Origin of the sequence: Halomonas qaidamensis (genome assembly GCF_025917315.1) — a bacterium.
GTDB lineage: Bacteria > Pseudomonadota > Gammaproteobacteria > Pseudomonadales > Halomonadaceae > Vreelandella > Vreelandella qaidamensis.
The window spans coordinates 3,054,657-3,112,327 of sequence record NZ_CP080627.1 but is presented as its reverse complement, the minus strand read 5'-3'; the positions used below and the strand labels follow the sequence as shown (position 1 = coordinate 3,112,327).

Genomic DNA, 57,671 nt, shown 5'->3' with positions numbered 1-57,671 from the left:
AGCCCATTAGCCTTATGGGCGGCATTGCCCTCGTAGTGATCACCGGACTAGTTACGCTGGTGTCAGTACTGGGTGATTTGCTAGAAAGTATGCTCAAGCGCTATCGAAACATTAAGGATTCAAGCCAGCTCCTGCCAGGCCATGGTGGCGTACTGGATCGTATTGATAGCCTGACAGCGGCAGTGCCTATTTTTGCACTGTTCTATCTGCAGGTGATCCACTTACAGGTAAGCGCTCTATGAGTCAGTCAGCTGTTCAGCGCATTACTGTGCTTGGTTCAACAGGCTCAATTGGTAAAAGTACGCTTGATGTGATTGCGCGGTATCCAGATCGTTATCACGTTTATGCCTTAACGGCTCATACCTCCAAAGAAGTGCTCTTCACACAATGTAATGCTCACCGCCCTTCAATTGCCGTACTCAATGACCCTGCTGATGCTGTGTGGTTGCAGCATGCGCTTGCATCAGTAGGATTGGATATTGAGGTGCTCGTTGGCCCTGAAGCATTGTGTCACGTTGCCCAAGATCCAAACGTAGATACGGTGATGGCCGCTATTGTTGGTGCAGCCGGACTACTGCCTGCATTAGCGGCAGCTGAGTCAGGGAAGCGTGTATTACTAGCCAATAAAGAAGCCCTGGTAATGAGTGGCGCGCTATTTATGGACGCCGTCTCACGCTCCGGCGCTACCTTATTGCCGATTGATTCCGAACATAATGCTATATACCAGTGTCTACCTATCGAGCATCGAGGTGGGCTGCGTCAGCACGGTGTTCGCCAGTTGCTGCTTACCGCCTCTGGTGGGCCGTTTCGCGGCTGGCAGGCAGACGATATTGCTAAGGTAACGCCCGAGCAGGCTTGTCATCATCCTAACTGGTCGATGGGGCGTAAAATTTCGGTTGATAGCGCAACGTTGATGAATAAAGGGCTAGAGCTTATCGAAGCGTGCTGGCTATTTGATGCAACGCCTGATCAGATACAGGTCGTGGTTCATCCGCAAAGCGTTATTCATTCGATGGTTGCCTATGATGATGGATCGGTCATTGCGCAATTAGGTAACCCAGATATGCGTACGCCGATCGCATATGGTTTAGCGTGGCCGGAACGCATTGACGCCGGAGTTGAAACGCTGGATCTTTTTCAAGTAGCGCGTCTGGATTTTGAGGCACCTGATGAATTACTTTTTCCCTGCTTGAGGCTTGCTCGTGAGGCAATGCACAAGGGGGGGGCAGCGCCAGCGATTTTAAATGCTGCTAATGAAATCGCTGTAGAAGCCTTTCTTGAAAAACAGCTTGGCTTCAGCGCGATTGCTGATGTAGTGGCTAGCGTAATGGCGTTGCCGTTTGAAGAGCAGGCTGACACGCTTGAACAGATACTAGCCGCAGATCAGTGGGCGCGAGAGCAGGCAGAACGCCTCGTTCATCAGCAAGCTGTTTAGCATCATCACCGTTGATCAGCGAGTCACGTAAAGGAGCAAAGAGTGGGCCTGATACAGAACATATTAGCGGTGATCGTGGTGCTTGGGTTGTTGGTAACCTTCCACGAGTTTGGTCATTTCTGGGTGGCTCGACGCTGTGGTGTCAAGGTACTGCGTTTTTCTATTGGTTTTGGTAAACCCCTCTGGTCGACAGTTGATCGCCATGGTACCGAGTTTGCAGTAGCGGCTATCCCCTTGGGTGGCTATGTAAAGATGCTGGACGAGCGCGAAGCGCCTGTACCTGATGAGCAATTAGACCAAGCATTTAACCGCAAAACCGTGTGGCAGCGTATTGCAATTGTTGCCGCGGGGCCGATTGCTAACTTTTTACTTGCGATAGTTGCCTATTGGGCGCTGTTTGTTGCTGGTACTACAACGGTGATTCCTGTCGTTGGCGACGTTACGCCTAACTCCCCGGCGGCAGAGGCAGGCCTTACTCATGGCGCTGAAATTACCTCGGTCCAGGGAGATGCCATGCGCTCCTGGGAAGAGATTAATTTAAAGCTTGTTTCTATGATCGGATTCGATGGCGACTTAATACTTGAGGCGCAGCCAGAAGGGTCTAATGCTGCTCGGGTTTATCAGCTTCCCGTGAGCGACTATATGGTCCGTCAGGATCCGCCTCAACCGCTACAAAGCTTGGGAATTACGCCATGGCGTCCGAACGTTCCCGCAGTGCTAGGCCAAGTAGTAGAGGGGCAGCCCGCTTCTCAAGCGGGGCTTCGTGTTGGCGACCGTATTGTGTCGCTAAATGGCGAGCCAATTGACGACTGGATGCAGTTTGTTTCAGTTATTCGAGAGAATGCGGGTCAAACCTTAGACGTTGGTTATCAGCGTGGCAACGAACAGTCTAGTCTCTCTTTAACGCCAGCCCGTAATACGCTGGAGAGTGGCAGCGAGGTTGGTTACATTGGAGCCGGGGCGCAACAGGTATCTTGGCCCGAGGAGCAACAGCGTGAAATTCGCTATGGTCCTATCGAGGCTGTTGGCCAAGCACTATCACGTACAGGTGAGATGACGCTGCTAACGGTAGATGCTATTCGCAAAATGTTGGTAGGGCTTATTTCACCGTCGAACCTTTCGGGCCCGATTACTATTGCACAGATTTCCGGTGATTCTGCCCGGGCAGGTATGGAAGTGTTTATAGGCTTCTTAGCCTATCTTTCCATCAGTCTAGGAGTGCTGAACTTACTACCGATACCTGTGCTCGATGGCGGGCATCTACTTTATTACTTTATAGAGGTTGTGCGTGGGCGGCCGGTCTCTGAGCAAACGCAAGCGGTAGGGTTGCGTATAGGGCTTGCCATGGTAGGCACCCTAATGTTGACGGCTCTCTATTTTGATCTGATGCGCCTGTGGTAATGACGCGTGTAGGGCGCTGGATGCCTTGTCATCTGCCTGCACAAATGTATATGGTGCCTATCTGGAATGATAGGCAGACCAACGCGAGCGAACTGACTGCATGAAAATCAAGACCCTTGGAATGGCGGCACTGTTGCTGATAGGTACCAGCAGTGCCCAAGCACAATCCTTTGATGTTTCCGACATTCGTGTGGAGGGACTGCAGCGGGTATCTGCCGCCTCGGTCTTTAATGCGTTTCCCGTCAATGCCAATGACCGCGTTAGCGAACAGCAGCTGGCTGCCGCGGCCAGGGATCTGTTTGCTACAGGTTTGTTTGAAGACGTTTCTCTTGCGCGCGAGGGCGACGTGCTGGTTATCCAAGTCGTTGAGCGACCGACCATTGCGCGCTTGAATATCGAAGGGAATCAGCAAATTTCTGATGAGGATTTGCGCAATGGTCTGCGCGAATCAGGCCTTTCTGAAGGACAGGTGCTGCAGCTTTCCACGCTAGAAGAGATTCAGCGTGAGCTTGAAGGTGTTTATCAAGCTCAAGGGCGCTATAGCGCAAGTATTGACGTAGAAGTTGATGAAATTGATGAAGGCCGTGTTCAGGTTAATATCAATGTCAATGAAGGCGAAGTTGCTAAAATCCGGCAAATTAATATTGTTGGTAATGAAGCATTTGACGACGATACGCTGCGTGACGTATTTGAATTAAATGACCGCCCAGGACGTATTTTTGGCTGGTTCTCCAGCGACGAGTACTCCCGCGAAGCTCTGGCGGGTGATATTGAGCGCTTACGCTCTTTCTACCTTGATCGTGGTTACGTTAATTTTGATGTTACTTCAACGCAAGTATCGATTGGTCCTGAAAAATCTGAAATTTTCATCACTTTAAACATTGATGAAGGCAACCAGTTCCAAATCGGGGATATTCGTTTTGCCGGTGACCTGCAAATTAACGAAAACGAAGCGCGCGAATTACTTGAAATTGATAGGGGTGACACCTTTTCGCGCGGCGAAGTAAATGCGTCGACTGAAGCGCTTCGCCAACGCCTTGGCGCAGAGGGATTTGCATTTGCTGACGTACAAGGCATTCCTGAGCTATCCGACGATGGTGAAACCGTTGATATCGTCATTGCCGTGGATCCTGGTCAGCGCACCTACGTGCGTCGTATTGAATTTTACGGTAATACCACAACGCAAGATGAAGTGCTGCGTCGTGAAATGATTCAGTTAGAAGGCGCTCCTGCATCAACTGAATCGATTACCCAGTCACGCCAGCGCCTGGAGCGTCTCGGCTTCTTTAGTCAAGTTGAGGTCAGCACCCAGCCAGTCCCTGGTCAGCCTGATTTGCTAGACGTAACGTATAACGTTGAGGAGCAGCCATCCGGTTCTGTCTCTGCCAGTGTCGGCTTCTCACAAAGCGCAGGTGTCATTTATGGCGTTGGGCTGGCCCAAAATAACTTTCTGGGCACCGGTAACCGCGTTAATGTGGGCGCGCAACGTAGTGATACGTTTACCAGCGTTAACTTTGCCTTTACCGACCCCTACTGGACATTAGATGGTATTTCGCGCGGATATAATCTTTTTTACCGCGAAACCGATTACGGCGATTCCGATATCTCTACGTTCTCTACGGACGCTTATGGTGCCGGCATTAACTTTGGTTATCCGATTAGTGAACTTTCTCGCCTGAATTTTGGTGCTAGCCTTGAAGAGCTGACGGTTAAAACCTACAACGATTCTGCTTCAGAAATTATTCGTTATGTCGACGATCAAGGCGATAATGCGCAAAGCCTTAAATTAACGGCGAGCTGGACGCGTAATAATTTAAATCGCGGCATTATGCCGACAGCAGGTAATTATCAACGTCTATCACTAGAAACAGGTGTGCCGGGCAGCGATGCCGAGTACTACAAGGTTCGCGCCCGTGCACAGCAGCTGTTTCCAATTAACGATGATCAGACCTGGGCGCTGAAGTTTAGTGGAAATTTGGGATATGCCGATACACTTGGTGGCAATGATCCTTACCCGTTTTATGAGAACTTTTATGCCGGTGGCTTAGGTTCAGTGCGCGGCTTTACCTCCAACACGTTGGGTCAACGCACAACTCCTACCCGTGATGGGGGGCGTGATCGTACATTGGGCGGCAACGTATTAGTGGAAGGCTCTGCCGAAGTGCTCTTCCCCATGCCGTTTGTGGAAGATAAGCGGTCAATTCAACCCTCCCTCTTTTTGGATGCAGGTAATACCTTCTTAAGTTCTTGCTATGATGTGCAGGAGGCAGATGTTGGGCGTCAGCAATGCAGCTCTGGGGTCGACCTGGGCGACTTGCGCTACAGTGTAGGCATTGGACTGTCGTGGCTAACACCGGTGGGTCCGCTGACCTTCAGTGTGGCAGAACCGCTAAACGAAGAGAGCGGTGACGATACGCAGTTCTTCCAGTTCTCGCTGGGCCAAACATTCTAATATAAGGAGTAATATTGATGCGTAAACTGACAGCCGCCGTGTGTTTACTGGGCGCGATGACACTACCTACCTATGCCGTTGCTGCAGAAGTGGCTGTGCTCGATTGGCGCGCCGCCTTAATGAATACACAGTCAGCCCAGTCGTCACTAAGCCAGTTGGAAGGGCAAATTGGCAACCAGCAGCGTGAGGCCCAAGCATTAGGCGAAGAGCTTCAACGCTTGCAAGAGCGACTGCAGCGTGAAGGCGAGACAATGTCCCAATCTCAGCGAGACCCACTCATTGCTGAACTGCAGCAAAAAGGTAGTCGTTTTGAGGAATTGCGCCGTGAAGTGCTTCAAGCACAACAGGCTTCTGAGCAGCGTTTCTTAGAGGGCGCTGAGTCAAAGCTTGAAAGGGCTGTTGAGCAAGTGCTTGAGCGCCACAGTATTGATGTCTTGGTAGAGCCTCAAGGGGTATTGCACTCATCAACAGATCTGCCTAACGTGACCAATGAGGTTACGCAGATTTTTGATTCGCTAAACTAAAATTATGATTGATGGTGCGGCTAGCCCGCACCCATGTTTCACTGGGCTCCCATGACGCACGCTTTTCACTATCTAACCCTTAACGATGTCGCACGTCACTTGGGCATTGACTTCGAGGGTAACGCCGACCAGCCAATTAAAGGTTTGGCCACACTTAAAGATGCGACGTCGGATCACGTTGCTTTTCTAGCCAACCGTGCATACCTAAAAGATTTGGCGACTACAAAAGCAGCCGCTGTATTGTTACATCCTGAGCATGCTAAACATTGTCCTGTGGCACGCTTAGAGATGAATAATCCTTATTTGGGTTACGCCAAACTCTCACAGCTATTTGATCCATTGCCTGCTCGGGATATTCCCGGTATTCACCCATCAGCTGTGGTAGCGGACAGCGCTATTTTAGGTGAGGGAATTTCTGTTCAAGCACATGCTGTGATTGAAGCAGGTGTAGTGCTAGGTAAGCATGTGGTGGTTGGCGCTGGCAGTGTGATTGGTGCCGATAGTGTAATTGGGGATGATACGCGACTACACGCTAACGTTACTGTTTGCCACGGCGTTGTAGTGGGAAAACGAGCCATCTTGCATAGCGGCTGTGTGATTGGCGGCGATGGTTTTGGTTTTGCTCACGACGGTGCTGGTTGGCATAAAATTGCTCAGCTAGGCGGCGTCGTGCTGGGTGATGACGTTGAGGTTGGCAGTTGTTCAAGTATTGATCGCGGTGCCTTAGGCGATACGGTGATTGGTAACGATGTCAAAATTGATAGCCAAGTACAAATTGCCCATAACGTGACGATTGGGGATCACAGCGCTTTAGCAGGCTGCGTTGGTATTGCTGGTTCTACTAAGGTGGGCAAGCACTGCATGCTCGGCGGTGGCGTTGGGCTTTCTGGTCACCTCACCATTTGCGATGGTGTGCAGGTAACGGGTATGAGCTTAGTGACCAATTCGATTCATGAGCCAGGTGTTTATTCGTCGGGTACTGGTGCTATGAACAATACCCAATGGCGTAAAAATGCGGTGCGATTTAAACAGCTCGATGAAATAGCCAAGCGCTTGTCTCGACTAGAGAAAAGCCAGCGCAGTGAGTCGTTATGAGTCGTTATGCCAGCAATTTATAGGCAGGTAACTTGAGGCTGTATAGCAGCAGGTTATAATTCACTGCTTTTTTACCAGCAAACTTGCTGGTGCGTGCCTGATATTACTCAGGCCTTTTGTCATTTAGAGGTCGTTACGATGGTTATGGATATTAACGAAATTCGCGAATACTTGCCCCACCGCTACCCATTCTTGCTGGTGGATCGAGTAACGCAATTAACCGTGGGCGAAACCATCGTTGCGTATAAGAATGTTAGCATCAACGAGCCGTTTTTTAATGGCCATTTCCCTCATCACCCTATTATGCCAGGTGTTTTAGTACTAGAAGCGCTGGCTCAGGTGTGCGGAATTTTAGGTTTTAAAACAGTCAATAAACTGCCCGCTGATGGCTATGTTTATTATTTGGTAGGAAGTGATAATGTACGCTTCAAGCGCCCCGTGATGCCCGGTGACCAATTAGTGCTGGAGGCAAATGTGATTCGTGGTAAGCGTGGCATTTGGAAGTTCGCCTGCCGTGCGACGGTTAACGGTGAGCTAGCCTGCGAGGCAGAAATTATCTGTGCTGAGAGGAAGGTAGCTTGATACATCCTACTGCACTGGTTGATCCTAAAGCGCAGCTTGCTGATGATGTCGAGGTGGGGCCATTTAGTGTGATTGGGCCAAATGTCACTATTGGCGCTGGCTCTGTGATTGGCTCTCACGTCGTTATTAAAGGACCTACCGTTCTAGGCGAGCGTACACGAATTTTTCAATTTGCTTCGGTAGGCGAGGATTGCCAGGATAAAAAATACGCTGGCGAACCAACACGCTTAATTATGGGGGATGATAACGTTGTTCGTGAAGGCGTTACCCTCCATCGTGGTACCGTACAAGATCGCGGTGAAACCACCATTGGATCGCGTAACCTGTTTATGGCGTATGTTCATGTCGGCCATGACTGCGTGATTGGCAACGACTGTATTCTAGCGAACCAAGTCACTTTGGCAGGTCATGTTGTACTCGGCGACCATGCTATTTTAGGTGGTTTGGCGGCTGTTCATCAGTTTTGCCACTTTGGTGAACATGCGATGGCCGGGGGTGGGTCTATTATTACCAAAGATACCCCCGCTTACGTGATGATCAATGGCAATCCTGCTGAAGCACGAGGCCTTAATCTGGTTGGCTTGAAGCGGCGTGGTTTTAGCCGTGATGCAATCAATGCCTTAAGCAGTGCTTATAAGTTAGTGTATCGCCAAGGTTTAACCGTTGAGCAGGCAGTTAGCGAAATGCGCAGCCGGTTCGATTTGCCAGAAGTCACCACGTTTGCCGACTCAATTGAGCGGTCTACGCGCGGTATCATCCGCTAACAACGTTGATGGCTAGTTAGCATCAACGATGGACTCAAATGCTCATATCTCTTCCTTTCTCATCATGACACTTCAGCGCGTATACATTGTCGCAGGCGAACTCTCTGGCGATATTCTCGGTGCAGGGTTGATGCATGAGCTTACGCTGATGCATCCCAACGTTGAGTTTCGAGGTCTAGGCGGCCCACGTATGGAAGCGCATGGGCTGACGAGCCGCTTTCCCCTTGAAACATTATCGGTGATGGGCCTGGTGGAGGTCGTCAAGCACCTGCCTGAACTCATTCGCGTGCGCCGCATACTGCGCGAAGAAGCACTCGCCTGGCAGCCGGATATTATGATTGGCATCGACGCGCCCGACTTCAATATTGGCCTTGAAAAACAGCTACGCGCTGCCGGACTGAAGACAGCCCACTATGTGAGCCCTTCGGTATGGGCATGGCGGCAAGGGCGTGTGAAAAAGATCGCTAAGGCGGTTAATGGCATGTTAACACTGCTGCCGTTTGAAGCTGATTTTTACCATCAGCATCAGGTGCCGGTTGCTTTCGTTGGCCATCCATTAGCGGATGAATTACCGCTTGAGAATGATCGCCAAACGGCTCGCCAAACACTCGCATTGCCTGCTCAAGTTCCTGTTTTGGCAATATTGCCTGGTTCGCGGGGCAATGAAATACGCTTTTTGGGCGATACATTTTTACGCGCTGCCGAATTGCTCTGTCAGCGTAATGAAGCGCTGCATGTGGTCATTCCCGCAGCGACCCATCAGCGGTATCAAGAAATCATCCAGCTTCTGGCAAGCTACCCTATGTTAAGCAAGCGGGTCATGCTCTTGGAAGGTCAGGCACGAGAGGCAATGGTAGCCAGCGATGCTGTATTGCTTGCCTCGGGCACCGCGGCACTAGAGGCCATGTTATGCCATCGGTCAATGCTGGTAGCTTACAAAATGGCACCGATGACCCACTGGCTGGCAAAACGCTTAGTGAAAACTAAATGGATTTCATTACCTAACTTAATTGCTCAAGAGAGTGTGGTGCCAGAACTGATTCAGGATGCGGCAACGCCAGAAGCGATTGCTGAGCAGCTCGACGAAATGATTAATAATGCAGCAGAACGCCACGCCCTAGAAGCACGCTTTGCCGATATGCACCGTGGTTTACAGCGCAATGCCAGCCAACGTGCTGCGCAGGCTATAGCCTCTCTGGTGGCGGGCCAGCCATTGGATTGCAGTGGCGAAGTTGCCCAAGAAGGAAGCCATCATGGCCGTTAAGCCGACTGCCTATCCTCCTTTAGTGATCGACTACCATGGTGACTTTCTAGCAGGCGTTGACGAAGTCGGGCGTGGGCCTCTGATCGGCAGTGTTGTTGCATCGGCGGTAATTCTTGATCCTAGTCGCCCGATTGAGGGGCTAACGGATTCCAAAAAACTTACCGCTAAAAAGCGTGAAGCGCTGGATGTACAGATTCGTGAGTGCGCATTAGCGTTTGCTGTGGCAGAAGCCAGCGCTGCTGAAGTCGACCAGCTAAATATTTATCATGCCACTCATCTTGCTATGCGGCGTGCCATTGATGCCTTAACACCCGCGGCAGACTATTTATTGGTAGATGGTAATCGGCTGCCTGGGCATGAGCTGCCTGGGCAAGCGGTAGTGAAAGGCGATGCTCGTCATCCTGCGATCGCTGCTGCATCGATTTTGGCTAAAGTCGCCCGCGACGCACAGATGGCCGAGCTTGATCTGCGCTATCCTGACTATGGCTTTGCCCGTCACAAAGGGTACCCAACGAAAGAACATTTGGCGGCACTATCTGCCCACGGGCCGCTTGCCGAGCATCGCCGGAGCTTTGCGCCAGTTCAGCGTCAGTTAGCGCTGCTGTAAGCTTTTTCTATTTATCTAGCCTTGTTGCTGAGAGTCCCATGACGGTTCCGTTTGTTCATCTACGTTTGCACAGTGAATACTCCCTGGTTGATGGCTTGGTAAAACTCAAGTCACTGGTCAGCACCACCGCGGAGCGTGGGATGCCAGCACTGGCCTTAACCGATGAAGCTAACCTGTTTGGTCTGGTTAAGTTCTATAAAGCGGCCCAGGGTGCTGGCCTTAAGCCGATCATCGGTAGCGACTTATGGCTGCACAACCCTCATGATGAGGCCCATCCATATCGCATTACGCTGCTGGCGATGAACGATGTTGGTTATCGCAATCTCACTGAATTGATTTCTAAAGGGTGGACGGATGGCCAGCGCCACGGGCGAGCCATTCTGGACAAGCAGTGGGTGCTAGCGCAAAGCGAAGGATTGATTGCACTATCAGGCGGGCGTGAAGGCGAAATAGGTCGTCACTTGCTGTCTGAGCATGAGCGCGAAGCCCGGGAGCTGTTAGAAGAGTGGCAGCGCGCCTTTCCAGATCGTTTTTATCTGGAGTTAATCCGTACCGGGCGGCCGCTTGAAGAAGAGTGTGTTCACGCGAGTGTGAAGCTGGCGATCGCATCAAATACCCCGGTGGTCGCAACCAATGACGTGCGCTTTTTAGAGCGGGAAGACTTCTGGGCCCACGAAACCCGCGTTGCCATTGGTGAAGGCAAGGCTTTGGATGATCCTCGCCGTGAACGACGCTATACCGAAGAGCAGTACCTGAAAAGCCCTGAGGAAATGGCAGCACTGTTTGCCGATATTCCTGAAGCGCTTGAAAACAGCGTCATGATTGCTGAGCGGTGTAGCGTTGACGTGCGCCTGGGGGAAATTTTTCTGCCGGAGTTCGAAATACCCGACGGGATGACCCAGGATGAGTTTTTCCGCAAAGTCTCCCATGACGGTCTCACTGAACGGTTAGATTTTTTGTTCCCAGCTGAACAGTACCCTCGCGATAGCGATGCTTATCGCGAGATTAATCAGCGCTACCGTGACCGGCTTGAATTTGAGCTGAACGTTATTATCCAGATGGGCTTCCCTGGCTATTTTCTGATCGTGATGGACTTCATTCAGTGGGCCAAGGATAACAACGTGCCAGTTGGCCCAGGGCGGGGTTCTGGTGCGGGCTCCTTAGTGGCTTACGCGCAAAAAATTACCGATCTTGATCCGATTGGCTACGACCTGCTATTTGAGCGCTTTCTTAACCCTGAACGTGTCTCCATGCCTGACTTTGACGTCGATTTTTGCATGGAAAAGCGTGACAAGGTGATTGAATACGTGGCGAATCGCTACGGCCGCAATGCGGTATCTCAGATTGTTACCTTTGGCACCATGGCCGCGAAAGCGGTGGTGCGCGATGTGGCGCGTGCCCAGGGGCGGCCCTACTCGTTGGGCGACAAGCTCTCCAAGCTGATTCCCTTTGAAGTGGGAATGACGCTTGCCAAAGCGATTGAGCAAGAACCAGCCCTGAAAGAGTTTATTGGCAACGACGAAGAAGCCGAAGAGATCTGGGAAATGGCCCTTAAGCTTGAGGGCACCACGCGGGGGACTGGTAAGCACGCGGGGGGCGTCGTCATTGCCCCCACCAAGCTAACCGACTTCTCGCCGCTGTTATGCGATGAAGATGGTTCAGGCCTCGTGGTTCAGTTCGATAAAAACGACATCGAAGACGCCGGGCTAGTGAAGTTCGACTTCTTGGGCCTGCGGACGCTGACGATTATCGACTGGGCGCTGGAAATGGTCGATAAAGTGCGTGGGGTAAACGGTCAAGCGCCGCTCAATATCGACGCTATCCCGCTAGACGATAGTAAAACGTTTGAGATGCTGAAACGAGCGGAAACCACCGCTGTTTTCCAGCTGGAATCTCGTGGTATGAAGGAGCTGATTAAGCGCCTGCTGCCAGACTCTCTCGACGATATGATCGCCTTGGTAGCGCTATTTCGCCCAGGCCCGCTACAGTCGGGCATGGTGGATGACTTTATCAACCGTAAGCATGGCCGTGCCGAAGTCTCTTATCCACACCCAGATTATCAGCATGACCTTCTAAAACCGGTGCTCAGCCCGACATACGGCATTATTTTGTACCAAGAGCAGGTCATGCAGATTGCTCAGGTAATGGCTGGCTATTCATTGGGTCAGGCCGACATGCTGCGCCGCGCCATGGGTAAGAAAAAGCCCGAAGAGATGGCCAAGCAGCGTTCAGGCTTTATGGAAGGCTGTGCGGCTAACGGTATCGATAAAGACCTTGCAGGCAATATTTTTGATCTTGTTGAGAAGTTCGCTGGTTACGGCTTTAACAAGTCGCACTCAGCCGCTTACGCTTTGGTGTCGTATCAAACTGCCTGGCTGAAGGCGCACTATCCTGGGCCGTTTATGGCCGCCGTTATGTCAACGGAAATGGATAACCTGGACAAGGTGGTGCCGCTGATAGAAGAGTGTCGCCACCTCAAACTGACGGTTACACCGCCGGATGTTAATGTCGGTGGCTACAAGTTTACCGTAGATACCGAAGGGCGCGTGGTGTACGGCTTAGGTGCCATTCGCGGTGTCGGTGAAGGCCCGATTGGGGCGATTGTTGAAGCTCGTAATACGGATGGTCCGTTTAAAGACCTGTTCGATTTTTGTCGGCGCATGGATCCCAAGCGCATGAACAAGCGTACGCTGGAAGCGCTGATTCGGTCGGGTGCGTTAGATAACTTGGGTCCGAATCGGGCGGTGTTATCCGCTGCGATGGAAGATGCCTTGAAAGCCGCTGCGCAAAACCACGCCAATCAAAACCTGGGTATGCTGGATATGTTTGGCGATGCGTTTAGCGCAGAAGAGGAAGCGACAGACCCTTACGCTGAGTATCAAAGCGCCCGTGAGTGGACGGATCGTGAGCGCCTTTCTGGGGAAAAAGATACGCTGGGCCTCTATCTAACCGGTCATCCCATTGATGAATATGAGCGTGAGCTAAAACGCTTTGTTTCTACTCGCATTAGTGATTTGAAGGCTTCGCGTGAGCCGCAGCGGGTGGCGGGATTAGTGGTAGCTATGCGCACCATGAAGTCCAAGCGTGGCGATACCATGGCGTTTATCACACTAGATGATCGTACTGGGCGCATCGAAGCTTCGCTATTTGGCGAACTATTTGATCAACTGCGGGGCCAAATTGAGTCTGATCAAGTGATCATCGTTGAAGGTGAAGTATCCAACGATGACTTTTCCGGCGGTTTGCGCTTGCGGGGCAAAGACGTGACGCCGATGGTGACCGCACGTATTCGCTATGGCGAAGCGGTGGAATTAGCATTGGATGCTGAACAGATCAACGGACGTCTAGTCGATAGCCTACGCGAGAGCCTTACGCCATACCGCGATACCGGCGGATTGCCAGTTCGGCTGCAGTATCGTCACTCAGAAGCGGTCGGTTGGTTAGCATTGGCGGATGACTGGAAAGTAGCTCCCAGCGATGATCTGCTGTTAGCCCTTCGTGATGTGCAAGGGCAGGTAGGTGTTCAGCTACGCTACCGTTAGAAAACGCACTAAACGTATACGAGCCGGTGTCAGATGGAAGACTAAATGACCGTGCGGCACGCTAATTGAAAGGGTACTGCCTTGCGTGGCAAGTTCAGGGTGCGATAATGCCCCTATACATGCCCGTTTCAACAAGGCTTCTTTTTTTATAGGCAGCTTACAGGCAGAGCCGATGAATCCTAATTATCTCGATTTTGAACAGCCCATTGCCGAGCTTCAGGCAAAAATTGAGGAGCTGCGTTTGGTTAGCTCCGATAGCCAGGTTAATCTTTCTGACGAGATTTCTCGTTTAGAGGAGAAGAGCCGTAAGTTAACCGAATCGATCTTCAAGGATTTAACGCCCTGGCAGGTTTCTCAAATATCTCGTCACCCCCAGCGTCCTTATACGCTGGATTATCTTGAGCATATTTTTACTGACTTTGATGAGCTTCATGGTGACCGTAACTTTGCTGATGACGCCGCATTAGTTGGTGGCATTGCGCGTCTGGACGATCAACCGGTGATGGTCATTGGCCATCAAAAAGGTCGTGATGTAAAAGAAAAGGTGCGCCGTAACTTTGGCATGCCGCGGCCAGAAGGTTATCGCAAAGCCTGTCGCTTAATGGAGATGGCAGAGCGTTTTAAAATGCCCATTCTAACCTTTATCGATACGCCTGGTGCCTACCCTGGGATCGATGCGGAAGAGCGGGGGCAGTCGGAAGCCATTGCCTACAATCTGGCAGTGATGTCGCGCCTAAAAACGCCGATTATCTCCACCGTGGTGGGTGAAGGTGGCTCCGGTGGCGCGCTAGCCATTGGCGTATGCGACGAGCTACATATGCTGCAGTACTCCACTTATTCGGTGATTTCACCGGAAGGCTGTGCGTCGATTCTTTGGAAGAGCGCTGAAAAAGCATCTGACGCCGCCCAAGCCATGGGTATCACCGCCGAGCGCCTTAAAGAGCTTGGCTTTGTTGATGAGCTAATTAAAGAGCCGTTGGGTGGCGCTCATCGACATCCAATGACTACCGCCGAGCGCGTTAAAGAGGCGTTGGCTAACAGTCTGGAACGTCTGCAAAGCTTTGATAGCGATGCACTGCTAGAGCGTCGCTACAAACGGTTGATGAGCTATGGCGCTCCAGCCGCCTAAGCCGCTGTTACGCTTGCTAAATGACGCCCTGGCGGAAACCCCGCCGGGGCGTACTATTTGGGTGGCGCTTTCTGGGGGGCTGGATTCTTCGCTGCTGCTGACGTTGGCCGCTGAAGTTTGTCGAGATGCAGGACGCCCACTGCAGGCGATTCATATTAACCATGGCTTGCAGGCCGCAGCTAGTGCCTTTGAAGCGCATTGTCTGGCGCTGTGTGATGCGCTTAACGTAACGCTGGTGACGGCAAGCGTCGCGGTAGACACACTCGGCGAGGGCGTTGAGGGGGCGGCACGGCGAGCACGCTATCAGGCGTTCATGACGCATATTCCCGCTGGCGATACGCTATGGCTAGCCCAGCACCAAGATGATCAAGCGGAGACGTTGCTGTTGGCGGCGCTACGCGGCAGTGGCGTGCGTGGGTTGGCGGGTATGCCTTTTCGCCGTGATTGGCAGGGGCTGACCCTGCTACGGCCCTGGCTGAGTATCAGTAGACAGACGTTGGCTGATGCAGCGCATGGGTTATCAATCAGTTGGTGCGAGGACCCAACCAACCGCGATATCGCGTTTGATCGCAACCGCTTACGCCATCAGGTGATGCCAGCCTTACAGCTACGTTGGCCTGACGCTGCACGGGCCCTTGCCAACAGCGCCCAACATGCCGGCGAGGCAGACCAACTGTTGGCGTCCTATGCCGCGGAAGAGCTAGCAACGCTAATGCGAGGAGAGCGCTGCATGGATGCTACGCTGCTTAGCCAATGCTCTTTACCGCGCCAACGACTGCTCGTGCGTACACTTTGTGAGCAGCTAGCGCTCCCAACGCCGCCGCAGAAACGTCTGGAAAGCTTGCTTTCGCAACTAGGTGCGGCAAGCGATGCCCAGGTCAAAGTGGTATGGCCGGGTGCAGAAGCACGCATGTGGCAGCGCCGTCTCTACCTCATGCCTCCGCTGACGCCGTTGCCTAGTTGGGAAGTTGAATGGGACGGTGTACTGGAGCAGACAACGCCCTTAGGACCGCTGCAAGTAGCGTTGACACCACCACGCCGCGTAACGCTGCGTTGGCGACGGGGTGGAGAGGTTATTGCGTTAAAAGAGCGCGGAAGGCGAGATATTAAGCGCTTACTCCAAGAGCGGGGAATACCGCCCTGGGAGCGTGAGCGTTTGATTGTCGTGATGGATGGAAAGGTATGTTTGGCCGTTATCCTGCCGCCTGCTAATGTGCTCTGGCAGGCAGAAGGGGTTGTTATTGATTTGCCTCTACTACCAAAAACGTAAAGCCAGCCGCTGTCATATAGGCTTGTTCTTGCTCCATATCGGTACTTAGCAGTGTCGGCTCGTCGCTGGCAGGTAGCGTTATCGTCAGCGTTTCGCCTTCTGCTTTAATAGCCGGTAACGGTGGAGCAACTTCAGATCGCGAGTGATTAATAAGCACAGCAAGACGCATCAGGCGGGCAAGTTTGGCGCAGCCTTCCTGATGGGAGGCGGGTAACGCCTGCCACTCTTTGGTGGGAAACTTGCGGCGATGGGCACGCACTAAAAACGCCAGTAAGCGCTGTTCAGGGCGCGAAAAGCCAGCTAAGTCGGAATGTTCTAGCAAGTAGGCGCCATGGCGATGAAACTGGCTATGAGAAATAGCTAGGCCAATTTCATGCACATGACTTGCCCAGACAAGGTAGTGGCCTTGCTCTTGGGATAGCCCCCAGGCTTTTTTTACGTCGTTAAATAGCCGAAGGGCAGTGTCGGCAACATTTTCGGCTTGCCGAGAGTCAACATCATAAATCCGCTTCAATGCATCTAAGCTTTTAGAACGGGTATCTTCTGCGCTATTTCGGCCCGCCATATCATAAAGCACCCCTTCGCGCAGGGCTCCATCCGCGAAGCGCATTTGGGAAAGATTAAAGGCTTCAAAAATAGCGTTTAAAATGGCAATACCTGCCGGAAAAACTTTTGCTCGATCAGGTTTTAGGCCATCTAGCTCAACTTTGTCTAGCTGTTTGCATTTGAGTAAGCGTTCGCGCAGCTTTTTTAATCCGCTGCGAGTGATAACACCTTCCTGAGGCGTATCGCCATAGGCATATAGCACGCTAGCAGCGGCTTTAATCGTGCCACTAGAACCTACTGGATCCTGCCAGCCAAGGCGTTGGTAGGGTCGCTGAATATTGGCCAGTTCTGACAGGGCGGCGAGCTCAGCGCGACGCATACGTTTTTCACTGAGCTCGCCGTCACGAAAGAAACGGCTGCTGAAAGTGACGCAGCCCATGCGTAGGCTTTCAAGTGCTTTAGGCTCAAACGCTTCACCAATAATGAACTCGGTAGAACCACCGCCGATATCGACAATTAAACGGCGTCCATTCTCAGCCAATGCGTGGGCGGCCCCCAAATAGATCAGGCGAGCCTCTTCACGACCAGCAATAATTTCGATGGCGTGTCCAAGCTGCGCTTCGGCACGCTCAATAAATGTTTGGCTGTTATAGGCATCACGCAACGCATTGGTTCCAACAATGCGAAGGTTGGCACTCTCAATGTCGGTGAGAAACGGCGCAAAGCGGCCTAGGCAATCTAACGCTCGCTGCATCGCGGCTTCGCTTAAATAACCGTTTTCATCTAGCCCAGCGGCTAATTGAACCTTTTCACCCATCCTAGCGACGACTTGCAGGCGCTCATGTTGATAGTTGGCGACCAACAAATGAAAGCTATTAGAACCCAGATCAATGGCGGCTAAGCGCTGCGGTTCGGTGTTATCCAATTCAGCCGGCGACGCGGCGAGAGGGAATGAAATTTCCTTGGGCATGGGCGTTCCTTCCTAGTGGCTATGCCAAGGTTGCGGTGCCTCATTAGTATTGTCAATTGTCAAAGGCTTGCGTTTATCTCGGGCCTTGACTACCATCGAGCTACTGGCTTGATCCGAGTTAGCTTGTTTGTCTATTAAACAAGTGTATTTAAGCGAGTGTATTGCTCAGATATTTTGAGTGGTACGTATCCAATTGACATCAGCCAGATGTCCAAGTCGTCAGATAACCCCTGAAACAGCACCTTTCTGTGCTAATCAGATTAACTAGTTTGCTAGCACCCTCACGCTGAGCAGTCGATTATGCCGCTACTCCTTCTTAGGCATAGCTATGATAACTCTCTAGCGATCAGTATCTGAGCGTGTGCTTAGTGGGGTTCTGAACGCATCACTCGGCGCTTAGCCCTACTATTTAGGCCACGCCTCCTGTCTTATTCCCGGCGCTTGTCGCCTAGCTTTCATGAGCAACTTTCTAACACACCGATGAATCTCACTGAACTCAAGCAAAAAACCGTTCCCGAGCTGCTCGATATCGCCCGTGAAATGGGTATCGACAACCTAGCCCGTTCGCGCAAGCAGGACATCATCTTCGCTATCCTCAAAAAGCATGCAAAAAGCGGTGAGGATATCTACGGCGATGGTGTGCTGGAAATACTTCAGGATGGCTTTGGCTTCCTGCGTAGCGCCGACAGCTCGTACCTCGCCGGACCGGACGATATTTACGTATCGCCGTCGCAGATTCGCCGTTTCAATCTGCGTAAAGGTGATTCCATTTCCGGCAAAATCCGCCCGCCAAAAGAAGGTGAGCGCTACTTTGCCCTACTCAAAGTTAGCCAGATCAACTTTGATCGTCCGGAAAATGCCAAGCATAAGATTCTCTTTGAGAACTTAACGCCGCTATTCCCAGATGATCGGATGCGCATGGAGATCGGTAACGGCTCTACCGAAGATCTTACCGCGCGCATCATTGATCTGACGGCGCCAATTGGTAAAGGTCAACGTGGTCTGTTGGTGTCACCGCCTAAAGCGGGTAAGACACTGATGCTGCAGAACATCGCGACGTCGATTACGCGCAATAATCCTGAGTGCCATCTGATTGTATTGCTGATCGATGAGCGCCCTGAGGAAGTTACCGAAATGTCGCGCACCGTGCGTGGCGAAGTGGTTGCTTCTACTTTCGATGAACCGCCCGCTCGCCATGTGCAGGTTGCCGAAATGGTCATCGAAAAAGCCAAGCGCTTGGTAGAGCACAAGAAAGATGTGGTGATTCTGCTCGACTCTATCACCCGTTTAGCGCGTGCCTACAACACCGTGGTGCCCAGCTCCGGCAAAGTGCTCACCGGTGGTGTGGACGCTCATGCCCTTGAGAAGCCTAAACGTTTCTTCGGTGCCGCGCGTAATATCGAAGAGGGCGGTAGCCTGACGATTATTGCCACCGCGCTAGTTGATACTGGCTCGAAAATGGACGAAGTCATCTTCGAAGAGTTCAAGGGCACCGGTAATATGGAAGCGCACCTTGACCGCAAGCTAGCTGAGAAACGCGTGTTCCCTGCAATCAACATTCGCCGTAGTGGTACTCGCCGCGAAGATCTGCTGGCGTCTGAAGACGAAATGCAGCGCATGTGGATCCTTCGCAAGCTGCTTAACCCGATGGAAGACACCGCTGCGACAGAGTTCTTGATTGATCGTCTGAAAGATACCAAGACGAATCTGGAGTTCTTTGAAGCGATGAAGCGACGCTAAGTGCTTCATTTGCAGCCAAGCACTGGCAACAGTAATGGCTGACAGCCGGGTAAGTGCCTTGAGGAGAGTGCCTTGAAGTACCACGACTTGCGCGATTTTATTGCAGCGCTTGAAGCGCAGGGTGAACTGAAGCGGATTAAAGCAGAAGTCGACCCCTATCTCGAAATTACTGAAATTTGTGACCGTACACTGCGCGCTGGTGGCCCTGCACTATTGTTTGAGAATGTGAAGGGCCATGATATGCCGCTATTGGGCAACCTGTTTGGTACGCCTAGGCGGGTAGCGCTCGGTATGGGTCAAGATTCAGTAGAAGCACTGCGCGAGGTAGGTAAACTACTGGCGTTCCTAAAGGAACCTGATCCGCCGAAAGGGCTTAAAGACGCCTGGGACAAGCTGCCGATTTTTAAGCAGGTGCTCAGCATGGGGCCCAAAAATGTCAAGCGAGCCCCCGTGCAAGAAGTGGTGTATGAAGGTGATGAGGTTGACTTAGGCCGTTTGCCGATCCAGCACTGCTGGCCAGGTGATGCCGCGCCGCTGGTAACTTGGCCGCTGGTAATTACCAAAGGCCCGCATAAAAAGCGCCAAAATCTTGGCATTTATCGTCAGCAGAAAATCGGTAAAAACCGTCTGATCATGCGTTGGCTCTCCCATCGCGGTGGTGCGCTGGATTTTCTTGAGTTTCAAAAAGCGCATCCCGGTGAGCCATTCCCTGTGGCAGTGGCGTTGGGGGCTGATCCTGCAACAATTTTAGGTGCCGTGACGCCGGTTCCTGATTCGCTGTCTGAATACGCTTTTGCTGGGTTGCTTAGAGGCTCGCGCACCGAGCTGGTCAAGTGCGGTCATGCAGAGTTGGATGTGCCTGCGTCGGCTGAAATCATTCTTGAAGGGTTTCTCTACCCCGACGATATGGCACCAGAAGGACCGTTTGGCGATCACACCGGTTATTACAATGAAGTTGATCACTTCCCTGTGTTCACCGTGACGCGGATGACCATGCGGCGGGACGCGATTTATCACTCCACCTACACCGGCCGCCCACCCGATGAGCCAGCCATTTTAGGGGTTGCGCTTAACGAGGTGTTTGTTCCCATTCTGTGTAAGCAGTTCCCCGAAATTGTCGATTTCTACCTACCACCGGAAGGGTGCTCCTATCGAATGGCTGTTGTGACCATGAAGAAGCAGTACCCGGGTCACGCCAAGCGCGTCATGATGGGGGTGTGGAGTTTTCTGCGTCAGTTCATGTACACCAAATTTGTCATTGTATTAGATGACGATATCGATGCGCGTAACTGGGAAGATGTGATGTGGGCCATTACCACGCGCATGGACCCGGCGCGGGATACGGTGATGGTGGAAAACACGCCTATTGACTACCTCGATTTTGCGTCGCCGGTGTCTGGGTTAGGTTCCAAGATGGGGCTCGATGCTACCAATAAATGGCCAGGCGAAACGGATCGTGAGTGGGGAACGCCCATTGTGATGGATGATTCGATAAAAACCCGCGTTGATGAGCGCTGGGACGAGCTGGGCATTGATATCCCATTACCCACTCCTCGCCACGGCTAACCCAGTGGCGCAGGTCGGGCGACTTTCTATATAGAGGCTTTCATGAGCGCAAGCACGTTAACTTGCAGAACGTTAATCTGCCAGGTAACCGCCGTTGAGGATTTAAATCCCGATGTCTTTGGGGTGACCCTGGAAGGGCGGCCCGAGGCCATGCAGCATGCGCCTGGGCAGTATTTAGAGCTCAAACTAGACGATAACACTTGGGTACCGTTTTCTATTGCCAGCGCGGAACGCGGTGACGGTATTATCGAATTACATATTCAGCACTGGCCTGAGCGAGATAACTCTGCTCGCCTGCGAGAGTTATTGCAGGTAGCTAATCAGTTGACTGTTCGCCTACCCAGCGGTGAATGTGTATTAGACACGCAAAGCGAGCGTCCTCTGTTGCTAATTGCTGCAGGTACAGGCTTTGCACAAATGAAGGCGATTGTTGAGGCGGTACTAAGACAGCAGCCTGAACGGCCCATTTCACTATGGTGGGCCAATCGCGAACATCGTGATCTTTATGCGGAAGATCTGGCCTGCGAATGGGCACAGCAGTATGCCAATATTTCTTTCCAAGCGGTGACAGAGTTTCCACTGACTGAGCCGCTAGCAGAAGGCGAGCGTATCACGCATCATCAAGGGCGCATTGACTTGGTGTTAGAGAGTGATCTTGAGAACATGCTTGAGAGTGGAATGGCTGGGTCGCCCAGCGGCTGTGATATCTACTTGTCGGGTTCGCCGGGTATGGTGTACGCCTGTGTTAATATCTTAGAACGGAAAGGTATTGACAGTGAGCGAATGTTCTCAGATGTGTTTGCTTACGCGCCTCGTCCTCACTAAAATAGCTGGCCAATAACTGGTGTTCGGCATATGCCGGTAACCGATACTGATAAAAAGGAGGCTTTCATGGCCCACCATGACGACAACTTTAAAGACGAATCAGGTTTGCTTGCTATTGTGCTCGGTGTTGTTGTGCTGGTGAGTATGAGCGCACTGCCCGCTACTATTGGTTGGATACAAGCGTTTGGCGGTTGATGGTTGCCATTTTGCCTCTATGCAGGCAGGATTAACCCATTAGAAGCACTGTTCTCGACAATTAATGTGAATCAGGACGTAGCCATGCACACAGCACAATGCATTCAACACACACAAGCAAAGCCAGCATCGGCGGCTGGTGTGTGGGCGTGTGTTGCTGCGTTCTTTTATGCTGTCTATTGGTTTAGCTACGGTGTGCCCCTGGCCGACCAGTAGCGTCGCGTCATCAGGCACACCGACTAGGTTGCCTGCCGCATGCAAAGAAGCCTCGGTTGGTAGCCCAACCGAGGCTTCTTTTGTTTTAACTGTTTATTTAGGTTAATTGCTCAGATTTCACAGGACTTTCATCAAGGAGCTGCATCATGATGTACCGCGCAAACTCTCTCGCTAATCTGCTCGCCAACGTTGCTAACTATATCGGTTATGGCTATGGCTGGCGATTTAGCGACGCGCGGTCGGTGCAAGCTGCCACCTCCGACCGTGCAAGCCAGGGTGGCATGTTGTTGTTATCACGATGTCATACGCTTCCGGAGAGTTAAGTTATGAATGCCCATGTCAGCCCTGCTTGTACAACCTTGTCAAATCTAGCGTCATTAACGAATGGCCCCACGAACTCATCGCAGCCGTTGCCTTTGCCAGCAGAGCTACGCCGCAGTGTAGGTATCGATAGCCAATTGAATGCGCAAATTGCCCATCAGCGCCAAGCGGTTCAGCGCATTTTGAATGGTCAAGATAACCGCTTATTAGTGGTAGTTGGCCCTTGTTCTATCCATGACCCGCATGCCGCGCTAGAGTACGCCGATCGGCTGGCTGCGCTTAGTGAAGAAGTGAGCGAGCAACTGCTACCGGTAATGCGTGTTTACGTTGAAAAACCACGAACTACAGTGGGTTGGAAAGGTTTGGCCTATGACCCTGATTTAGACGGCAGTGGCGATATGCCAAAGGGTATATCGCTCTCTCGTGAGTTGATGCATGCCGTAGCCTCACGGGGCTTGCCGGTGGCTACTGAGCTTTTACAGCCCATGTTGGCACCTTACTTAGATGATCTGTTGAGCTGGGTCGCTATTGGCGCACGTACCACGGAATCACAGCTGCATCGCGAGCTGGCCAGCGATCTCACGGCAGCAGTGGGGTTTAAAAATGCCACTAGTGGCGACGTCCAGGTTGCTATTGATGCTATGCAGGCAGCGGCGCATTCCCACCAGCGTTTCGCAATGAATAGTGAAGGGCGGCCGGTCATGCAGGAAACCGCTGGTAACCCCAATACGCATGTGGTGTTACGAGGTGGTCATGGCGAACCAAACTACCAAGCGCATCATGTGCGAGCAGCGGTGAATACCTTACGAGACGCCGGACAGAATCCTCGCTTAATGGTGGACTGCAGTCATGCCAATGCGCGAAAAGATCACCGACGCCAAAGTGAGGTTATGCTCGACGTGCTGGCGCAGCGTAAAGCGGGCGATGCTAATTTGGTCGCATTAATGCTCGAAAGCCATTTATATGAAGGTAAGCAAGCGCTGTCGCCCAACGCGATGCGTTACGGCGTGTCGGTGACCGATGCCTGTGTGAGTTGGGAAACGACCGAACGGTTGCTTAAAACTGCTGCCGAGCGAATGAGTTAATACTGGTTATCTACGGCGAGCTTGATAATCACTTGTTTGCCCTGGTCAGCCCCGTATCATAAGGGACTACTTTTGATGATGAGGTTGGCCATGGTTTTCACTCTTGAGCAGCATGACCCTAGCAGTTATCAGCGCAAGGCGCGAATGATCAGCATTGCCATGGCAGGGCAGTTGATAGTCTTTGGGCTACTGTTCTCAATGCTTTTAACATCTGCTTTTGGCAGTAGTCTATGGCTTAATGCGCTGGGTGTGTTTCTAGGTCTATTAGCCACTAGCGCGATGTTTGCAGTTCTCAAGGATCGGCCTTGGATGACTGAAATGCGCTATGTTTGGCAGCTCAAGCATCACCTTTCCCATATTAGTGGTTACCTACAGCCACTGCGCCGGGGAGTGGAAGAAGATAATCGCGTAGCGCTGGATATTGTGACGTTTTACCATCAGGGGATGACGCAGCTCGCTGAACTCAACGGTCGTACTACCGATGATGATTCAGAACGTCTCGCTGAAAAAATGCAGATAAGGCTAAAACGCGAAGAATTAGGGCTGCCAGCCCAGGTTGACAGTTTTGATCAACAGGACTTAAAAGCATTTAAGCGTCGCTAAACGAATTGAATTTGTTTATTCAGAAGAAATGCGCTGAACGCTAAGTAGGCGTCCATTGACGATGTTTATGATGATGAAAAACATCACAAAGATAGCGGCATGAATAGTAATAGTGGTAACAACAGTGGTAACAACAGTGATAACAACAGGGAGCAGGATGCATGACTTACTTACCTAATCGGTTAACTGGTTTAATTGCGCTGACTGCCTCGGTTGTGCTGGCAGGCTGTGCAAATACTGGGGCAACACCTGCTGATTCTACTGCTGAAGTGTCTAAAACAACGGTACATAGCAGTGCACCATTACTGCCTGCTGTCCTGTTTCCTGGTAGCGCGTCGTACTTTGACGCCTGGGAGTGTCAGCCCGCCAACCAAAACTTGGTCACCGCGGTGAACGACGATAATTTGCGGCTTTGGTCACTGCATGGTGCCTGGCGTTTACCAGAAGCGGTCGTGGCAAGCGGTGCGCGCTATCAGGATGGAGAGGTCAGCTTCTGGAACCGTGGTGATCAGGCGCAGGTGGAAACACCGCGTGGTCAGCTTCAATGTCGACAGGGGCAGCGCCGAGCAGCAGCCACACGGGCGGATCACCCCGGCGTGATGTTCTTGGGGCGTGGTAATGAGCCAGGTTGGTCGATTGAGCTTGCCCATGATGCGCCGATCATGACCTGGACAACAGCCTACGGTAGCGAGACGCAAACGATGCCCTATATGGTGAGTGTCATGGATAACGAAGCGGGTAGGGTGGTGATTGAGAATGCCAACGCTGATCAGTTTTTCCGTGTACGTATTGAATCAGGCGCCTGTTTTGATGATATGAAAGGCCAGCCATATCCCGCCCGAGTCACATTGACCATCGGCGGGGAGCAGTACAAAGGCTGCGGCCAGGGTATTGCCCCTTAATTGGTGCGAACTTTTAAATTCACTGGTGTGTTAGCAGCGGTAAAGGAAAGGCTCGAAACGCCAGTGGGGTTCGATAAAGTCGCTAGCGCATAGTGCGGTGACATTGCCCGTAGCTCTCACAGCAAGTCTGGAGAGTGTCGCAAAACGAAGGCCGCGTGATGTGTCTACTTCTTCGCTAATCTCTACTGGTTGCCAAAGGTCACCATCCCGGGTTGCCAGGGTAAAACTGAATGGATGAAACCCGGGAAAGCCAAGTCGAATATCCGTGGCGATCAACGTTTCCTGGCCATCAACCCACTGTGTGTCATAACGCAGAAATGGACCTGTAAACCATACTAGCCGTTGTCCTAGCGGCTCTGCCAGGGCACTTTCCTCCAGTGCAACGTTGCGTTTGATAGGCTCAAATATTGGCTCTCGCTGGCCATCAAACACGCTGATCAAACTCTCAAAATAGCGATCTCCGTCAATAACAGTGGCGCGCCACAATGCAATATTAAACGGTGTTGGTTGAATCAATATAGGGGCTGCTTGCAAACCAGCGTCCGCTAATGCTGGTGCTAAGCGCTGCTCAATGCTCCATTTTGTGCCTGCTGCCAGTAGCAAATATAGGCTGGATATTGCTAATCCGATCGTACAAGCCTTACGTACTTTTTTTGTGGCAATGGCGATAATCAGTGCTAACAATAGTGGCAGGGTATAAAAAGGATCGATAATAAACACGATAGGCCACGCTGCAGGTGGCATATCGAGCGGCCAGAACAACTGTGTGCCGTAGGTGGTCAGTGAATCCAGTAGCGGGTGGGTGATCAAAATGAGCGCAAAAAAGCACCACCATCTTCCCAAGGATATATCCCGAGCAGGCGCAAAACGATGACACAGCAGTGCCAAGACGGTAGCTAAGCCGGTTAGCACAAACAGCGAGTGGCTAAAACCGCGATGCTCTGTCACATTGGCCACAGCATCGCCATAGTCGAGCACAACGTCTAGGTCCGGCAGTGTGCCAAGCAGCGCGCCAATAAACACGGCTTTGCGGCCCAGTCGTTTACCTAGCACCGCACCCCCAATGGCAGCCCCAAGAGTAGCTTGTGTAATTGAATCCACGAATGTCTCCTTGGGGGGTTCCCCGACGACTAAACAATAAATATATTATTATACAGATCTGTGAGGAGGATGTTTAAATGTCAAAAAATCGTCTAACTAAGCGTCTGGTAGCCAGTTTTTTTGCTGCGTATTCACTCAACGCATTAGCAGCGCCCACTGTTGATGTGCACAGCGACCCTAACTGTGGTTGTTGCAGCGACTGGGTGAGTCATCTCGAAGAGGCTGGGTTTGAAGTGAATCATCAGCGAGATGGCGATCTAAGATCTATTAAAATGGCTAATGGCGTTCCACCAGAACTAGCTTCTTGCCACACAGCCTTGATTGATGGCTATGTCATTGAAGGCCATGTGCCCGCATCCGATATCAAGCGACTGCTGGAAGAGCAACCAGAGGTGGTTGGGCTAACGGTGCCAGGCATGCCGCATGGTTCTCCAGGCATGGAGACAGGCCGAGTGGATGATTATGCTGTGCTCAGTTGGAGCCGAAGTAACAGCACGCCCGAAATTTTTAGCGACTACACCCAGAAATAATGAAGGGAGAGTGACATGCAGTTTTTGCATACTATGGTGCGGGTGAGCGACCTAGACGTGTCGCTAAATTTTTACTGCGATCTCTTAGGCTTAAAAGAAGTACGCCGTAAAGAAAACGAAAAAGGCCGTTTCACCTTGGTCTTTCTCGCTGCCCCAGAAGATGAAGCGCGCTCTGAACGCTTAACCGCACCAGAGCTTGAACTGACCTATAATTGGGATCCGGAAGAGTATAGCGGTGGGCGCAATTTCGGCCACCTAGCTTACCGAGTTGACGATCTCTATGCGTTATGCAAAAAGCTTCAAGATAATGGGGTCACTATTAACCGTCCGCCGCGGGATGGTCATATGGCATTTGTGAGGTCGCCCGACGGTATTTCTGTTGAGCTGCTGCAAAAAGGCGATGCGTTGCCGCCTCAGGAACCATGGGTGACAATGGAAAATAGCGGAAGCTGGTAATTTTCAATAAGGAGCATAAGACAGTGACGGTCAAATTTGGAGCAATGCTAGCCGGTGTCGCTACCGCGCTACTGATCAGTGCGTGTAGCAGTTCACCAGAGCAAGAGAGTACAACAGCGCCGGAAAGCATGTCGCTATCAGGCGCGATAGTCGATCAGCGTTGGAATTTACTGCTAATAGGTACCGATGAGCGGGTATCGTTACCCGATACGCCATTCTTTAAAATTGAACGCGACGGCAGCGTGAGCGGTTCGGATGGTTGTAACCGATTTACCGGCAGTGTGGAGTTGGGTGAAAACCAACGTATCGAGTTTAGCCAGCTCGCCTCGACACGCATGGCTTGCCCCAATATGGAAGATGCCAAGCGGGTAACCGACATGCTCGATACGGCCTACCGCTACCTGATTGACCACGACAGGCTGGTATTTTTTGGACCAGATAGCCGTGTATTAGGCGGCTGGCGCGAAGCCAACTAAGCTTGAGATCAGTATTTGATCTCAATTAGCTAGCGTTCAAAAGGCGGATTGAAGCGGGCGATAAAGCGCGCATCAATCCGCCTTTTCCATTCTCATGCCCAGCGGCTGGAAAAGTCGAAGGCGCATCTTCTGGAAATTATATGACTGTTTCCGAACTGCGATAGTGCACTCTGGAACGTAAAAAATATCGCTCTTCGTTGCTAACTAAACCTTAAGAATTAAGGAAGTTGCAGTTTCTTTTGTCATTACCGTTCAACCATTTGGGTTGAAACAATAACATTAGTAAATTTCGAGTCAATTCGTAATGCTAAAGTATTATTGACTTGAAAAAACTGCTTTACAGTAATTCTAGGCAGAATTATTGTGGTTTAAAGGCCAGCGATAAAAATCAACTATGGTCTTTTACGGGAGGATGCCAGACTGTCTTTATTGGCTGCTGGTTTTATGTCAGGTATTCCTTTATTAAAAAAAGAATATTAGGAAAGAAAATGGTAAAGACTTTTATTGTCGGCTTCGATGGCACAGATGCATGTCAGCGTGCTGTAGACTTTGCAGTAGCCTGTGCTAAACATCAATCTGCTGAAGTGCATCTTGTGCATGTTTTGGAGTGGTCTCCTTATAAATTTATGTCTAGCGAAGAAATGCGCGAACGCCACGAACGTAAGCAACAAGAAGTGGCTAGTGCAGAAAAGTTTATCAAGCCAATTGTCGAAAAGATGCGTAAAGATGGTGTTAAGATTACCAGTGAAGTTCAGCATGGTAATCCTACCGAAATTATATGTAGAATTTCAAAGAATAAACCAGATTCGCAGATTTTTGTTGGTCGTAAGGGAGCTTCTAAGCTAACTAAGTTATTGGTGGGAAGTGTTGGTATGTCGTTGATTCAGAGTTCACCGGTACCAGTTACTATTGTACCCTAAGTTGCTTTTTACTTAAAAAAGTAATGCTCTCTATGTCGAATGTATTTCAATTGTTAATTCCCTGATCCGTGCAAGCTGCTGGAGATTCTTAGATGCATAGTCTACTAACCCGCATAATTGCGATTGCAGTACTTTTTGGTTTTTCCTCTCAAGCTTTTGCTCAAAGTGGTGGTTTGGATGAAGCAATTAGTCGTGTTTTCGAACCTATTGCTACCCCTATTGTAAATGTTATTTTTTATTCGGTACCTATCGGCGGTGTGCAATTTCCGCTTATCGTAGGGTGGCTAGTTATTTGTGGTCTTGTTGCAACTTTATTTTTTAAATTCGTTCAGTTTAGGGGGTTTAAACACGCCATTGACTTGGTACGCGGCTGTTACTCTAAACCAGGAGATGCAGGAGAGGTATCCCACTTTCAGGCGCTGACTACGGCGTTGTCTGGTACGGTTGGGCTAGGAAATATTGCGGGTGTTGCTGTTGCTGTTTCTATTGGTGGAGCGGGTGCAACTTTCTGGATGATTCTCGCGGGCCTGCTGGGAATGGCATCTAAATTTACCGAATGCATACTTGGCCAGAAATACCGAAACGAACTACCTGATGGCAGAGTTTCTGGCGGTCCAATGTATTATTTAGAGCGTGGCCTGCGAGAAGAACGTAATCTAGGGGGTTTGGGAAAGTTCTTTGCGACTGTTTTCGCTATTTGTTGTATTGGTGGTGCGCTAGGTGGCGGCAATATGTTTCAGGCCAACCAAGCTTATTCTCAAATTGTTAATGTTACCGGTGGTGCTGAGAGCTTCTGGGTTGGTAAAGGCTGGTTGTTTGGTTTAATTATGGCAGTCGTTGTTGGAAGTGTCATTATTGGCGGTATCAAATCTATTGGCCGTGTTACCGAAAAGCTGATTCCTACTATGGCTGGCCTCTATTTTATTGCTGGTCTTGTTATTATCGCTGTCAATATTGATATGGTTGGATGGGCTTTTGGTGAAATTTTCCGCGGAGCTTTCACGGGTGAAGGTGTCGTTGGTGGTGTTCTGGGCGCTTTAATACAAGGTTTCAGAAGGGCTGCTTTTTCAAACGAAGCAGGTATAGGTTCAGCAGCGATTGCTCACTCCGCAGCTCGTACTAGTGAGCCAGTGTCTGAAGGCTTTGTTGCCCTACTTGAGCCATTTATCGATACCGTTGTGATCTGCACAATGACCGCGCTTGTGATTATTATTTCTGGTGCGTTGTTAACTGACTTAACGGGAGTTGAATTGACCTCAGCAGCTTATGCGACTGTCCTGCCATGGTTCCCGATAGTTCTAGCGATTGCGGTCGTTTTGTTTGCACTTTCAACCATGTTTGCATGGTCTTACTATGGTCTAAAAAGCTGGACTTATTTGGTTGGCGAAGGTAAGGCTAAAGAGAATGCCTACAATTTCGTTTTCTGCTTATTTATCATTATTGGTGCCAGCATGAGTTTGGGGCCTGTGATCGACTTCTCGGATTCTATGCTGTTCGCGATGGCTATTCCAAATATCATTGGTATTTATCTATTAATGCCTGTTGTTAAGCGTGAGGTGAATAAGTATTGGGCTAAAATAGAAAGTGGTGAAATCGAAAAAGTAAAATAAAGATAAAAGGCGCAAGGAGGCGCCTTTTGTTATTTAGGAAAAATAGCATTATGCGTCACTTGTTATTGTTTTTATTTGCTTTCTTACCCTTGATGATGGGCTGCGACAATATGCGTCCAACCCCTATAACCTCCGAACTATTACATTTAAGTGTTGCTGAGCTAGTTGGGAAAATAGACAGTGCTTTAAGTCGGCTTGAGTACAGTAATGGTAAGGTGGGGGTTAACCTGGGGCGCGTAGGCATGCGTATGGAATTGCGTACGTTACAGTCTTGTTTAGAGCAATTAGACTATTTTGACGGACCGCGTTTGGGTATTCTTGATGATAAGACGGTTGCTGCTATTGAGCGCTATCTAGCTAATCGGGACAGCCTGTTGTAGGAGCTTGTTTTGCTATGAGTTTAAGCCTTTGGCTTGCTTTTGTGGTTGCTGCTGGGGTTATTGCAATTACCCCAGGCCCTGGGTCTATTCTTGTGTTATCAACTGGCCTACGCTATCGTTACTCTTTTGTTTTTAGAGCACTTTTGGGCTTAGAACTTGCCTTGTTGGTTCACCTTGGTATTGTCGCACTCGGGCTGGGCGCTTTACTGACGGCTTCGAGTACCGCCTTTCTTGTGATGAAGATCATCGGCGCAGTTTACCTAGTCTGGCTGGGCATTCAAAAATGGCGAGCTAGCGTTGAGCCGATTGATACAAGCCAGTTCCACATTGCCGCCAACAGACAGCTGTTTCGCCAAGGCTTGCTCGTCAACCTAACTAATCCCAAGGCCGTCATCTTTATTGCTGCTTTAGTGCCACAGTTCATCAACGCCAATGCCCCTCAACTACCACAGTATCTGATCATTGGCGCAACCATGGTAGGGGTGGATGTTTTCATAATGACGGCCTATGCCTTGCTGGCTGGTCGGTTTCGTAACTGGTTTCAAGATACTCGGATGTTGCGCTTACAGAACCGTGTTTTTGGCGGAATATTCGTATCTGCCGGAACATTGCTGGCTGTGTCATCTCGCTAAACGCTTGAGCCTGAGCATCGTGAAAAAATGGGCTTCAAGAGTGTTTATCGAGCTTGATAGCGCCGGGCGGATTGAAGCGGGTTATAAAGCGCGCATCAATTCGCTTTTTCCACTCCCATACCCATTTCCCCGCGAAGCCGATCTGGCCGCGGCTGGCAATTGCGCGGCTGTCGCCCGTGCCAATCAGCGCCAGCACCCGTTTGGGTGGCTGCCAGTTAGCCAAGGGTTGTCCGTGGCAGGCGGCGCGCAGATTCCCTGCTAATACTGGCCCCTGGCGTACGGCGTATACCCCGGCTTTGGGTAGCGGCGGGTTAAACTGAGCGCAGTCGCCTGCGGCAAAAAGCTGAGGTATGCCGGTAACCGCTAATGTTCGCCCGGTAGGAATAAAGCGTTTTTCGTTTAAAGGGAGCGTGGTTTTGGATAGCCACGGATGCCCGACCGCACCGGTGGCCCAGAGCACGATATCTGCTGGTAAAGTCTGGCCCTGGTCATCCTGCACGCCTCCATCAACCAGTTCGGTACCACGCCCACGATGCACCTGAATACCGGCTCGCTTAAGAGCGCGGAAGGTTAACTGACGGGGCAGCCAGCCAGCGTCGCCGAGCAGGTTGGGTGATGCACTAAGAAGATGCCCCTGCCAATCAATATCTGCGCGATGGTGGCGAAGCTGGGCCAGCACGCTCATCAGGGTTTCGCAGCTGGCTGCGCCGCCGCCAACGCTGACGATCTGCTGGGTCGAACCACCAGGCAACGTCTGGATACGTTCCTGCAGTGCTTGCCAGCGGTGATGCAGTGAGCTTAACGGGCGCATGGCCAGCAGGTAGGGCAAGCTGTCGCCGTGGGTCGCGGGGAGTTCCAGCGTCGAGCCGACGTTTATCGAGGCAACGTCAAAGGTGAGTATCTGGCCGTTGGCCAGGCTGACCTGACGTGCCTTGTGATCCAGGGCGACCACCGGGGATTCAATCAGCGTTGCGCCTGCTCGCTGGCAGAGCGCTGCGACATCAAGCTGGGTATCGCGTAGTGAGCAATCTCCCGCCAGCCAAGCAGGCACGCTGCCGGAGTAGGCGGCCAGGGAGCTATCGCTGACCACGGTGATCGTCACCTCAGGGTCAGGTGTCTCTGCAAAGGCTTCCAGCACAAAGGCATGGGCATGGCCTGCGCCGATCAGTAATAGCTGGGTCATGCTTGATCTCCTTGCTCTCGCTCTTTCTGGGTATTCTGATGACCCCGCCGCCAGCGGAAGTAGCGTTCCAGTAGTGTGAGAACACGTTCAGGCTTGTGGGCGTTTTTCCAAACCCCGGCGCTGGCCTTGGCCGCTTCCCCGAGAGTCGGGTAGGGGTGAATGGTGCCAAGCAGCTTGTTCATACCCAGACCGTGTTTCATGGCAATCGTAAATTCACCCAGCCACTCACCGGCGTGTTCGGCAACGATGGTAGCGCCGAGAATCTTGTCGCGGCCAGGAACGGTCAGCACCTTAATAAAGCCCTGGGTGGCCCCTTCGGCAATGGCGCGGTCGCTTTCGGCCATGGCGTAGCGGGTCACCTCAAAGGCGATGCCCTGAGCTTGGGCGTCTTTTTCGTTCAGCCCGACCCGTGCTACTTCCGGTTGGAGATAAGTGACCGCAGGCATAAAGCGATAATCCACAGCAAAGCTCTTCAGTTCGCCAAACAGAGCGTTCACGGCAGCATGCCACGCCTGGTGGGCGGCCGCATGAGTAAGCTGATAGGGGCCTGCTAGGTCGCCGCAAGCCCAAATGTTGGGTAAACGAGTTTGCAGACGTTCGTTGAGTTCTAATGTTCCTGTGTTAGTGGTGGTGATACCTAGCGCTTCCAGGCCTAAACCTTCAACATTGGCTTGGCGGCCAACGCTAACTAGCAAATAATCGAATTCAATGGTGGTGCGCTCGCCGTTATGCTCTACCACCAGCTGATGCCCCGGGCCATCTTGGCTTATTTCCAAGGCATTGGCGGCGGTCATTACATTGACGCCTTCTTGGGTTAGCGTGCGTTCAACGTGTTCGCCTACATCTTGATCCTCTCGACCTAGCAGCTGTGTCATACCTTCCACTAAGGTGACATGACTGCCTAGGCGAGCAAAGCTCTGGCTAAGCTCGCAGCCAATGGCCCCACCACCCAGTACGACCAAGCGTTTAGGCAGCTCAGTGAGTGACCAAAGATTTTCCGAAGTGAGCACTGGCGCATGCTCGATACCAGGCAGCGATGGCACGCGAGGGCGTGCGCCGGTAGCCAGCACAATATGTCGGGCGGTAAGGGTTTTATCACCGACCTTAATTTCCCAAGGAGACGTTAGGGTAGCGTGGTCCTGATACACCTCAACGCCCAGTTTGGTGTAACGCTCGACGCTATCGTGGGGTTCAATATCAGTAATGGCTTGGTGTATATGTCCCATCACCTTGGTGAAGTCGATCTCTGGCTCGCCAGCGTTGACCCCAAAGCGAGAGGCCGTGCGTACTTCATGAGCGGCATGGGCGGCACGGATCAGTGCTTTTGAGGGCACACAGCCAGTGTTCAGGCAGTCGCCGCCCATTTTGTGCTTTTCTACCAGTGCCACTTTGGCTTTTACCGCGCTGCCGATGTAGCTAGTGACGAGGCCCGCCGAGCCGCCGCCGATGACCACAATGTCATAATCAAAGCGGGACGGGCGCTTAAAACCACGATAGGCATTGCGCTTTTGCACCAGTAGCGCAATACGGCGAGCTATCCAAGGAAATACTGCCAGCAGCGCAAATGAAGCCAAAAGCCCAGGAGAAATAATACCTCCCAGGCTTTCAAGTTCACCTAATTGGCCGCCAGCGTTCACGTAAACCACGGTGCCGGGCAGCATGCCAAGCTGGCTCACCCAGTAGAAGGTGACGGTTTTAAGCCGCGTTAGCCCCATCACTAAATTAATCATAAAGAAGGGGAATATTGGCACTAGGCGAAGGGTGAAGAGATAGAAAGCACCATCTTTATCAACGCCACGATTCACCGTCTCGAACTGTCTGGGAAAGCGCTTTTCAATTGGCTGGCGAAATAGAAACCGCGAGAGTAAAAAGGCCAGTGTGGCACCGATGGTGCTGGCAAAAGAGATAATCAATAGCCCCCAGCCAAGGCCAAATAGCGCGCCACCCAACAGGGTTAGCAGGGTTGCACCAGGTAGCGATAGTGTTGTCATGACGACATACACTGCAAAGAATATGCCCGCAACCTGCCAAGGTGATTGCTGAAATGCTGTCTGGAAATCGCTGCGATAGGCTTGCAGAGTTTCCAAGGTAAAAAACGTGTGAGCACCGCTCACGTAAAAGCCGAACACGGCCAGTAGCAGCAGGGCGATAATCATCAGGCGCTGACGGTTCATGGCAGGCTCCGTTGGGGCAAGGTGGTGTTAGAAACAGAACATTCGTTCAGTAACAGTGACGTAAAGAGCGGAATCCTTACATGCTGTTTGCGTGCTTCAGCGCTTGTTGCCAGCGTTGCCAATCTTCCGGTCGGTCAATATCCCACATGGTATCGGGAAAAGCGGCGTCCAGGCCCAGCGCGGCAAGCCGCTGACGAGTGACCTTGAGCACTTGCTCGGTTCCCCATGGAATATCCTCAAACAAGCTAGGGCAGTCGTTATGAGTGCCGATCAGTCCGTAACCGCCGTCTTCGGCGGGTAGAATCACAACCGGTACGTTTTCAAGTGCTGAACTGCACCGCCTAAGCATGGCAACGGTGATGCTTGGGCAATCAGTGCCCATCACCATTGACGCACCTTGTGTACTATTAAGTGCGTGACGAACGCGCATTCCCACATCACCTTGCTGTTGAGCGGCAAGTGCTATCCCGTAGTGTGTCTGCAGTTCCATGAATAGCGGATGCTGATGCTCTAAGGAAGTCCATAGTGTGACGTGCTGCGATCCCAGTGCTTGGCAGGCGGTGGCAACGCAGTGGCGAACCATGGTGGCATGGGCTTGCGCCGCACCTTCTGGCCCCAGGTAAGGAATTAAGCGCGTTTTCGCCTGTCCAGGCAGTGGCGCTTTGGCCAGCAGATGTAAATGGGGCTGCACGGATGGCTTAACGGGCATTACGATACTCCTTGGCCAGTTGGCTGGCGCTGACGCCACGCCAGTAGCGGTAACGTAGCCGCCACATCAGGCAAATAGTTTTCCAGGCGCCGAACTTATCCCAGCGCCTGCCTGAGCTTATCACTTTGGTGCGTAGGCAGTTGGGGGAGGCAAGTGCCTTTAGCCGTTTGCTTAACTCGATATCTTCCATCAGCGGCTGATCGGGAAAGCCGCCAACGGTGTTGAATGTTGTGCGGCGGATAAACAGGCATTGATCGCCGGTGGCAATGTCTGTCAGCCGCGAGCGCAGGTTCATCATCCGGCTGACCAGGGGTAACCAGCGGCTCTGGCCTTCCAGATGAATATCAAAACGCCCCCAGCAGTGGGTGTTAAGCGCCTGGGTGATCAGTTCAACAGCCCCTGCGGGAAGCTGGGTATCGGCATGTAAAAACACCAGCGCCGCTGCGCGGGCGTGTTCGGCCCCCAGATTCATCTGTCGGGCTCGGCCGGGGTCGCTGATCAACAGCGCATCTGCCAGCGGGGTGGCCAGCGCCACGCTGTTATCACTGCTGCCACCATCGACCACAATGATCTCTGTGCCAGCTTCGCGTAGCACTTGCAGCGGCGCCAGGGCGGTCTGAATGTCAGCTGCTTCATTGAGCATGGGGATGATAATGCTGAGTGTCGGCGTGTCAGCGTCTGGGTTAGCCAAGGGCAATGATCGGCCCTCCGGCAGCGGCGGCATCGGCTTCGTCATGGGTGACCAGCAGGGTAGGCAAGCCCGCCTTGCGCAGCTGGCCAAATACCAGGGCGCGCATTTCCTGGCGCAGCGCGGTGTCCAGTTTGGAAAACGGCTCATCCAGCAGCACGGCGCGGGGTTGTGATAGCAACAAGCGCATCAGCGCTACTCGGGCCTGTTGGCCACCGGAAAGGGTCGCCGGGTCGCGGTTTTCAAAGCCTGCCAGCCCGACCTGCTCCAGCGCTTGGGCGATCTGTTGTTGCTTATTGTGAGTGCGCTTGGGGAGGCCAAAGCGCAAATTACCCGCCACGCTTAAATGCGGAAACAGCAGCGGGTCCTGAAACAGCAGGCCAATGCCGCGCTGCTCGGCGGGCAAGGTCAACAGATTCTGCTCACCCAGCCGCACCTGGCCCTGGGCGTCAAAGGCGCTATCCAGAAAGCCTGCCACAAAGGCTAGCAGGGTGGACTTGCCCGAGCCGGAAGGCCCCATCACCGTCAGCACCTCGCCGGGTGCAATCCGGGTGTTGACCTGCAGCAATGCTTGCCCCGCCAGGTGGATGCAGACCTCTTCCAGAGTCAGTGATTCAGTCGCAGCGTTGTTCACAGAAATCCTTGATAAGCATACGGTTAACGGGCTGATCCTCGCTGGGGAGCACCTAGCCAGCGGGGTAGCGTCAGGGCGATGATAAAGCCGATCAGCGGCAGGCCTGCCTGTACCAGCGCCCAGACGCCGATCAGCCGACGGTTGCCGCCAGAGGCCAAAGCGACGGCTTCGGTGGTTACCGTTGTGACCCTTCCTGCGCCAAGAAGTTGAGTCGGCAGATACTGGCCGATGCTCACCGCCAGGCCGACCGCCACTGCCGTCAGCAGTGGCGCCAGCAGCAGCGGCAGGCGAACCTTCCAGAATGCCCGGTTGCGGGAGACGCCTAGCGACTGAGCTATCTGCAACCAGCGTGGGTCCAAGCGCCGGTAAGACTCGCCCAGCGAGAGATAGACATAGGGCAGTACAAAGAGTGCATGGCCGGCGATGACCAACGACAGCTGAGGGCGAACGCCGATCTGTTCCGCGGCCACCACCAGGCCGAACAGAAAGGCGATCTGCGGTACCAACAGGGGTAAATATAACAGCCACAGTGCCCGGCGTGGATGAAGGTGCTGGCGCTGTTCGTTTTCCAGCGCGGCAACTACCAGCAGGGTGGCCAGGCCGGTGGCGACCAGTGCAATCACCCCAGTGGTGACCAGGGGCGCTGCCAGCATGGCGGCGCTGCGCTGCCAGTGATCGAGGACCAGGGATTGGGGCAAAAACTCCGGGAAGCGCCAGAAACCGGCTACTGAAAACAGCGCCAGGCCCACCAAAGCCGCAAGGGCGCTCAGGCTGGTCAAGGCTAGGCTGCCACGGCCTGCCACTGTTAGCGTTGCCGCGCCACGGCGGCGGCTGCCGTTGGTTAGCCAGTGGCGGCTGCATCGGCAGATCAGCTGTTCCAGTAGCCACCAGCCGATAAGGGCGGCCAGGGTGACGCCAAGCTGGAGTACTGCGGCCGCTGACGCCATAAAGCGCCGAGTGATATCTGGGTCGTTGAACCAGCCCAGAATCGAGACACTCAGGGTCGAGGGCAGCCGTGGGCCGAGTATCAGCGCCATATCCACTACCGAGGTGGCATAAGCTATCACGGCATACACCGGCAGGCGAATCAGCGGGTAGAGCGAAGGCAGGATCACTTTCAGCCAGGCAATGGTCGGGGCATAACCCAGTGAACGCGCCAGCTGCAGGCGCTTGTCAGCCTGCAGCTGTGGCAGTGCCGCTAGGCTCATCAGCAGCAGAAAGGGCGCTTCCTTGAGCACCAGGCCAAAGGTTAATGCCAGCCCCCAGGGGTCATTGACAATCAGCGCATCTGGCGGGCTTTGCCAACCGGACGGCCAGGGGGAAATCAACCGGGCCATCAGCCCGGAAGGAGCGATCAGAAAGGCAAAACCAAAGGCCACGGCAGCATGGGGAATCGCCAGCAGGGGTGAGACCAGGCGACGTAGGCTGCGATCCAACCAGGTGCCTTGGCTGGCGGCCAGAAACAGCACCACGATCAAAAGGGCCAGCGCCGTGCTAGCTAGGCCGCTGGTAAAGCTGAAAGCCACCGAGCGCCATAGCCCCGGCTGGCTGAACAGGGCCTGCCAGGGCGCCAGGCTCAACTGCTCGCCACCCAGCACCGGCAGATAGCCAAAAGCAGGCAGCAATACCATGCCCAGCCCCGCGGTGACCGGGATCACCAGCAGGGCAATCATCAGTATCGGCACATACCGCAGCATCAATCAGTTAACACCATCATCAGTTGACACCCCTATCAGTTGACAACATAACGCTCAAGCCAGGCGTCCTGCAGCGCGGTCATCCAGCTGGGGTGAGGTTCGGCCAGGGTGTTGGAAAGTGCATCCACCGGCAGCGCTGAGGGGTGCTGCTCGCCTTGCTCGAACAGGGCCTGGTCGCTGTCGTCGAGCTGGCTGATGGCCAGCACGCTGCGGTCGCCCCACATGTCCAGCGACTGCTTTCTTGCCTGGGCCTCGGGCGACAGCAGGAAGTTGGCCAGCGCCATGGCGCCTGCCTTGTGGGGTGAATTGTAGGGAATGGCTACAAAGTGAACGTTGCCCAGGGTGCCATCTTCCAGCACATAGCTGCGCACGCTTTCAGGCAGTTCATACTCCATGACGGCCACAGCCGCATCGGTGGGGTAGAAGGAAAACGCCAGGCTGAGTTCGCCATCACTCATCAGGGTGCGCAAGTTGGGGCCGGAATCGGGAAAGCTGCGACCGCTGCGCCACAGGTGGGGATGAAGCTCATCCAGATAGGCCCATAGCGGCGCGGTGATTTCTGCAAAGTCGCTATCTTCCACCGGCTGGTAAAGCGCATCGTCCTGGTCGCTGAGTTCGATCAGCGCCTGTTTCAGGAAGGTGCTGCCGGTAAAGTCGGGAATCCGCGGGTAGCTGAACTGGCCAGGGTTTTGCTTAGCCCATTCCAGCAGGGCGTCAATGCTCTGGGGCGGTGCGTCCACCTGGGCGCTGTCATAATAGAAGGTGATCTGCGCCTTGCCCCAGGGGGATTCGTAGCCGTCAGTGGGCAGGGTGAAGTCAGTGACCACTTCCGGGTTGTTGTCCGGGTCGGTCAGGGCAAAGTGGGGCAGTGTATCGGCGAAGGGCCCGAACAGCAGATCCTGTTCGCGCATGGCGGCGAAGTTTTCGCCGTTGATCCAGATCAGATCGATACTGCCCTCGTCATCATTACCGGCCTGTTTTTCTCCCAGCACCCGTGCCACCGCACTGCTGGTGTCGTCCAGTTTGACGTGCTCTACCTCGACCCCGAAGTCTGCCTGCATCTGTTCGGCGACCCAGGCAATATAGCGGTTGGTGCGCGCATCGCCGCCCCAGGCGTTCCAGTAGACGGTCTGGCCATTGGCCTCTTCCAGCACCTTCTGCCAGTTATCCGGGGCAGGTGCGGCCACAGCAGGGAGTGCGCCGGGCAGTGAAAGAGCCAGCATGGCCGTGGCGATAACCGCCGAGAGTAGGGGTCTTGATTTCATCATGAGCCTCGTAAAAATCAGGTGCTAGAGCGTCGTTTGCAGGTGCAGCAGTTCGTTGTGAACGTGTTCGATGGCCGCTGGCGATAGATAGTGTTCGACCCGGTCGCGCACATGGGCAATCACGCTGGCATCGGTCAGCTCTGCCGACCAGTCCTGGCCGCGGTGCTCAGCATCTTTGCTGTGTAAATGCTGGGCGCGCCACTTGGCACACCAGGTCAGCGACCATAACCAGGTGGCCCGGCGGCAGGCGATCAGGGTTTGTGCGCTGGGCGATTGGCCCATGTGCGCCTGCCAGCGGCGATAAAACTCAATCACCTGGTCGTGGGTGAGCACAGCCTGGCTGTTCACATCCCAGGTGGTTGAGGTGTAAAGCGAGGTGTGAGCTAGATCAATCCCCGGCAGGCCATAACGGCCCTTTTCCAGATCAACCAGCACGGCCCGGCCATCCTGAGTGATCAGGAAGTTGCCGGGGTGGGTATCAAAACTGATCAGGCAGCGCTTTGAATCCGGCAGGGTAACCGGCAGGGCATCGAGTTCGTCACGTACTCGCGCGATGGTGTCCGGGTTCAGGTCGGCCTTGTCCAGCCATTCGGCCTGGCGGCTGACCTCCTCGCGCATCGCCTGCCAGGGGTCGTTGGGGGCCAGCAGCGGCGCTGTCTGCGCGGGCAACGGCAGTTTGTGAAGACTGGCCAGCGCTTCCGCGATGCGAGGGAGATCTTCCGGCAGTTGCGCCAACCGGCCTTCGATGGCGTCGACCACCAGGCCGCCACGGGGCAGCGTCTCGCTTACCGGCAGAATGCCGTGCAGGTGCGGTACATGGTCACCGGCGCTGGCGCGCTTATAGCAGGCGGCTTCATAGGCCAGGTTATCGGCAGGGCCCAGATCCATCTGGCTCTGTTTGGGAAGCCGAGCAACCCAGTCATTGCCGGTGCGGTGAATCCAGATATGGTCGTGGGCCAAGCCGGTGTCCGCCATCAGCGAGAGTGTTTGGTAGGTAATACCCGCCTGTTGCAGGGCATTTTTCAGTGCTTGTAAACGTGCCTCAGTTGGTGTCGGCATAGCCTCATCCGCGTCGATATATGTTTAGCAATGCCAGTGAGTGGCTGTTCTTGTACCAACCTTACACGGTTATCAAGAAAAAGTGATTAAGACGCGGCAGAAGAGCGCAGAGTCGTTTAATGCACGAAAATTCACAGCGCTAAATAATGGTAACGCTTTTGTTTAGCTGTATAGACGTGGGCTATACGAAAAATGGCACCTTGAGGTGTAATGCTTGTCAGTTAAGCTTGCCATAAGTGGGTTTAGAAGGGGGCCGTGTTGGATACCGGCCTGGTCTCCATAAGCATTCGGTTCACATATACATTCAATGCGTATTGTGCGATTTATTGGCAGCAAATTTTACTAGGTGCTTTAACACCTATTTTTCCACAAGCGTTTCTGCACAACCTACCCTGTTGAAAAGTTGGTTTTTTTGCAGATTTTAGTGGAATTTATTTCCATAAAATAATGCGTTGCATCAATAAGCAAACCTTTATGGCTGGTGTGTTTATGCATAAGTTGCAGCAAATAACGCTGAAAAGTTACGAACATGAAGGAAACAGAGTTAAAACGACTGTTTTTCTGCAAAGTTTACTACGTGCTTGAGACGCATAGGTTTTTTCTATATTCTGGAGTGACTTTTCTACTTTAGGCTGATTGGACCTTGACCATGATAGATGCAAATAAGCAAGCGGCTTTGGATTATCACGCTAAACCGATTCCCGGTAAGCTATCTGTGGAGTTAACCAAACCCACGGCTACCGCGCGTGATCTGGCGCTGGCGTATAGCCCTGGCGTTGCTGAGCCGGTTCGCGAAATCGCTCGTGAAGCGGAAAATGCCTATCGCTACACTGGTAAAGGCAATCTGGTTGCTGTTATTTCCGACGGGACCGCCATTTTGGGTCTGGGCAACCTTGGCCCGCTGGCCAGTAAGCCGGTAATGGAAGGTAAGGGCGTACTGTTCAAGTGCTTTGCAGGCATTAACTCTGTTGATATCGAAGTGGATGCTGAAAGTCCGCAGGCGTTTATCGATACAGTTGCGCGTATTGCGGACACTTGGGGTGGTATTAACCTGGAAGATATCAAAGCGCCTGAGTGTTTTGAAATTGAGAAAGCCTTGATTGATCGCTGCAGTATTCCGGTATTCCACGATGATCAGCACGGCACCGCCATTGTAACCGCAGCCGGCATGCTGAATGCGCTGGATATCGCGGGTAAACGTATTGAAGATGTAAAAATTGTCTGTATGGGTGCGGGCGCTGCGGCAATTGCCTGTATGCGTTTGTTAGTCTCTTGTGGCGCTAACAAAGAAAACCTAGTGATGCTGGATCGCCGTGGAGTCATTCACACTGACCGTGACGGTATTAATGAGTACAAGGCGGAGTTCGCCCGTGCTACCGACATGCGCACGCTAGACGATGCCATCGATGGCGCTGATGTATTTATTGGCCTTTCCGGCCCTGGGCTTCTTTCTGCCGAACAAGTGAAAAAAATGGCCGCAGATCCGGTTATTTTCGCCTGTACAAACCCCGACCCGGAGATTCATCCCGCTGTGGCTCGTGAAGCACGTCCTGATGTGATTATGGCGACAGGCCGTTCGGATTATCCGAACCAAGTAAACAACGTGTTGGGTTTCCCGTTTATTTTCCGGGGAGCCTTGGATGTTCGGGCGACACGTATTAATGAAGCCATGAAGTTGGCAGCGGTCCACGCCCTGAAGGATCTAGCCCGTGAACCCGTTCCTCAGGAAGTGTTAGACGCCTACGAGCGCACTGAAATGAGCTTTGGGCGTGAGTATATTATCCCGACGCCCGTCGATATTCGCTTGCTAGACCGAGTTTCCTCTGCAGTGGCTCAAGCAGCGGTAGATTCTGGCGTGGCACGTAAGCCTTATCCTGCCCACTATCCGCTGAAAACCATCAATGACGTTTACGGTAAATCAGTAGGTTAATTATCTGCTGATGTGTCACCCGCGCCCGCTAATTGCGGGCGTTGGTGTTTTTAGCGTGTATGTAATTGGTGTGTGTAATTAATGAGAAGGGTAGCGTACCAATCCCTCTTGAGCGCTAGAGGCCACTAAACGCCCATCACGGCGGTAAATATGGCCACGGGCTAACCCGCGGGCGCTGCCTGCCCAGGGAGAGTCAATCACATACAGTAACCAGTCATCCAAACGGGTATCTTCGTGTAGCCAAAGAGAATGGTCTAAGCTGGCAATGCGCAGTTTAGGGTCGGTGTATTTGACCCCGTGGGGAATCAACCCAGTGGTTAGCAGGTTGAAGTCTGAAGCATAGGAGAGCAAGTGGCGATGCAGTGCTGGATCATCAGGCAGCGTGCCGCCTGCTAAGCGAAACCATAGGCACTGGCCTGCAGGTGACGCATTATCTGGATTGCCCTTCAAGTGCAGAAATTCGATAGGGTGTCCTGGAAAGCGCGCGTGTTTAACGTCGCCACTTTCAATTAATGCTTCCGGCGTAGGCACGGTGGGCATTGCGCGCTGGTGGCTCATGCCCGTTTCATCGCTTTGAAATGAGGCGCTACAGAAAAAGATTGGTCGTCCTTTTTGAATGGCGGTGACGCGGCGAGTCGTAAAACTGCCGCCGTCGCGAATGGTATCTACTTGGTAGACTACCGGGCGATGAGGGTCGCCGGGACGCAGAAAATAGCCATGCTGGGAGTGTGGTCGGCGTTCATCGGGCACTGTGCGGGCGGCGGCTGCCAGTGCTTGGCCCAATACCTGACCGCCGTATAGCTGAGGAAAGCCTAAGTCCTGGCTTTGGCCGCGAAATAGTGTCTCTTCAAGCATTTCTAGTTCTAGTAAACTTACCAGTGACTTCAGCGCATCGTTCATTCTCGGTATCCTTGGTGCTGTCTGTTTTGCCGCTGATGATGGCGAAGATATTTATGCGGCTATCACACAATTAAAACGATCGTTTTTTCTACCTTAGCGGAGTTTGCTTTGATACGCAGCGATGAATTTTATATGCACCGTGCGCTCGATCAGGCACATCTTGCTTTTGTCGAAGGAGAAGTGCCGGTGGGTGCTGTCGTCGTTGATGCCCAGGGAACCATTATAGGCGCAGGGCGAAACTCACCGGTAGCGAGCTGCGACCCCAGTGGTCATGCAGAAATTCGCGCGTTGCGAGAGGCCGGGCAGGAGCTAGGTAACTATCGCTTAGAAGGCTGTACGCTGTTTGTGACGCTTGAGCCCTGCATGATGTGTGCAGGGGCCATGGTTCATGCTCGGTTAGCGCGCTTGGTCTATGGTGCAGCAGAGCCGCGCACAGGGATGGTTGAATCAAAAGCCAATCTGCTTGCTCAGCCGTGGTTCAATCACCAAGTGGCAGTGACCAGAGGCGTGCTGGCAGCGCCAGCTAAAAAGCTGCTAAAGCAATTTTTTGCTACAAAACGTGAATCCATTACGCAGCGTTAAGGTGCCGCTATCCTCTGTGGATAAAAGCGCTAGGATTCGTCATCGTGACCTATTCCACTGGCGGAATAATATCAAAGAGTAACAGCGGCTCGTCGCTAACTAATGTCTGTTCCAACTGGAAAAATTGCTGACGACTGCGCTCAACGTACTCAATCATCTCGTAGTAACGACGAATATTGCGCACATAGATGACAGGCTCGCCGCCGCGCGCATAGCCATAGCGAGTTTGGCTGTGCCACTCCCGTTGCTGAAGTAAGGGTAGCGCTGCGCGTACATCCTGCCAGCTATTTGGGTCACCGCCGCGCATTTCAGCTATCTTACGGGCATCGTATAAGTGCCCAAGTCCCACGTTGTAGGCTGCCATCGCCATGTAGAGCCGATCATTGCCGACAATGCTTTCTGGTAGGCGATCTTTAATACTGCGTAAATAGCGTGCGCCACCGTCGATGCTTTGAGCCGCATCTGTACGATCGGCAATGCCCATCTCTTTGGCGGTTGGGTTAGTCAACATCATCAGGCCGCGTACGCCGGTAGGAGAGACGGCGTCGGGGTCCCAGTGAGACTCTTGATAGCCTACGGCCGCCAACAGCTTCCAGTCAAAGCCAGTGCTTCGAGCAGCTTCTTTGAAGAGCTCGGTATAGGTGGGCAGTCGTTCATCAAGATGGGCTAAAAACGTGCGTGTTCCGACGTACTCTAGATAGTCATCATGGCCAAAATAACGGCTGACTAACTGTTCCAACGTACCATTTTCTTGCAGCTCTTGAAGAAACTGGTTGGCTGCGTCCAATAACCCCAGCCCGCGCCCACTGGGAACCGCCCAGGTTAATGACAGTGGCTCACCTAAGAAGAAGCCGCGTTCGACGTTAGGAAAAAAAAGCCGGTTGAGACGAAACTGGTGATCAAAAATAACGGCCGCATCCAGCGTGCCGTTTTCCACCCGCGCCAGCAGCTCTGCCACTTCAAGTTCATGGGACTCTTTCCAGCTTAAGCTTGGGTAATCGCGTTGCAAAGCAAGAAGCGCTTGGCTAGTGCCTGCTTCACTCAGCGTGCCCAGTTCCAAGCCAACTAGATTTTCCGGTCCGTTGATACCGTTCAAGCCGCGACGATAGACCACCAGCGGCTGCATTTGAATAATCGAACGAGTGTAATGAATACCAGGCGAGTCGGGTAGCAGTGGCAATGCTGCAGCGCCCAGGTCACCTTGTTTTCGCACCGCAGGAAGCACGCTTTCAGGGTGATGGCTGGCATTAAGGTTTAGGCTAACGCCTAGGTAGTCAGCAAACCGATGCATTAATTCATATTCAAAGCCTGTGGGGCCTTGGCGGCCTTCGTAATAGGTGGTGGGCGTATTACGGGTATGAATAGTAATAAAATCTTTTGCAGTGATCTGAGCTAAATGTTCACCGGGCAGCTGCGAAGAGACGCGCGGAACTAACACTAGGAAAAGCGTGGCAGTCACTGCGAAATAAGCGTGTAAACGCTTCATAAAATGTCGGCAAATCAACGTCAGCATGGCGTCTTGTCGGCATGAAACAGGCTGCCACGATACCCAGCCTGAGTGACGCTGTCACCTTGTTGATTTCGTGTGGCCGCCGCTTTCCAGTATCATAGCCCCTATTAGTGTCATTAAAGAGGGCCGCGCTGCGGCCTGTTGATTTCCTGCACGAACTCTTCCTGCTTTAGAGGCTCCCAGATATGCTCGAACTGCGAGGCGCACCTGCCCTTTCTGCCTTCCGCCATGAACGGCTGCTAACGGTGTTGCGTGAACGTGTTCCCGAGGTGGAGGCGCTGTCCGCCCATTACGTCCACTTCATTGATCACCAAGACACGCTGGATGACGCCGCCCAAGAGCGTTTGGCCCAGCTGCTTGACTATGGAAGCCACGCTAGCCAAGACGTACCGGAAAACGCCCTGCGCTTTTTGGTAGTGCCTCGCTTGGGTACCCAGTCTCCCTGGTCCTCTAAAGCAACCGATATTGCCCATAACTGCGGGTTGCATCAAATCAGCCGCATCGAACGTGGGGTCGATTACCGGGTGGCGCTGAGCGGCGAACCAACTAGCGACGACCTGGAAGCGGTCAGTGCGCTGCTGCATGACCGTATGACAGAGAACGTGCTGGCTGACGTCGCTGATGCGGTCAAACTGTTTGCCCATCACGCACCTGCCCCGCTGGGCAGTGTTGATATTTTGGAAGGCGGCCGCGAAGCGTTGGCAACCGCCAACCGTGAATTAGGGCTGGCGCTTGCCGACGATGAAATCGACTATCTGGTGGCTGCGTTTGTTGAGCTTGGCCGCAACCCTAGTGATGTCGAGCTAATGATGTTCGCTCAGGCCAACTCTGAGCACTGCCGCCATAAAATCTTTAACGCAGACTGGGTTATCGACGGTGAAGCCCAGAGTCATTCGCTGTTTAAAATGATTAAAAACACTTTTGCGACGTCGCCAGATAATGTGCTCTCGGCCTATAGCGACAACGCGGCGGTGATCAAAGGAAGTCATGGTGGGCGCTTTTTCCCCACGCCTCTGGTCGGCGCTGAGGGCGAGCGGGCAAGCTATGATGCCCATCAAGAGCCGATCCACATTTTGATGAAGGTGGAGACCCACAACCACCCCACAGCGATTGCGCCATTCCCAGGCGCAGCGACCGGTTCTGGCGGTGAAATACGTGATGAAGGGGCGACCGGTATCGGCGGTAAGCCGAAGGCGGGTCTGTCAGGCTTTACCGTCTCTAACCTGCGTATCCCGGAGTTTGTGCAGCCCTGGGAAGCCTTTGACTACGGCAAGCCTGAGCGTATGCAGTCAGCGCTGCAAATTATGTTGGATGGCCCTATCGGCGGTGCCGCATTTAATAACGAGTTTGGCCGTCCTAACCTGACGGGCTACTTCCGCACCTATGAGCAGGATACGCTGAGCGACGATGGCATAGAACGTCGTGGCTTCCACAAGCCGATTATGCTGGCCGGTGGTTATGGCAATATTCGTGCTCACCATGTGCAAAAAGGTGAAATTCCCGTTGGTGGCAAGCTCATCGTGATGGGTGGCCCAGCCATGCTGATCGGTTTGGGCGGTGGCGCCGCGTCTAGCATGGCCTCTGGCGAGTCTAGCGCGGACTTGGACTTTGCCTCGGTGCAGCGAGAAAACCCAGAAATTGAGCGTCGCGCCCAAGAAGTCATCGACCGCTGCTGGGCGCTGGGCGATCAAAATCCGATTCGTTTTATTCACGATGTAGGCGCCGGCGGTCTTTCCAATGCCCTGCCGGAGCTGGTCAAAGACGGCAATCGCGGTGGTGTGTTCGATCTGCGCGCAGTGCCTAACGCCGAGCCGGGCATGAGCCCGCTGGAAATTTGGTGCAACGAAGCCCAAGAGCGCTATGTGCTGGCCGTTGCCCCTGAAGACCTGGATACTTTTGACGCCCTGTGTAAGCGCGAGCGCTGCCCCTATGCGGTCGTTGGCGAGGCCCTGGAGCATCATCACCTGGAAGTGCGCGACGGCCATTTTGATACCAAACCGGTCGATCTGCCGATGAGCGTGCTGTTTGGCAAACCGCCGAAAATGACGCGCTCGTTTGAACGTCAAACGCCTGAGCTGTCTGGCGTTATGCTCGATAACCTAGATCTACGCGAAGCGATGGATCGGGTGTTGCGCCTACCTACGGTAGCATCGAAAAGCTTCTTGATTACCATTGGCGACCGCTCAATTACTGGTCAAGTCGCCCGTGACCAGATGGTTGGCCCTTGGCAAGTGCCGGTGGCCGACGTTGCCGTTACCACCGCAAGCTTCGACACCCACGCTGGTGAAGCCATGGCAATGGGCGAACGTCCACCGGTAGCATTAATTAACCCTGCTGCCAGCGCCCGTCTAGCCGTTGCCGAAGCGATTACTAACCTAGCCGCTGCGCCTATTGCCAAGCTGTCGGATATTAAGCTCTCAGCGAACTGGATGAGCGCCGCTGACCATCCTGGTGAAAACCAAGCGCTGTATGACGCTGTGCACGCCGTCGGTATGGAGCTGTGTCCGGCGCTAGGCATTGCCATTCCGGTGGGTAAGGACTCCATGTCCATGCGCACCGCTTGGCAGGAAAGTGATGAGGCTGACGAAAACAGTGCTGACGAAAAGAGCATTACATCGCCGCTTTCGCTGGTGGTAACTGGGTTCGCGCCGGTCACCGATGCAATGGCGACGTTAACGCCGCAAATCAACCTAGACCAAGACGAATCCGACCTGATTCTAATTGACCTGGGGAATGGCCAAAACCGCTTAGGCGGCTCTGCGTTGGCGCAAGTCTATGGTCAAGTCGGTAACGAGTGTCCTGATGTTGATGACCCAGAAGACCTGAAAGCGTTTTTCGAAGTCATTCAGGGGCTCAACCGCGACGGCAAACTGTTGGCCTACCATGACCGTAGCGATGGTGGCCTGCTAGTGACGCTGCTGGAAATGGCCTTTGCGGCCCACGCGGGCCTTGAGATTAAACTGGATTGGCTGATTGACGAGCCGGTGGAAGCTTTCAACGCACTGTTCTCCGAAGAGTTAGGCGCGGTCATCCAGGTGAGCCGTGAGCACACAGAAGAAGTGCTCACTCAGTTTGCGGTGGCAGGTATCGAAACATGCGGTGTTATTGCGCGCCCTCGTTATGACGACCAGGTGCGGGTAACGCTGTTTGAAGAGCCACTGTTGGAAACCACCCGCCAACTGACCCAGCGCACCTGGGCGGAAACCAGCTACCGCATGCAGGCGCTGCGTGATAACCCCGAATGTGCCAAGAACGAATTTGATAATCTGCTGGACGTCCGTGACCCTGGCCTAAGCGCTGCGCCTAGCTTTGATATTAATGATGATATCAGTGCGCCGTTTATTAACACTGCCAAGCCCGCTGTTGCCGTGCTGCGTGAGCAGGGCGTGAATGGCCAAGTCGAGATGGCTTGGGCGTTCCACAAAGCAGGCTTTGACGCAGTGGATGTACACATGAGCGACATCCTTGAAGGGCGTGTTTCCCTTGATGAGTTCAAAGGGCTTGTCGCCTGCGGTGGTTTCTCTTATGGCGATGTACTAGGTGCAGGCGGCGGTTGGGCGAAATCGGTGCTGTTCAATGAGCGTGCCCGTGAGCAATTTGCCAACTTCTTCACCCGTGATGACAGCTTCTCGCTGGGCGTGTGCAACGGTTGTCAGATGCTCTCGCAGCTGAAATCACTGATTCCGGGCGCTGAAAGTTGGCCTGCGTTTGAGCGTAACGAGTCCGAGCAGTTTGAAGCTCGCGTGGCGATGGTGCGGGTAGAGAAAAGCCCATCGATTCTGCTGGCCGGTATGGAAGGCTCTAAGCTGCCGATTGCGGTGGCTCACGGCGAAGGGCGTGCCGAGTTCCGCGATACTGCACACTTGCGCAGTATGCAGTCCAGTAGTCAGATAGCGCTGCGTTATATCGATAACTACGGCCAGGTAACGACCCGCTACCCGGCTAACCCCAACGGCTCGCCGTCAGGGATCACCGGCCTCACCACGCCGGATGGCCGCGTCACCATTATGATGCCTCACCCAGAGCGGGTGACCCGTGCGGTCACTAACTCCTGGCGTCCGGCTGAATGGACGGAGGACGGCGCTTGGCTACGCTTGTTCCGTAATGCCCGCGTATGGCTGGGCTGATACGCCCTGCCATGCTAACGAAAAGCGGCCTGCGGGCCGCTTTTTGCTAGGGGGGGCTCTAGGAGGGCAAAGCAGTACAGCAATGGCGAAAGTAAAATAAAACGTTTGTTTGAAAAGCGTTCATCTTCGCGCCACACTCACTTCATAGACGCGGTTATCAGTTTATCAGCGGATTAGCCCACAAACGCAGCGATCGCCCATCGGTGGCGAGCCAAAGAAAGTTTCAGGGAGCCCGAATGCATCACATCTTCAATGAGCGTGTAACGCTGACCTTCACCGACCATGTGGCCGACGTTATGTTGTCGCGCCCCGACCATCATAATGGTTTGGATTGGGCCATGATCGATGGCCTGCTGGCAGCCCAGCAGCACCTGCCCCAGCTTGCTGGGCTGCGGGCGGTGGTTTTAAGCGGTGATGGTGATAGCTTTTGCGCAGGGCTAGATATGGCGTCGATCATGAGCGAGGCGGAGCGGCTGCCCACCCTGCTGGCGCCTGACAACGCGGGTATCAACCCGGTTCAGCGCTTGGCGCTAGGCTGGCGCGAGGCGGGCGTGCCCGTGGTGGCTGCTCTGCATGGGCATGTTTACGGTGGTGGCCTGCAGATAGCACTGGGTGCCGATATACGCATTCTTCACCCTCACGCGCGCCTGGGGCTGCTGGAGATCGACTGGGGCATTATCCCCGATATGGCGATTAGCGTGACAGGCATGGGGCTGCGTCAGGATGTGCTTCAAGAACTGGCGATAAGCGGGCGCAAGGTATCAGGGGAAGAGGCGTACCAGCTGGGGTTAGGCAGCCGCCTAAGCGATGTGCCCCAGGAAGCAGCTCGTGAAACCGCAGCGCTTATCGCCTCGCGCTCACCTCGGGCGGTGGCGGCTGCTCGCGAGCTGTTCGCTCGCGCGCCGGATCTAGCCCATGGCGAGCGGCTGGCCCTCGAAGCGCATTTGCAGCAGCAGCTGTTGGCGGGTGCCGAGCATCGCGAGGCGGTAAGCGCACGGATGGAGCGTCGCGCCCCGCGCTTCGACTAATATGTCTTCATTCAGCTCGTCCAGCAGCGCTAGTTCCGCTTCGCCGCCCAGCTTGCGCCCTTACCAAACAGAGGCAGTCAAGCGGGTGGTGGAGCACTTCCGCGCGACCAGTGCGCCCGCGGTGGTGGTATTGCCTACCGGTAGTGGCAAGTCGCTGGTCATTGCTGAGCTTGCCAGGCTTGCCCGTGGCCGCGTTCTGGTGCTGGCCCACGTACGTGAGCTGGTCGAGCAAAACCATGCTAAATATCAAGCCTATGGGCTTGAGGCAGATATTTTTAGCGCGGGTCTCAAGCGTAAAGAAGCCAGCCGACAGGTGGTGTTTGGCTCGGTGCAGTCGGTGGTGCGCAACCTAGAGCGTTTCAGCGATGCAAGTTTTACGCTGCTAGTGATAGACGAGTGCCACCGGGTCTCGCTGGAAAAAGACGCCAGCTATCGCCAGGTGATTGAACATCTTCAGCATCACAACCCGCAGCTAAAAATTCTCGGTTTAACTGCCACGCCGTTTCGGTTGGGGCAGGGGTTTATCTACCACCGTCACCACCATGGCATGGTGCGCGGTGATGACGCGTGCTTCTTTGCCGACTGCGTCTTTGAACAGCCGCTACGGCTAATGGTGAAACAAGGCTTTTTGGCGGAGCCTAAACGGCTGGATATGGCCATTGAAGGCTACGACTTTTCCGCCTTGGCTCCTGCCTCCAGTGGGCTGTTTCGTGAGGAAGAACTCAACCGTGTTGTTGCCGGTAGCCGCGTTACGCCAGGGATTATTGCCCAGGTGGTTGAGTATGCCGCCGCGCGTCAAGGGGTGATGATTTTTGCCGCCACGGTCGCCCATGCCGAAGAAATTATCAGTTATTTACCCATCAACCAGTCAGCGCTGATTACCGGTGCGACGGCCTCTCACGAACGTACAGCGCTGATTGAGGCGTTCAAGGCGCGTGAACTTAAATTTCTTGTTAACGTCGCCGTGCTGACGACTGGATTTGATGCGCCCCATGTGGATTTAATCGCCATTCTGCGGCCCACAGAATCGGTAAGCCTTTATCAGCAAATTGTTGGCCGAGGGCTGCGTCTTTCGCCGGATAAAGCCGACTGTCTAGTGTTGGATTATGCCGGAAACCCCTGGGACCTCTATGCGCCAGAGGTCGGCGAGCCAAAGCCGGACAGTGACAGCGAGCCAGTACAGGTTGAGTGCCCGGCCTGTGGTCATGCCAATCTATTCTGGGGTAAACGTGATGGTGAGCTGGTAATTGAGCATTTTGGCCGTCGATGCCAAGGGCTGGTAGATAATCCCAATCCACCTGCTAAGCCAGGCAAGGGCAGGTGGGGCACCAATCAAAAGCAGTGTGACTTTCGTTTTCGCTTTAAAGTCTGCGAGCAATGTGGCGCTGAAAATGATATTGCCGCCCGCCGCTGCCACGGTTGCGAGCAATTGTTGGTAGATGCTGACGATAAGCTCAAAGATGCGCTTAAATTAAAAGATGCCAACGTGCTGCGAGTCAGCGGTATGCAGTTAGAGGCCATCACGAATGGGCGAGGGCTGCCGCGATTAAAAGTGACCTATTACGATGAAGATGGCGCCAGCTTGGCCGAGTGGTTTGCGCTGGAAACGCCGGCTCAGCGGCGGGCATTTTATGCGGTTTTCTTACGTCACCATTTGCGTGCGCCAGGGACTAAGTGGCAGCCTGCTTCGCCAGCTGAGGTGGTCGAAGAACAGCGCCGCCTACGCCACCCAGACTTTGTGGTGGGCCGTAAAGTTGGGCGGCACTGGCAGCTTCGCGATAAGCTGTTTGACTACCAAGGGCGCTACCGTAAAGCCGCCGAGGCAGGCTAGGTGCCGCCACGGCTTGCACGCTGTTACACTGGCCATCATGGATGTTTAACTGATAAAGGAATACGCCCTGCGTGAGCGAGACGCCAAGCGCTACCGTTGACCATGACTCTCTCGACGCCCTCGCCACAGCACCCATGGCGGAAGTGCTAGGGCGTCTGTTTGATGAGCCCATCATGCAGCTGCCGGAGGATCTGTATATTCCACCGGAAGCGCTGCGCGTGTTTTTGGAAGCCTTCGAGGGGCCGCTTGATCTGTTGCTCTATCTGATTCGGCGCCAAAACCTGGATATTCTCACGATTAACGTGGCAACCATTACGCACCAGTACATTGAGTACGTCGAGCTGATGAAAGCCATGAAGATTGAACTGGCCGGTGAGTACCTGTTAATGGCAGCGACGCTGGCGGAAATTAAGTCGCGCTCACTGCTGCCGCGCCCGCCGAAGGCGGAAGGCGAAGAGGAAGAAGACCCCAGGGCTGAGCTGATTCGCCGCCTGCAAGAGTACGAGCGTTTAAAAGAAGCAGCCGAAACGTTAGACACGCTGCCTCGGGTTGGGCGTGACTGGTTCAGCGTTCAGGCAGGGTTGCCACCGCTGGAAGCGCGAGTGATTCACCCTGACGTGGGGTTAGACGAACTGTTAGGGGCGCTGTCGGACATTCTGAAGCGCGCTGAGCTGACACAATCCCACCAGATCAGCCGCGAGGTGCTGTCTACCCGAGAGCGCATGCTGAAAATTATGGAGCAGCTAAGTCACGACGCTGAGCACCAGCGCTATACCCCCTTTGAAGCGCTGTTTACGTTGGAAGAGGGGCGCGCTGGCGTCGTAGTGACGTTTATGGCCATTTTAGAATTAGCCAAAGAAGCCATGATTGAAATTGTCCAGAATGCGCCGCTGTCGCCCATTCATGTGCGTGCGCGTCAAGCGGCCTTGGCAGATAGCGAAGAGAGCGCGTTTGAAGACGTAGACAGCGAAGACGATGCCTCTGAGTCTGCGTTTGACGAAGTGGTGTTTGAAGAGCCAGGGTTTAAAGAGCCAGCGTTTGAACCTGACGAGGAGTCGCCGTGAGAGACACCACGTTAGACGATATTATTGAAGCAGCGCTGCTTGCTGCTGGTGAACCGCTTTCCTTAGAGCGGCTTGAAACGCTGTTTTTAGAAGACGAGTGCCCGCCCAGAAAAGCGCTGCGGGATGCATTGGCTCGTCTTGAGCTGCGCCATGAAAACGGGGCGCTGGAGCTGGTGGAAACGGCATCCGGTTTTCAGCTGCGTATTCGGCCACGGCTTTCGCACTGGGTATCGCGGCTATGGGATGAGCGGCCGCAGCGTTACTCACGGGCGCTGTTAGAAACGCTGGCGCTGATTGCCTATCGCCAGCCAGTAACGCGAGGCGATATTGAAGACGTGCGCGGCGTCAGTGTTAGTAGTTCGATTATGCGTACGTTGATGGAGCGAGGGTGGGTTCGCGTAGTAGGCCATCGAGATGTGCCCGGACGCCCCGCTGTTTACGCCACTACTCGTAGCTTTTTAGATGATTTTGGCCTGAAAACCTTGGATGCATTGCCGCCCATGCATGAACTGGTCAATGCTGATGATCGCGATACGGATATTGGGCAAGATGAAGCGCAACCAGCACTGGACGAAACGCCTGAAACCGTGCAGGATGCGCCACCCCAGAGTGAAGAGATAACCTCAGCTGAGAGTGTTGCTGCTGAGAGTGTTGCAGCAGAGGTTGTTACAACAGAGATTGTTACAGCAGAGATAGCTGATAAACACGCCGAGACGGCGTTAACCCAGCCGCTGAGTTTCGCCGATTTAGAGGCGCGCCTAGCGGCACGTGCGCAGCGTAACGACGATGATGCGCGCACGCAGACTAACGATGTGAGGTCAGACGACCATGAGTCAGAGTAATAACACCACGCCCCCGACCAGCGAAAAGCTGCAAAAAGTATTGGCTCGGGCAGGGCTGGGTTCTCGCCGAGAGATGGAAACTGCCATTTCCGACGGCCGAGTAAAGGTGAATAGCCAAGTCGCCAAGCTAGGTGACCGGGTAGAAGCCCGCGACAAGGTAAGTTTTGATGATCGCCCCGTGTCACTGCGGCCCGAAGAGGAAGTGCCGCGCCGGGTGATTATGTACAACAAGCCAGAAGGCGAACTGTGCACCCGTAAAGATCCAGAAGGGCGTCGCACGGTGTTCGAACGCCTACCGCGCCTGAAAGGCGAGCGCTGGATTGCCATTGGCCGCCTGGATATTAACACCAGTGGCTTGTTGCTCTTCACCACAGACGGCGAGCTTGCTAACCGCTTAATGCACCCATCAACCCAGGTAGAGCGTGAATACGCGGTGCGGGTGATGGGTGAGGTCAAGCGCGAACACATTGTTGCGATGGTCGACGGCGTGATGCTAGAGGATGGCCCGGCGCGTTTTACCGACGTACAAGAGTTCGGTGGTGAAGGCATTAACACCTGGTTTCACGTGGTGATTTTAGAAGGTCGTAACCGCGAAGTGCGTCGCCTGTGGGAATCCCAAGGGCTCACGGTTAGCCGCTTAAAGCGGGTGCGCTATGGCAATATCTTCCTTGATAAGCGCGCCAAAGCAGGCGAGTGGGTAGAGCTTTCCCAGGACGAGGTCGATGACTTGGCCACGTTGGCAAATCTAGAAACCCGCAAAGTGCCCGCATTAACGCCAGATGAGAAGAACCGTTGGAGCCGCGATAAGCACAAGCGCCGCCCGGTTCAAGCTATGCGCAAGCCAAAGCCTAAGCGTGGTTAATAATTAAGTATGGTTGGTAGTAGTTCGAAGAAGTGTTTTTGACGGATGTGTATTGGTAAAAGGTAAAAAAGGCTTGCTATTAGCAAGCTCTATCCGTACTATATGCATCCGTTCGAGGGGGTCGTTAGCTCAGTTGGTAGAGCAGTTGACTTTTAATCAATTGGTCGTAGGTTCGAATCCTACACGACCCACCACTTGAACAGAATTACCGCTTAAGCGGAAACTTAGCGCCAAGTTGCTTGTAATAAGTTGTTAACTAGGTGCATAGCAATATTTGGGTCGTTAGCTCAGTTGGTAGAGCAGTTGACTTTTAATCAATTGGTCGTAGGTTCGAATCCTACACGACCCACCAAATTTAACGCCCTTGGTAGCTTGCTGCCAGGGGCGTTTTGCTATTTGGTGATGAAGCCAACTAACGCACACTTTATGCTTGCAGCGGGCAACGATTTAACACCACAATAGTCCTAGTTATAGCTACCAATGATGTCATGGTAGCGCTGTCCACTTATGGTGGGCAGAGCGATGAGTCCCCGCGAAAGACGCAGCGGCTTATCGCATCGAGTGCGGCGTTTGCAAAGTGCACACGCCGTGACCGGTGTTTAACAGGGGGATTCCCTGTTCGTCACAGTGGTAGACACGATGACTATTATGACTACTCAAGCTGAGCTTAGCGCTCCGCTCCCCAGCCCATATTGCCCCACCCGTATTCCTGCGGAAGATGAGGCACGGGTGGCTGAAATCAAGCAACTACTCAACGCAAACAATGCAGTGCTTGTCGCTCATTACTATACCGATGATGCCATTCAACAGTTGGCTGAAGAGACGGGTGGCTGTGTTGCAGACTCTCTTGAAATGGCACGCTTTGGTGCACGACATGATGCGACAACGCTGGTCGTTGCAGGTGTGCGCTTCATGGGAGAAACGGCGAAAATTCTATCGCCAGAAAAACGCGTTTTAATGCCTACTCTGGAAGCGACCTGTTCGCTGGATATTGGCTGTCCTGCCGATGAATTCAGTGCTTTTTGTGATGCGCATCCTGACCGTACCGTGGTGGTATACGCCAATACCTCTGCCGCCGTGAAAGCCCGTGCTGATTGGGTTGTTACCTCCTCAATTGCGGTTGAAGTTATTGAGCACCTTCAAGCGAAAGGGGAAAAAATACTGTGGGCACCGGATAAGCATTTAGGCGGTTATATTCAGAAAAAAACCGGCGCAGATATGCTGATGTGGGATGGTGCTTGTATCGTTCACGAGGAGTTCAAAGCGAAAGGTATTGAAGATCTCAAGCGCCTTTATCCGGAAGCTGCGGTGCTGGTGCACCCTGAGTCACCGGATGCAGTCGTTGCTTTGGCTGACGTGGCAGGCTCTACTTCGCAACTGATTAAGGCTGCGCAAACGCTAACTAATGACAAATTAATTGTTGCCACTGACCGCGGCATTTTCTTTAAAATGCAGCAGGCCGTGCCCGATAAAACCCTGTTTGAGGCGCCCACAGCGGGCAACGGTGCAACCTGCCGTAGCTGTGCCCACTGCCCATGGATGGCGATGAATGCTCTGGATAACCTCGCGGGAGCGCTGCGCGACGGTAGTGGCGAAATTTTTGTTGATGACACGCTGCGGCTGCAGGCGTTAAAACCACTAGAGCGAATGCTGAGTTTCAATGCCTAACGTATAAACTCACTATGATAGCTCGAAGGGTACAGCCCGAATGCGATAGGCATTCGGGCTTTTTTTAGAAATGTCAAAACTTGTCTAATGCCTCGCGATAGTCAATGAACGCTTCCCTGCGTTGTTCAATACGCGCTAATACCTGCTGATCGTTCTCTTGCTGTGCGGCATCTTTAGCGATATTTAACTGGCGAATACCGCGGTCAACTCTACCGGTTAGCTGTAAGTGCTCTGCTCGTGCTAAGTGACCCCAACCGTTATAACCACTTCGTCCCGCTGCTTCGGCAAGTAGGTTGAATCCCTGGGGGCTTTCAGGGTGCTGCGCAGTAATATCACGTAGCAATTCATAAGCAGCCTGTGGGTCGCGCTGCAGCTGAGCTTCGGCTAACACCAATTGCGCCGGTAAGTAATTGGGCATGATTCGCAGTAGACGCTGGCTACGCGTAATAGCTTCCTCATAGCGTTGGGCTTCTAACGCAACTGTAGCGGCAGAGGCAGGTAGCATACCGTAGTCGGGTAATTCACGGGCCAGTTGATCGATAGTTTGCAGCGCGTTGTCAGTTTGGCCGTTTCGAGCTGCGATTAGCGCCGATAAATAGCGCTGCGCTTGCTCTTCACCATTTTCTTGGGCAAGGCGTGATGCAGCTTGTTGCGATGTGTTGTGGTAAATGCTCAAAAGTGCGCGAGCGCGCATCATGTCGTATAACGTGTCACTAGTATAAGTGTCGGCAATTGTTAGCTGTGATGCGCGTGCCTGAGCATCGCTTAGCCGGCTATCG

General features: G+C 53.3%; 50 protein-coding genes and 2 tRNA genes (2 of these 52 cut by a window edge). 39 read left to right on the top strand and 13 right to left on the bottom strand.

Going from position 1 to position 57,671, the window contains the following annotated elements; all coding sequences use genetic code 11:
- The 13 genes from K1Y77_RS13990 to tilS all read left to right on the top strand — a co-directional run.
- A protein-coding gene (locus tag K1Y77_RS13990) for a phosphatidate cytidylyltransferase (RefSeq protein ID WP_264017610.1) crosses the window boundary here: on the top strand, window positions 1–242 show its 3' portion. 580 nt of this gene lie to the left of the window's left edge; only the last 242 of its 822 coding nucleotides appear in the window; its start codon lies off the left edge, out of view; the stop codon is at window positions 240–242.
- Window positions 239–1,435, top strand: coding sequence for a 1-deoxy-D-xylulose-5-phosphate reductoisomerase (gene ispC / locus K1Y77_RS13985; protein WP_030070399.1), 1,197 nt, complete (start codon window positions 239–241; stop codon window positions 1,433–1,435). The genes K1Y77_RS13990 and ispC overlap by 4 nt, the downstream gene beginning before the upstream one ends.
- A 42-nt stretch (window positions 1,436–1,477) precedes the next feature.
- Window positions 1,478–2,836, top strand: coding sequence for a sigma E protease regulator RseP (rseP, locus tag K1Y77_RS13980; protein WP_264429065.1), 1,359 nt, complete (start codon window positions 1,478–1,480; stop codon window positions 2,834–2,836).
- A 100-nt stretch (window positions 2,837–2,936) separates the two neighbouring features.
- Window positions 2,937–5,288: an outer membrane protein assembly factor BamA gene (bamA, locus tag K1Y77_RS13975; protein WP_406567228.1), complete on the top strand. Its 2,352-nt coding sequence runs from the start codon at window positions 2,937–2,939 to the stop codon at window positions 5,286–5,288.
- A 17-nt stretch (window positions 5,289–5,305) separates the two neighbouring features.
- Entirely contained in the window at window positions 5,306–5,812 is a 507-nt protein-coding gene (locus tag K1Y77_RS13970; RefSeq protein WP_030070396.1) for an OmpH family outer membrane protein, read from the top strand.
- Between the two features lie 51 nt (window positions 5,813–5,863).
- Window positions 5,864–6,907 carry a UDP-3-O-(3-hydroxymyristoyl)glucosamine N-acyltransferase gene (gene lpxD, locus K1Y77_RS13965; RefSeq protein ID WP_264429063.1) on the top strand — a complete coding sequence of 348 codons (1,044 nt, stop codon included), beginning with the start codon at window positions 5,864–5,866 and terminating at the stop codon, window positions 6,905–6,907.
- A gap of 138 nt (window positions 6,908–7,045) precedes the next feature.
- Complete coding sequence (gene fabZ, locus K1Y77_RS13960) at window positions 7,046–7,489, top strand: 3-hydroxyacyl-ACP dehydratase FabZ (RefSeq protein ID WP_035536331.1); 444 nt, start codon at window positions 7,046–7,048, stop codon at window positions 7,487–7,489.
- Window positions 7,486–8,253, top strand: a complete 768-nt coding sequence (gene lpxA, locus K1Y77_RS13955; RefSeq protein WP_264017612.1) for an acyl-ACP--UDP-N-acetylglucosamine O-acyltransferase — start codon at window positions 7,486–7,488, stop codon at window positions 8,251–8,253. Before fabZ ends, lpxA begins: the two co-directional genes overlap by 4 nt.
- 64 nt (window positions 8,254–8,317) lie before the next feature.
- Window positions 8,318–9,517, top strand: coding sequence for a lipid-A-disaccharide synthase (lpxB, locus tag K1Y77_RS13950; protein ID WP_264431494.1), 1,200 nt, complete (start codon window positions 8,318–8,320; stop codon window positions 9,515–9,517).
- Window positions 9,507–10,124, top strand: coding sequence for a ribonuclease HII (gene rnhB, locus K1Y77_RS13945; protein ID WP_264017613.1), 618 nt, complete (start codon window positions 9,507–9,509; stop codon window positions 10,122–10,124). The genes lpxB and rnhB overlap by 11 nt, the downstream gene beginning before the upstream one ends.
- Before the next feature lie 38 nt (window positions 10,125–10,162).
- Window positions 10,163–13,666 carry a DNA polymerase III subunit alpha gene (gene dnaE / locus K1Y77_RS13940; protein ID WP_264017614.1) on the top strand — a complete coding sequence of 1,168 codons (3,504 nt, stop codon included), beginning with the start codon at window positions 10,163–10,165 and terminating at the stop codon, window positions 13,664–13,666.
- Between the two features lie 172 nt (window positions 13,667–13,838).
- Window positions 13,839–14,795 carry an acetyl-CoA carboxylase carboxyl transferase subunit alpha gene (gene accA, locus K1Y77_RS13935; protein ID WP_030070389.1) on the top strand — a complete coding sequence of 319 codons (957 nt, stop codon included), beginning with the start codon at window positions 13,839–13,841 and terminating at the stop codon, window positions 14,793–14,795.
- Window positions 14,776–16,065: a tRNA lysidine(34) synthetase TilS gene (gene tilS / locus K1Y77_RS13930; RefSeq protein ID WP_264017615.1), complete on the top strand. Its 1,290-nt coding sequence runs from the start codon at window positions 14,776–14,778 to the stop codon at window positions 16,063–16,065. The genes accA and tilS overlap by 20 nt, the downstream gene beginning before the upstream one ends.
- On the opposite strand, the gene ppx is transcribed toward tilS, so the two are convergent.
- Entirely contained in the window at window positions 16,034–17,581 is a 1,548-nt protein-coding gene (gene ppx / locus K1Y77_RS13925; protein ID WP_264017616.1) for an exopolyphosphatase, read from the bottom strand. The two genes, tilS and ppx, sit on opposite strands and share 32 nt — an antisense overlap.
- 480 nt (window positions 17,582–18,061) lie before the next feature.
- Between ppx and rho the strand changes: the two genes are divergently transcribed.
- The 8 genes from rho to K1Y77_RS13885 all read left to right on the top strand — a co-directional run bounded on the left by rho (window position 18,062) and on the right by K1Y77_RS13885 (window position 25,034).
- Window positions 18,062–19,321 (top strand): transcription termination factor Rho, encoded by a 1,260-nt coding sequence (gene rho, locus K1Y77_RS13920; RefSeq protein WP_009724159.1) that lies wholly within the window; start codon window positions 18,062–18,064, stop codon window positions 19,319–19,321.
- Window positions 19,322–19,393: 72 nt separating this feature from the next.
- On the top strand, window positions 19,394–20,887 hold the full coding sequence (gene ubiD, locus K1Y77_RS13915; protein ID WP_030070386.1) for a 4-hydroxy-3-polyprenylbenzoate decarboxylase: 1,494 nt from the start codon (window positions 19,394–19,396) through the stop codon (window positions 20,885–20,887).
- 42 nt (window positions 20,888–20,929) lie between these two features.
- Window positions 20,930–21,712, top strand: coding sequence for an NAD(P)H-flavin reductase (locus tag K1Y77_RS13910; protein WP_030070385.1), 783 nt, complete (start codon window positions 20,930–20,932; stop codon window positions 21,710–21,712).
- A gap of 66 nt (window positions 21,713–21,778) precedes the next feature.
- Entirely contained in the window at window positions 21,779–21,907 is a 129-nt protein-coding gene (locus tag K1Y77_RS13905) for a hypothetical protein (RefSeq protein ID WP_264017617.1), read from the top strand.
- A 362-nt stretch (window positions 21,908–22,269) separates the two neighbouring features.
- A complete protein-coding gene (locus K1Y77_RS13900; RefSeq protein WP_198023695.1) occupies window positions 22,270–22,446 on the top strand; it encodes a hypothetical protein in 177 nt (58 codons plus the stop codon).
- A gap of 3 nt (window positions 22,447–22,449) precedes the next feature.
- Window positions 22,450–23,529 carry a 3-deoxy-7-phosphoheptulonate synthase gene (locus K1Y77_RS13895; RefSeq protein ID WP_264017618.1) on the top strand — a complete coding sequence of 360 codons (1,080 nt, stop codon included), beginning with the start codon at window positions 22,450–22,452 and terminating at the stop codon, window positions 23,527–23,529.
- A 90-nt stretch (window positions 23,530–23,619) separates the two neighbouring features.
- The gene (locus K1Y77_RS13890; RefSeq protein ID WP_264429058.1) at window positions 23,620–24,132 is read left to right on the top strand and encodes a DUF3087 domain-containing protein; all 513 of its coding nucleotides are present in this window, start codon (window positions 23,620–23,622) and stop codon (window positions 24,130–24,132) included.
- A gap of 161 nt (window positions 24,133–24,293) precedes the next feature.
- Window positions 24,294–25,034, top strand: a complete 741-nt coding sequence (locus tag K1Y77_RS13885) for an MliC family protein (RefSeq protein WP_030070382.1) — start codon at window positions 24,294–24,296, stop codon at window positions 25,032–25,034.
- A 30-nt stretch (window positions 25,035–25,064) separates the two neighbouring features.
- On the opposite strand, the gene K1Y77_RS13880 is transcribed toward K1Y77_RS13885, so the two are convergent.
- On the bottom strand, window positions 25,065–26,135 hold the full coding sequence (locus K1Y77_RS13880) for a metal-dependent hydrolase (RefSeq protein WP_264429057.1): 1,071 nt from the start codon (window positions 26,133–26,135) through the stop codon (window positions 25,065–25,067).
- Window positions 26,136–26,212: 77 nt separating this feature from the next.
- Here K1Y77_RS13880 and K1Y77_RS13875 point away from each other — a divergent pair, with 77 nt between their 5' ends.
- From K1Y77_RS13875 to K1Y77_RS13845, 7 genes are all read left to right on the top strand, one after another.
- On the top strand, window positions 26,213–26,665 hold the full coding sequence (locus tag K1Y77_RS13875) for a DUF411 domain-containing protein (RefSeq protein ID WP_030070380.1): 453 nt from the start codon (window positions 26,213–26,215) through the stop codon (window positions 26,663–26,665).
- Window positions 26,666–26,680: 15 nt separating this feature from the next.
- Entirely contained in the window at window positions 26,681–27,121 is a 441-nt protein-coding gene (gloA, locus tag K1Y77_RS13870) for a lactoylglutathione lyase (RefSeq protein ID WP_264429056.1), read from the top strand.
- Between the two features lie 44 nt (window positions 27,122–27,165).
- Entirely contained in the window at window positions 27,166–27,597 is a 432-nt protein-coding gene (locus K1Y77_RS13865) for an META domain-containing protein (RefSeq protein WP_051690113.1), read from the top strand.
- 323 nt (window positions 27,598–27,920) lie between these two features.
- Complete coding sequence (locus K1Y77_RS13860) at window positions 27,921–28,517, top strand: universal stress protein (RefSeq protein ID WP_198023694.1); 597 nt, start codon at window positions 27,921–27,923, stop codon at window positions 28,515–28,517.
- A gap of 92 nt (window positions 28,518–28,609) precedes the next feature.
- Entirely contained in the window at window positions 28,610–30,127 is a 1,518-nt protein-coding gene (locus K1Y77_RS13855) for an alanine/glycine:cation symporter family protein (RefSeq protein WP_264017620.1), read from the top strand.
- A 50-nt stretch (window positions 30,128–30,177) separates the two neighbouring features.
- The gene (locus K1Y77_RS13850; RefSeq protein ID WP_264017621.1) at window positions 30,178–30,507 is read left to right on the top strand and encodes a peptidoglycan-binding domain-containing protein; all 330 of its coding nucleotides are present in this window, start codon (window positions 30,178–30,180) and stop codon (window positions 30,505–30,507) included.
- A 14-nt stretch (window positions 30,508–30,521) separates the two neighbouring features.
- The gene (locus K1Y77_RS13845) at window positions 30,522–31,139 is read left to right on the top strand and encodes a LysE family transporter (RefSeq protein WP_264017622.1); all 618 of its coding nucleotides are present in this window, start codon (window positions 30,522–30,524) and stop codon (window positions 31,137–31,139) included.
- 34 nt (window positions 31,140–31,173) lie between these two features.
- On the opposite strand, the gene K1Y77_RS13840 is transcribed toward K1Y77_RS13845, so the two are convergent.
- The 8 genes from K1Y77_RS13840 to K1Y77_RS13805 form a co-directional block, all read right to left on the bottom strand.
- On the bottom strand, window positions 31,174–32,322 hold the full coding sequence (locus tag K1Y77_RS13840) for an FAD-dependent oxidoreductase (RefSeq protein ID WP_030070373.1): 1,149 nt from the start codon (window positions 32,320–32,322) through the stop codon (window positions 31,174–31,176).
- A complete protein-coding gene (locus tag K1Y77_RS13835) occupies window positions 32,319–34,496 on the bottom strand; it encodes an FAD-dependent oxidoreductase (RefSeq protein WP_035536326.1) in 2,178 nt (725 codons plus the stop codon). Before K1Y77_RS13835 ends, K1Y77_RS13840 begins: the two co-directional genes overlap by 4 nt.
- Before the next feature lie 76 nt (window positions 34,497–34,572).
- Window positions 34,573–35,205 (bottom strand): TIGR04282 family arsenosugar biosynthesis glycosyltransferase, encoded by a 633-nt coding sequence (locus K1Y77_RS13830; RefSeq protein WP_030070371.1) that lies wholly within the window; start codon window positions 35,203–35,205, stop codon window positions 34,573–34,575.
- The gene (locus K1Y77_RS13825; protein WP_264429054.1) at window positions 35,195–35,941 is read right to left on the bottom strand and encodes a TIGR04283 family arsenosugar biosynthesis glycosyltransferase; all 747 of its coding nucleotides are present in this window, start codon (window positions 35,939–35,941) and stop codon (window positions 35,195–35,197) included. The genes K1Y77_RS13830 and K1Y77_RS13825 overlap by 11 nt, the downstream gene beginning before the upstream one ends.
- Window positions 35,889–36,527 carry an ATP-binding cassette domain-containing protein gene (locus K1Y77_RS13820; RefSeq protein ID WP_264429052.1) on the bottom strand — a complete coding sequence of 213 codons (639 nt, stop codon included), beginning with the start codon at window positions 36,525–36,527 and terminating at the stop codon, window positions 35,889–35,891. Before K1Y77_RS13820 ends, K1Y77_RS13825 begins: the two co-directional genes overlap by 53 nt.
- Window positions 36,528–36,550: 23 nt before the next feature.
- Window positions 36,551–38,224 carry an ABC transporter permease gene (locus K1Y77_RS13815; protein ID WP_264431491.1) on the bottom strand — a complete coding sequence of 558 codons (1,674 nt, stop codon included), beginning with the start codon at window positions 38,222–38,224 and terminating at the stop codon, window positions 36,551–36,553.
- 35 nt (window positions 38,225–38,259) lie between these two features.
- Window positions 38,260–39,489: an ABC transporter substrate-binding protein gene (locus tag K1Y77_RS13810; protein WP_264431489.1), complete on the bottom strand. Its 1,230-nt coding sequence runs from the start codon at window positions 39,487–39,489 to the stop codon at window positions 38,260–38,262.
- A gap of 24 nt (window positions 39,490–39,513) precedes the next feature.
- Window positions 39,514–40,548, bottom strand: coding sequence for a phosphotransferase family protein (locus K1Y77_RS13805; RefSeq protein WP_264429050.1), 1,035 nt, complete (start codon window positions 40,546–40,548; stop codon window positions 39,514–39,516).
- Between the two features lie 649 nt (window positions 40,549–41,197).
- Between K1Y77_RS13805 and K1Y77_RS13800 the strand changes: the two genes are divergently transcribed.
- Window positions 41,198–42,478, top strand: a complete 1,281-nt coding sequence (locus tag K1Y77_RS13800; protein WP_030070364.1) for a malic enzyme-like NAD(P)-binding protein — start codon at window positions 41,198–41,200, stop codon at window positions 42,476–42,478.
- Window positions 42,479–42,556: 78 nt separating this feature from the next.
- Here K1Y77_RS13800 and K1Y77_RS13795 read toward each other — a convergent pair whose 3' ends face one another.
- Window positions 42,557–43,378 (bottom strand): acyl-CoA thioesterase, encoded by an 822-nt coding sequence (locus K1Y77_RS13795; protein ID WP_030070363.1) that lies wholly within the window; start codon window positions 43,376–43,378, stop codon window positions 42,557–42,559.
- A 111-nt stretch (window positions 43,379–43,489) separates the two neighbouring features.
- On the opposite strand from K1Y77_RS13795, the gene tadA reads away from it, so the two are divergent.
- On the top strand, window positions 43,490–43,960 hold the full coding sequence (tadA, locus tag K1Y77_RS13790) for a tRNA adenosine(34) deaminase TadA (RefSeq protein ID WP_264431488.1): 471 nt from the start codon (window positions 43,490–43,492) through the stop codon (window positions 43,958–43,960).
- A 49-nt stretch (window positions 43,961–44,009) separates the two neighbouring features.
- On the opposite strand, the gene mltF is transcribed toward tadA, so the two are convergent.
- Window positions 44,010–45,473: a membrane-bound lytic murein transglycosylase MltF gene (mltF, locus tag K1Y77_RS13785; protein ID WP_030070361.1), complete on the bottom strand. Its 1,464-nt coding sequence runs from the start codon at window positions 45,471–45,473 to the stop codon at window positions 44,010–44,012.
- A 182-nt stretch (window positions 45,474–45,655) separates the two neighbouring features.
- Between mltF and purL the strand changes: the two genes are divergently transcribed.
- From purL to nadA, 9 genes are all read left to right on the top strand, one after another.
- Window positions 45,656–49,597 carry a phosphoribosylformylglycinamidine synthase gene (gene purL / locus K1Y77_RS13780; RefSeq protein ID WP_030070360.1) on the top strand — a complete coding sequence of 1,314 codons (3,942 nt, stop codon included), beginning with the start codon at window positions 45,656–45,658 and terminating at the stop codon, window positions 49,595–49,597.
- 236 nt (window positions 49,598–49,833) lie between these two features.
- Window positions 49,834–50,625, top strand: coding sequence for a crotonase/enoyl-CoA hydratase family protein (locus K1Y77_RS13775; protein WP_264429048.1), 792 nt, complete (start codon window positions 49,834–49,836; stop codon window positions 50,623–50,625).
- 1 nt (window position 50,626) lies between these two features.
- Window positions 50,627–52,456, top strand: a complete 1,830-nt coding sequence (locus K1Y77_RS13770; RefSeq protein ID WP_084180372.1) for a DEAD/DEAH box helicase — start codon at window positions 50,627–50,629, stop codon at window positions 52,454–52,456.
- A gap of 71 nt (window positions 52,457–52,527) precedes the next feature.
- On the top strand, window positions 52,528–53,520 hold the full coding sequence (locus K1Y77_RS13765; protein ID WP_264017633.1) for a segregation and condensation protein A: 993 nt from the start codon (window positions 52,528–52,530) through the stop codon (window positions 53,518–53,520).
- The gene (gene scpB, locus K1Y77_RS13760; RefSeq protein ID WP_264429045.1) at window positions 53,517–54,362 is read left to right on the top strand and encodes an SMC-Scp complex subunit ScpB; all 846 of its coding nucleotides are present in this window, start codon (window positions 53,517–53,519) and stop codon (window positions 54,360–54,362) included. The genes K1Y77_RS13765 and scpB overlap by 4 nt, the downstream gene beginning before the upstream one ends.
- A complete protein-coding gene (rluB, locus tag K1Y77_RS13755; RefSeq protein ID WP_030070355.1) occupies window positions 54,349–55,224 on the top strand; it encodes a 23S rRNA pseudouridine(2605) synthase RluB in 876 nt (291 codons plus the stop codon). Before scpB ends, rluB begins: the two co-directional genes overlap by 14 nt.
- Window positions 55,225–55,342: 118 nt before the next feature.
- Window positions 55,343–55,418: transfer RNA gene (locus tag K1Y77_RS13750), tRNA-Lys, on the top strand.
- Between the two features lie 82 nt (window positions 55,419–55,500).
- Window positions 55,501–55,576: transfer RNA gene (locus K1Y77_RS13745), tRNA-Lys, on the top strand.
- A 287-nt stretch (window positions 55,577–55,863) separates the two neighbouring features.
- Window positions 55,864–56,892, top strand: a complete 1,029-nt coding sequence (nadA, locus tag K1Y77_RS13740) for a quinolinate synthase NadA (protein ID WP_264429043.1) — start codon at window positions 55,864–55,866, stop codon at window positions 56,890–56,892.
- A 73-nt stretch (window positions 56,893–56,965) separates the two neighbouring features.
- Here the strand turns inward: nadA and K1Y77_RS13735 are convergent, their stop codons facing one another.
- Window positions 56,966–57,671, bottom strand: the 3' portion of a protein-coding gene (locus K1Y77_RS13735; protein ID WP_264429041.1) for a M48 family metalloprotease. Its footprint extends 755 nt past the window's final position; only the last 706 of its 1,461 coding nucleotides appear in the window; the start codon falls outside the window, past its right edge — the gene reads right to left on this strand; it ends in the stop codon at window positions 56,966–56,968.

Bases quoted from the DNA above. Each gene is read 5' to 3' on its own strand.
- nadA (WP_264429043.1), top strand. From the start codon at position 55,864: ATGACTATTATGACTACTCAAGCTGAGCTTAGCGCTCCGCTCCCCAGC.
- rnhB (WP_264017613.1), top strand. From the start codon at position 9,507: ATGGCCGTTAAGCCGACTGCCTATCCTCCTTTAGTGATCGACTACCAT.
- gloA (WP_264429056.1), top strand. From the start codon at position 26,681: ATGCAGTTTTTGCATACTATGGTGCGGGTGAGCGACCTAGACGTGTCG.
- ispC (WP_030070399.1), top strand. From the start codon at position 239: ATGAGTCAGTCAGCTGTTCAGCGCATTACTGTGCTTGGTTCAACAGGC.
- bamA (WP_406567228.1), top strand. From the start codon at position 2,937: ATGAAAATCAAGACCCTTGGAATGGCGGCACTGTTGCTGATAGGTACC.
- lpxB (WP_264431494.1), top strand. From the start codon at position 8,318: ATGACACTTCAGCGCGTATACATTGTCGCAGGCGAACTCTCTGGCGAT.
- K1Y77_RS13845 (WP_264017622.1), top strand. From the start codon at position 30,522: ATGAGTTTAAGCCTTTGGCTTGCTTTTGTGGTTGCTGCTGGGGTTATT.
- K1Y77_RS13795 (WP_030070363.1), bottom strand. From the start codon at position 43,378: ATGAACGATGCGCTGAAGTCACTGGTAAGTTTACTAGAACTAGAAATG.
- K1Y77_RS13830 (WP_030070371.1), bottom strand. From the start codon at position 35,205: ATGCCCGTTAAGCCATCCGTGCAGCCCCATTTACATCTGCTGGCCAAA.
- K1Y77_RS13905 (WP_264017617.1), top strand. From the start codon at position 21,779: ATGGCCCACCATGACGACAACTTTAAAGACGAATCAGGTTTGCTTGCT.
- rluB (WP_030070355.1), top strand. From the start codon at position 54,349: ATGAGTCAGAGTAATAACACCACGCCCCCGACCAGCGAAAAGCTGCAA.
- tilS (WP_264017615.1), top strand. From the start codon at position 14,776: ATGGCGCTCCAGCCGCCTAAGCCGCTGTTACGCTTGCTAAATGACGCC.
- K1Y77_RS13805 (WP_264429050.1), bottom strand. From the start codon at position 40,548: ATGCCGACACCAACTGAGGCACGTTTACAAGCACTGAAAAATGCCCTG.
- rho (WP_009724159.1), top strand. From the start codon at position 18,062: ATGAATCTCACTGAACTCAAGCAAAAAACCGTTCCCGAGCTGCTCGAT.
- K1Y77_RS13885 (WP_030070382.1), top strand. From the start codon at position 24,294: ATGACTTACTTACCTAATCGGTTAACTGGTTTAATTGCGCTGACTGCC.
- fabZ (WP_035536331.1), top strand. From the start codon at position 7,046: ATGGTTATGGATATTAACGAAATTCGCGAATACTTGCCCCACCGCTAC.
- K1Y77_RS13840 (WP_030070373.1), bottom strand. From the start codon at position 32,322: ATGACCCAGCTATTACTGATCGGCGCAGGCCATGCCCATGCCTTTGTG.
- K1Y77_RS13875 (WP_030070380.1), top strand. From the start codon at position 26,213: ATGTCAAAAAATCGTCTAACTAAGCGTCTGGTAGCCAGTTTTTTTGCT.
- mltF (WP_030070361.1), bottom strand. From the start codon at position 45,473: ATGCTGACGTTGATTTGCCGACATTTTATGAAGCGTTTACACGCTTAT.
- K1Y77_RS13855 (WP_264017620.1), top strand. From the start codon at position 28,610: ATGCATAGTCTACTAACCCGCATAATTGCGATTGCAGTACTTTTTGGT.
- purL (WP_030070360.1), top strand. From the start codon at position 45,656: ATGCTCGAACTGCGAGGCGCACCTGCCCTTTCTGCCTTCCGCCATGAA.
- ppx (WP_264017616.1), bottom strand. From the start codon at position 17,581: ATGCCCAAGGAAATTTCATTCCCTCTCGCCGCGTCGCCGGCTGAATTG.
- K1Y77_RS13770 (WP_084180372.1), top strand. From the start codon at position 50,627: ATGTCTTCATTCAGCTCGTCCAGCAGCGCTAGTTCCGCTTCGCCGCCC.
- K1Y77_RS13775 (WP_264429048.1), top strand. From the start codon at position 49,834: ATGCATCACATCTTCAATGAGCGTGTAACGCTGACCTTCACCGACCAT.
- lpxD (WP_264429063.1), top strand. From the start codon at position 5,864: ATGACGCACGCTTTTCACTATCTAACCCTTAACGATGTCGCACGTCAC.
- dnaE (WP_264017614.1), top strand. From the start codon at position 10,163: ATGACGGTTCCGTTTGTTCATCTACGTTTGCACAGTGAATACTCCCTG.
- K1Y77_RS13815 (WP_264431491.1), bottom strand. From the start codon at position 38,224: ATGCTGCGGTATGTGCCGATACTGATGATTGCCCTGCTGGTGATCCCG.
- K1Y77_RS13835 (WP_035536326.1), bottom strand. From the start codon at position 34,496: ATGAACCGTCAGCGCCTGATGATTATCGCCCTGCTGCTACTGGCCGTG.
- accA (WP_030070389.1), top strand. From the start codon at position 13,839: ATGAATCCTAATTATCTCGATTTTGAACAGCCCATTGCCGAGCTTCAG.
- K1Y77_RS13800 (WP_030070364.1), top strand. From the start codon at position 41,198: ATGATAGATGCAAATAAGCAAGCGGCTTTGGATTATCACGCTAAACCG.
- K1Y77_RS13850 (WP_264017621.1), top strand. From the start codon at position 30,178: ATGCGTCACTTGTTATTGTTTTTATTTGCTTTCTTACCCTTGATGATG.
- K1Y77_RS13865 (WP_051690113.1), top strand. From the start codon at position 27,166: ATGCTAGCCGGTGTCGCTACCGCGCTACTGATCAGTGCGTGTAGCAGT.
- K1Y77_RS13900 (WP_198023695.1), top strand. From the start codon at position 22,270: ATGATGTACCGCGCAAACTCTCTCGCTAATCTGCTCGCCAACGTTGCT.
- K1Y77_RS13895 (WP_264017618.1), top strand. From the start codon at position 22,450: ATGAATGCCCATGTCAGCCCTGCTTGTACAACCTTGTCAAATCTAGCG.
- K1Y77_RS13890 (WP_264429058.1), top strand. From the start codon at position 23,620: ATGGTTTTCACTCTTGAGCAGCATGACCCTAGCAGTTATCAGCGCAAG.
- K1Y77_RS13825 (WP_264429054.1), bottom strand. From the start codon at position 35,941: ATGACGAAGCCGATGCCGCCGCTGCCGGAGGGCCGATCATTGCCCTTG.
- K1Y77_RS13910 (WP_030070385.1), top strand. From the start codon at position 20,930: ATGAGCGCAAGCACGTTAACTTGCAGAACGTTAATCTGCCAGGTAACC.
- K1Y77_RS13970 (WP_030070396.1), top strand. From the start codon at position 5,306: ATGCGTAAACTGACAGCCGCCGTGTGTTTACTGGGCGCGATGACACTA.
- K1Y77_RS13810 (WP_264431489.1), bottom strand. From the start codon at position 39,489: ATGAAATCAAGACCCCTACTCTCGGCGGTTATCGCCACGGCCATGCTG.